Raw genomic sequence first — 57,671 nt, forward strand, 5'->3', positions numbered from 1 at the left:
CCAGACGACACGGTTCGTCCCTTCAGGAGGCTGAGCGCAGGTATTGCGGAGCCGGGTGCAGGCCATGGATGGCCTGCAAGCACCGCAGGGCCATGGATGGCCCTTCGGTGCGCCCCGGCGGGAGCAATGCCGGAGCGAAGGAACCCGCAGCGAAGCGCAGGGCCGGATGCAGGGACGCACGGTTTGCGCCACTTTGCCAAGACAAAGTGGCCCGCCGTAAGGGCGGAAAGGTGAGTTCGCGTCACCTTGGCAAATGGATATGCTCTCATCCGTCAAGGCCAACTCCAGGGGCGCCCCGAGGCCTATGCTGCGACCGCTCAATCGCAGCCTGGCGGCAGCGGCTACAGGGCGATGGCAGGTGCGCAGACGCCATCGCGGGGCAAGCCCGCTCCTACACCGCTCTAACGCAATGCCTGCAACCCCTGGAAACTCGGCATCGAACAAACCGGACAGCTCCTGGATGTCTGCGGCACAGCCGTCAGCGCGGTGTACAGCACGATCACCAGGCACAACAGCGGTACACAATAGGCACGAAGGCTCTTTATTTTCATTGTCGGCACTCCTCTACCCTGCACAGCGACGGATCAACGCTCGTCGACGGTCACGATCTCACGACGTTCAGCCATGCTCGCCGGTACCAGGTCCTCATCGGTGAAGAACTGCTGGTACCACTCGCGCAGCTGGTACACCGGGCCATCGTTCTCGGCCAGCACCGGCTTGTCAATGCGGATCTTGTGCTTCCAGATGTCCACATCCTGGTAGAACGAGGCGCGGTTACCCATGACATAGGCCTGGGCCACTTCACGGTTCTGCTCCTCGCTCCAGCCCGGTACGCGCTTGACCATGCAGCCAAAGCGCAGCTGGAAGCTGTCAGGCGTCACCGGCACATGGCTGTTGAGCAGGATGGCGTGCACCCGCACCTCGCCGAACATCGAGCTCAGGTGGGTGAAATGGGTCGCCGGGCCGTAATAGGCCGACGGCGCGATCAGGTCGCCGCCCAGGCGCTCGGAGTCGCCATGGAAGATCTGCCGGCCGATATGGCCCTCGAAGACGTTGGCGAAATACTTGGTCGGGGTGCCGTGCACCGGCCCGAAATGCTGGGCATCGACCAGGTTGTCGACCAGCTCGCGCGGGTTGGTGTCGATGAGCATGGTGTCGATGTTCCACTCATGGATCCACTCGTCGCTGTCCATCTCCTCCAGGTGCGGAATCACCACGCCCTCTTTCGGCGGCCGGCCCTCGGGGTTGTTCCAGACGAACAGCAGGTTGTTCTCTTCGCAGGTCAACCAGCTGCGGGTCTTGGCCTTGGGCGGGATGCGCTTGCAGTACGGGATTTCCACACACTTGCCGCTGGTGTCGTACTTCCAGTGGTGGAAGGGACAGACCACGGTGTCGTTCTCGATGGTGCCCTGGGACAGGTCGGCGCCCATGTGCGGGCAGAAGGCGTCGAGAATGCTGATCTTGCCCTGGCTGTCGGCGAAGGCCACCAGGCGGGTGCCGAAGATGTTCAGGGTGTGCAGCTTGCCATCACGGTAGTCGGCGGCATCGCCCAGGCAGTGCCAGCCGCGGGCATAGCGGTGCGCGCGCTGGGTGTTTTCGATGCTCAGTTCTGCGAGTTTCGTCATGTTCTTGTTCTTCCTCTGGTGGAAACCCGGGTCGAGCGATGCCGGGGCAAACCATCGGCACCTTCCCTTACCCGACATCATTGAGCAGCCGTTGCCGGCCGCTCATCCTTCAAATGGACTAGGCCGTCCTCACTGCCCTGCCCGGCGCGCCGCCTCCGGGCCGAAGTCGCGCGGGCTGAAGCCGCCCTTGTTGAGCACATAGCCGTTGCGCTGCTCGTTGATCAGGTTGAAGGCCAGGTAGCTGCCGGCGTTGAGGTCGTGGTACAGGCCGACACCGGCCTGGGGCACCTGGCTTTCGTAGGCGTAGAAGTAGTTGACCATCGAGGTGCGCCACAGCTCGCCACGGTTGTCGTAGTTGTCGGCCAGCATTGGGAACCAGGTGTCCTCGTCGATGTACAACTTGCGCTTGCCGTACAGGTGGCGGTAACCGGGCTTGAGGGTGCCTTCCAGCTCCCACACCCGGTGACGCTCGTAGCGCATGGCCTGGGGGTTGATGTGGCCCGGGGTGAGCAGCTCGGCGTACTTCAACTGCGGGGCATGCAGACGGTAGGTGTTGTAGGGGATGAACATCTCGCGCTTGCCGACGATCTTCCAGTCGTAGCGCTGGCCGGAGCCGTTGAACAGGCGCACCTCATCGACCGTGATCGAGCCGCCGGAACCCGGGAAGGCCATGTCGAAGCCATAGCCCGGCGACTGGCGCACCCGCCGCGTACCCGGGTCGTAGCGCCAGCTCTGGCGCGGTTCGGTCTTGTCGTTCCAGAACTCGGTGCCGGTGTTGATCTCGCCCTTGTCACGCTGGGGCAGCAAGGTTTCGTTGAGGTAGAACGAAGAGTTGCCCACGGTCTCGCCGATCTTGCCCGGTTGCAGCGCCGGCGCCAGGTTGCGCGAATGCACCCGGCCCCAGTTGATGTTGCCGTCCTTGAGCACGTAGGCGTTATCGGAGACGTATTCCTCGGTCCAGGCTCGCAAGGTGAAGGTCGAGGCGTTCTTCAGCAGTTCCAGGCCGCTGCGCGGCACCGGGAACGGCGTGCCCCCGGTCTTGCCCACCACGCCCTCGCCGTCGTCCACCAGGCGCGCCAGGCTGGCGTTCTCGCGGGTGGCCTGGCACACCGAATCGGCAAAGCGAAAATCCCGGTGGGTCGGGTAGATCGGCATGTTGAAGGTCTGCGGGTACAGCTTGAACAGGGCTTTCTGCCCGTCGGACAGGTAGTCGGCGTACTGCGCAAGGTTAGCCGCGGTGATCACGAACAGCGGTTTTTCATCCGGATAAGGATCGACCGGATGATGGCCGGTGCCCTTGAACTGCACCTGCGGCGGCACCCCCAGCCACTGGCCGGAATACGGTGGGATGCTGCCGTCGGCATTGCCACGCTTGTCGGCCCCGACGCAGGTCAGCTCGGTGCCCAGGCGCGCCACATCCTCCGGTGCGGCCTGCAACGGCCCGGATGCGACGCAGCCCAGTGCCAGGGCCAACAGCCAGCGGCGCGGCTCGCCCTGGGCCTTGGGCACACAAAAATTACGCTCGGTCATTGTTGTTCTCCTTGGTTTCCGATAGCGGTGGTCCAGTATCGGCAGCGCGGTAAAGGCCAGGCATCGTCTGCTCGGACTAACGCATTTTTACCCCGCCGCCTTCACCGCCGGCGGCAAGGCACCGGGCGGCCCCAGGGCCACCACGCTGTTGAGCAGGATGCGCACCAGCTCCGTCTGGCGCCGGACCCCGGTCTTGGAAAAAATCGAACGCAGGTGCGCGCGGGCGGTGTTGCGGCGGATGTTGAGCAGCTCGGAGGCTTCCTCCAGCGACAGGCCGTTGGCCAGTTCCAGGGCCAGGCCGGTTTCCGCCGGCGTCAGGTTGTACAGCTGCGAGGTCGCAAGGTTACTGACCAGCGACTTGCCCACTGCATCGCGCACATAGATCACCACGGTGGGCTGGCCCTTGCCCTCGATCCGTTCCTGGCACGGGATCAGCTCCACCACCACGCCCAGGTTGACCTGCCCGGACGGCCGCGAGATCGACAGCGCGGCGGCGCTGTACTGGCCGCTGTCGCCCTGGCGTGCCCGCTGGAAGGCCTCGCGCACCAGGCGCGACAGCTCGCGGTTGTCGCTCGGGTAGGTCGCCTCCAGGCGCCCGCCCACCAGCTTCAGGCCATCGTTGCTGTCGAGAATGTCCCGGGCCACCGGGTTCAGCTGCAGTACGCTGGCGTTCTCATCGAGCACGATGGTCGCCACCGAGAGACGGCTGATGGCCTCGAAGTACAGGCTGCCCAGGGACTGGCTGCGGTCGAGCAGCGCATGCAGGTGCAGGGCCCGGCGCAGGTGCGGCAGGAGCATCGCGCACAGCGCCCGGTCAGCGTCGCTGAAGGTCGGCTGGTCACGCCGGCGGTTGATGCGAAAACGCAAACGGCCGCCGTCCGGCATGCCGATATCGACACCGAGCATCTGGTGACAGCCATAGGGCTGGCAATACAGCAGGTAGAAGGAGGAGCCGAGCCATTCGTCCTCGCTCATCAGGTCGTCGATGGTGAACACCTGGTCCAGCGGCAACTGGTTGAACGGCGTCGACTTGCTGTAATAGGCATAGTGCTGGATCTCGCCGGCCCCCGGCACCTCGCCCACCGCCAGCATCGGCGACAGGTACGGCTCGTCCACCGCACGCAGGATCAGGGTGACGATATGGGCCTGGAACAATCCCTGCAGCTGACGCAGGCAATCGGCAATGCGACGGGTGTCCAGTGCACCGTCGTAGAGGTTGCCGATCAACTGCTCGTACCCCTCCATGTCGAGCCCCATCTGCGCCACGACCTGCGCGTTCGGCATACGGCTTTGCATAGATACACTCCATAGACATGGTTCGAATTGAGGGCCGCCTGTAGCCGCTGCCGCCAGGCTGCGATCGGTGGGAGCGGGCTTGCCCCGCGATGCGTCGCAGCGTTCAATCGCGGGGCAAGCCCGCTCCTACAGGCAGTCGATCGCAGCCTCGTGCCTCGGCAGCGGCTACAAGGCAGGCGCGCTGTCGGTCGCACCCGGTTTAACCACCAGCGGCCTGCCCTGGTTGAACCAGGCAGCCAGGGCTGGCAGCAGGAAGATCGCCCCCAGCACGTTGACCAGGAACATGAAGGCCAGCAGGATGCCCATGTCCGCCTGCAGCTTCAGTGGCGCAAAGGCCCAGGTGCCGACTCCGACCGCCATGGTCAGGGCGGTGAACACCGCCGCCGTGCCCCGTTGGCACATGGCCAGGTAGAACGCCTGGCGCAACCCGGCACCGGCCGCCATTTCATGCTGGATGCGCTCATAGAGGTAGATGCCGTAGTCGACCCCCACCCCGACCCCCAGGGCCATCACCGGCAAGGTGGCGACCTTCAGGCCAATGCCCAACAGCGCCATCAGCGCGTTGCACAGGATCGCCACCACCCCCAGCGGCACCAGGATGCACAGCACCGCCCGCAGCGAACGGAAGGTCAGCAGGCAAAACAGCGCCACCGAACAGAACAGCGCACCGAGCATGATCACTTCGGCGTGCTTGACCGCCTCGTTGGACGCAGCCATGACCCCGACATTGCCGCCGGCCAGCCTGAACTCGACCTCTGGCGCGTGAATGCCGGCGATGATGCGCTTGGCTTCCTTGACCACATGGAACACCGTCGCGCCCTCATGGTCGTTGAGAAACACCAGGATCTGCATGCGCTTGCAACCCTCGGTGACCAGCCCCGAGTCCGCCGAATAGGCCAGCGACCCCTGCTGCAGGCCCCGGGACGAACCGGGAATGGCCGACCAGCGCGGGTTGCCTTCGTTGTTGCCGGCGATCATTTCCTTGCCCATGCCGGCCACACTCTGCACCGACTGCACCCCGGCCACCGCACGCATCTGGAAGTCGAAGGCCTCGACCGCGCGCATCACCTGGGGATTGAGGCAAGCCTCGTCGCCGGCGCGGGTCTGCAGGAACACCGCCAGCACATCCAGGCCGATGGAGTAGCTGCTGATAATGCGCTGGTTGTCCTGGTTGTAGCGCGAATCGGCACGCAGCTCGGGTGCGCCGACGCCGATATCGCCGACCTCCAGCTGCCGTGCCTTGACCACGCCCAGCGCCAACAGCACCAGGCTCAGCGCGAACACCGCCAGCGCAGGCTTGGGTTCTGCCAGTGCCGACAGGCGCCACCACAGGGCATGGCGGGTGCTGCGCGGCTGCGGCGCACGGGCCCGGGCCGGCACCGACAGCCCGGCGAGAACCAGCGGCAGCAGCATCTTGTTGGTGACGATCATCAGCATCACGCCGATGCAGGCGGTCACCCCCAGCTCATGGACGATGGGAATGTCGATCAGCATGATCACGGCAAAGCCCAGGGCGTTCATCAGCAACGCCAGGGCGCCGGGGATAAAGATCGCGCAGAACGCCGCGCGTGCCGCCCCGGCCGCATCGCTGCCGGCCAGCACCTCCTGGCGCCAGGCGTTGCTCATCTGCACGGCATGGGACACACCGATGGAGAAGATCAGGAACGGCACCAGCACCGACATCGGATCGATGCCCAGGCCCAGCAACGGCAGCAGCCCGAGCAGCCAGACCACCGGCAGCATGGCCACCAGCAGCGCCACCAGGGTCAGGGCCTGCGAGCGGGTATAGAGCCACAGCAACAGCGCGGTGATGACGAAGGCCACGGCGAAGAACAGCAGCACCGTGTTCAGCCCCTCGACCACATCACCCACCAGCTTGGCAAAGCCCACCACGTTGATCTCGATGTCGTCGCTGTTGTAGCGGGCGCGGATGTCCTCCAGGCGCTGGGCAATCTCGACATAGGACACCGGCTGGCCGGTCTTGGGGTCGGTGTCCTGCAAGTCGGCGCGCACCAGGGCCGAGCGCTGGTCGTTGGCCAGCAGCCGGCCGATCTGTCCGGCGCGGGCAGCGTTGCTGCGCACCTTGGCCAGGTCCTCGGCGGTGCCGGCGTACTGCGGGGGCACCACCAGGTCGCCGACGTACCCCTCTTCGGTGATCTCCACGTAACGCACATTGGGGGTGAACAGCGAGGTCACACTGGGGCGGCTGACGCCGGAGATGAAGAACACATCGTCAGTGACCTTCTGCAGCACATCGAGGAACTGGCGGTTGTAGATATCCCCCTCGCCTTTCCAGCGCACATTGACCAGCAGGCGGTTGGCACCGGTGAACACCCGGCTGAAGTCAAGGAAATTGAGCATGTACTCATGGCGCACCGGGATCTGCTTGTTGAAGCCCGGGTCCAGGCGCACCTGGGTGGCACTGTAGCCCAGGCCCAGGCTCAGCAGCAGGAACAGCGCCAGCCAGAAGCGCCGATGAGTGAACAGCAGATCGGCGCAACCCTGTACGCCACGTTGCAGCCAAGGTGAAGTGGAAGTCATGGGAAGCTCACTGTGCATGGGCGGCCAGGCCGCTGTCCGGTCCTTGGGATACGCCGCGCTCGCCGGCCACCAGCAGGTGCCGGGCATTGAGCGCCACGGCCGAGGTCAGGGTGCCCAGGCCGCTGCGGTTCGAACTGTCCTGCAACCGGCCGCGCTCATCCAGGCGAATCAACTGGCTGCCGGCACCGACCAGCACCAGCCCGGCGTCGCCCGGCAAGCGCGCGTGGCCGTAGATCGGCTGGTTGCTGTGCAGCTCGACACGCTGCCAGCTGTCGCCGAAGTCCTCGCTGCGAAACACCTGCCCGCGCATGCCGTAAGCCACCCAGTGCGAGGCCGACAGGCTGACCACACCGAACAGCGAACCGTTGTAGAACGCCGGCAGCTGCTGCCAGTGCCGGCCGCCGTCGTCGGAGCGCAGCACCAGGCCCTGCTCACCCACCAGCATGCGCCGACCCTGGCGGTCGCCGTCCATGCCGTTGAAGTGCGCACCGTCGCCGGGCAACTCTCGGGCCTGCCAGTGGCGGCCGGCATCGCTGGATTCCAGGTACTTGCCATAGCTGCCGTAGGCCACCACCTGCTGGCCATCGTTGCTCCAGACGCCGAGCAACGGCTCGCCCAGCTCGGCGTCGTAGCGGGTCTCCTGCCAGCTGCGGCCACTGTCGTCCGAGCGCAGGATCCAGCCATCGTGGCCGACGGCAACCAGGGTCTGCGGGGTCAGGGCGATCAGCCCGGTCAGTGTCGCCTCGCGCTCGGCCGAGACCCTGGCCGCCTGCCAGGAGCGGCCACTGTCCAGGCTGCTCAGCACGGTGCCGCGCTCACCGGCCGCCAGCAGCTGCGGGCCGTTGGCCAGCAAGGCATTGACCTGTACGCGGTCGACCTGCAGGCGGGTAGCGGCCAGCGGCGCCGGATTACGCGGGGCAAAGGCGAAGGCCACGGCGGCCAGGATCACGCCGCTGACGGCGTAACCGATCAGCTGGCGCATGGCGACCTCCGGGATGAACATCGTGGAAAAGGGCACATGGGGCGGTGATCCTGTTGTTATTGTCAGCAGGATCATCAAGCCGCCCCGGCGCCCCTACATCGTCCAAACGGCCTAGTCAGGCCAGCTCGAACAGCCCTGCCGCGCCCATGCCGCCGCCAATGCACATGGCCACCACCACATAGCGGGCACCGCGCCGACGGCCTTCGAGCAAGGCGTGGCCGACCATGCGCGCCCCGGACATGCCGAACGGATGGCCAATGGCGATGGCGCCGCCATTGACGTTCAGACGCTCGGGCGGAATGCCCAGGGCGTCGCGGCAATGCAGTACCTGGCTGGCGAAGGCTTCGTTGATTTCCCAGAGGCCGATATCGGCCACCGTCAGGCCGAAGCGCTTGAGCAACCGGGGTACCGCCAGCACCGGGCCGATGCCCATTTCCTCCGGGGCGCAGCCGGCCACGGCGATGCCACGGTAGATACCCAGCGGGGTCAGGCCGCGGCGGCGCGCCTCGGCGCGGCTCATCAGCAGACAGGCCGCGGCGCCATCGGAGAACTGCGAGGCGTTGCCGGCGGTGACGAAGGCGCCCTGCTCGATCCACTGGCCGTCCTTCCACACCGGCTTGAGCGCGGCCAGGTCCTCCAGGCGAGTGTCGGGGCGATTGCATTCGTCGCGGTCCACCCACACCGACTCATGCCCGGCCGGCTTGCCCTCCTTGTCCAGGCACAGCTTGTTGACGGTCAGGCCGACAATTTCCTCGTCGAACAGCCCGGCGCGCTGGGCGGCGGCCGTGCGCTGCTGGCTGTGCAGGCTGTACTCGTCCTGGGCGGCGCGGCTGATGTTGTAGCGGCGCGAGACGATCTCGGCGGTCTCGATCATCGGGATATAGGCGCTGGGCATCACCTCCAGCACCGCCTCGGACCGGGCCCGGTAGCTGTTCTTGTGCTTGGTCTGGGTCAGCGACAGCGACTCCACGCCACCACCGATGGCGATGCTCATCTCACCGGCGAGGATGCCCTTGGCGGCCACGCCGATACTCATCAGCCCCGAGGCGCACATGCGGTCCAGGGCCATGCCCGGCACGCTGTCGGGCAACCCGGCGGTGTAGGCACACAGGCGGCCGATGTTGTAACCCTGGGTGCCCTGCTGCACGGCGGCGCCCATGATCACATCCTCGACGGCATCGGCCTCGATACCGGCGCGATCGAGCACAGCGCGCACCACATGGCCGCCCAGCACCGGTGCCTCGGTGTCGTTGAACGAGCCGCGAAAGGACTTGGCCAAGGCGGTCCGGGCGGTGGCGACAATCACTACTTCATTCTGGTCCATGCACAGGCTCACTCGGTTACGGGGTTGAAGGTGTAGCGGCTGATGGTGTCGACCACACAGCCCGGGCGCTCCTGGCCCTCGATCTCGACGCTGATGCGCACCACCAGCTGCACGGCGCTGCCGATGGCTTCGGCGCGCAGCACTTCGCCGCGCCCGCGCACCCGCGAGGCGACCCGCACCGGTGCCGGAAAGCGCACCCGGTCGCAGCCGTAGTTGACGCCCATGGCCAGGTTGTCGACGCTCATCAACTGCGGCATGAACAGGTTGGCCAGGGCCTGGGTCAGGTAACCGTGGGCGATGCAGGCGCCGAACGGGCCGCTGGCAGCGCGCTGCGGGTCGACATGAATCCACTGGTGATCACCCGTGGCCTCGGCGAACAGGTCGATGCGCTGCTGGCTGATGGTCAGCCAGTCGGTGTGGCCCAGGTCCAGGCCCTGGGCGTCGAGCAGTGCCTGGGCACTGGCAAATACTTGGGTCATGGCGCGCTCCTCAGGCCTGTTGCGAACTGACCGACAACACTTCGCCGACCATGTACGAGGCGTAGTCGCTGGCCAGGAACATCATCACGTTGGCCACTTCCCAGACCTCGGCGGCGCGGCCGAAGGCTTCGCGGTTGGCCAGGCTTGCCAGCAGTTCTTCGCTGGAGGCCTTCTTGAGAAAGTCATGCAGGGCGATCGAAGGCGCCACGGCGTTGATGCGCACACCGAACTCGGCGGCTTCCAGGGCGCTGCAGCGGGTCAGGGCCATGACCCCGGCCTTGGCGGCGGCGTAATGGGCCTGCTCCTTCTGCGCCCGCCAGCCGAGCACCGAGGCGTTGTTGACGATCACCCCGGCGCCGCGTCGCTGCATGGCCGGGAGCATGGCGCGGGTCATGCGGAAGGTGCCGGTGAGGGTGACATCGATCACCTTCAGCCATTCCTGGTCGCTCATCTGCACCAGGGCTTTCTGCCCGCCCAGGCCTGCGTTGTTGATCAGCACATCGACGCCGGCCAGGGCGCTTTCGGCGCTGGCGACCAGGGCCTGCACTTGCTCTTCGCAGGTCACATCGCAAAGTTGGCCGTAGACCGCCTGCAGACCGGTCTCGGCCTTCAAGCGCTCCACCGCTTCTTCCAGGCGACGTGGGTGTACATCGGAAATCATCAGGGCCCGGCAGCCTTCCTCGGCGCTGCGCCGGGCGGCGGCGTAACCGATACCGGCGCCGGCGGCAGCGGTGATCAGCACGGATTTGCCGGCCAGCAACTGGTGGCCGGGCACATAGGGGGGAGCTTGTTTCACAGCGGCTATCTCCAAAAGATCGATACGCTGTCAGGTATAAAGGCTCGCCCGGGTGGGGACATCGTCAAAACGGGGTATGAAGCGCTCGGCCCGCAGTCGATCGCAGGCTTCGCCAGCTCCCACAAGAGCCAGCGATGGTCGCCGTCATTTCGTGTAGCCGCTGCCGAGGAACGAGGCTGCGATCGACTGCGCAGCAGTCGCAACCCGGCCACCTCGTTGTACCTGACAGACTGAAGTCGCCAGGTTTTACGGCCGCTTCGCGACCGATCGCAGCCTGGCGGCAGCGGCTACACCATCAGGCAATCAAGACGGCATCTCCCACGGTCGTCATGTGTTTGAGGAGTATCTGTGGGAGCTGGCGAAGCCTGCGATCGGTCGCAAAGCGGCCGTCTGCCAGAGCCAACAAGGTTGCTTCAGCTGCCCCACACTTTCTGCGCCTTCGGTGCCTGGGCAAGGATCTCATCCACCACAGCCCCCACCTCCTCCACCCGCCACAACGCCCCCTTGTCCCGGGTCGTCCCGGTACGCCAGCCATCCCCCAGGGAGATCCGTCCGCCCTGGCTCTCGAACACCTGCCCGGTCACATGTCCGGACTGCTCGCTGCCCAGCCACACCACCAGCGGTGCGACGTTCTCCGGGGCCCAGGCATCGAAGCTGCCGTCCTCGGGCTTTTTCACCAGCTCCGGCATGGCGCTCTCGGTCATGGCCGTGCGCGCCGCCGGCGCCAGGGCGTTGGCGGTGATGCCGTAGCGGGCCAGCTCCGCCGCCTGCACCAACGTCAAGGCGGCAATCCCGCCCTTGGCCGCGGAATAATTGGACTGGCCAATCGAGCCCTGCAACCCGGCGCCGGAGCTGGTGTTGATGATTCGCCCGGCCACCGGCGTGCCGGCCTTGGCCAGGTCGCGCCAGCGTCGCGCAAGCAGGTTGGCCAGACAGTAATGGCCCTTGAGGTGCACGCGCATCACCGCGTCCCAGTCGTCCTCGCTCAGGCTCAGGAACAGCCGGTCACGCAGGATGCCGGCATTGTTGACCAGCACATGCACCTCGCCGAACGCCGCCAGGGCGGCATCGACAATGCGCCCGGCGCTGTCCAGGGTGGTGATGTCGTCGCTGTTGGCAATGGCCCGGCCACCGCTGGCGTGGATCTGCCCGACCACATCGCGCGCCGCTTCGTCGCGGATATCGTTGACCACGACATTGGCGCCTTCGGCGGCGAACGCCAGCGCATAGGCGCGGCCCAGACCGCCCCCGGCGCCGGTGATGATGACGGTGCGTCCGTTACAGATTGGCATGACAAACTCCTGTGAGGTCTAGAGACGTTCGATGATCGTGACGTTGGCCTGGCCGCCGCCTTCGCACATGGTCTGCAGACCGTAGCGACCGCCGCTGCATTCCAGTTCGTTGAGCAGCGTGGTCATCAGCCGCGCGCCGGTGGCGCCCAGGGGGTGGCCCAGGGCGATGGCGCCGCCATTGACGTTGGTCTGCGCCGGGTCGTAGTCCAGTTCCCGGGCCCAGGCCATGACCACCGAGGCGAAGGCTTCGTTGATTTCCACCCGGTCGATGTCGGCCATGCGCAGGCCGGCCTTTTGCAAGGCCTTGCGGGTTGCAGCGATGGGCGCGGTGAGGTGCCAGATCGGGTCGTCGCCCATGACCGTCAGCTGATGGATGCGTGCCCGTGGGGTCAGGTCGTAGCGCTTGAGCGCGGCTTCCGACACCACCAGCAGCGCGGCCGAAGCGTCGCAGGTCTGGCTGGACACCGCGGCGGTGATCAGCGGGTACTGCGGGTCCACCGGCTCGAGCCCGGCCATTTTTTCAAGGCTGGTCAGCCGTGGCGTCTCGTCCACGCGCAGCCCCTGGTACGGCACGATCTCGCGGTCGAAGCGCCCACTGGCCATGGCTTCCAGGGCGCGTTGGTGGCTTTGCAGGGCGAAGGCCTCCATCTGCTCGCGACTCAGTTGCCAGTGTTCGGCAATGCGCTGGGCGGCGTAGAACTGGTTCACCGGCTGCTCGCCAAAGCGCGCACGCCAGCCGACACTGCCGCTGAACGGGTCGGCAAAACCCAGGGGCTGCCCGGCGAGCATCGCCGAGCTGATCGGGATCCGCGTCATGGTCTGCACGCCGCCCACGGCCACCACATCCTGGGTGCCGCTCATCACCGCCTGGGCGGCAAAGTGCAGCGCCTGTTGCGACGAGCCGCACTGGCGGTCCACCGTGGTGCCCGGCACGCACAGCGGCAGGCCGGCGGCCAGCCAGCTGGTGCGGGCGATATCGCCGGCCTGGGCGCCGATGGTGTCGACGCAACCGAAGATCACGTCGTCGTAGTCTTCGGCGGGAATCGCGTTGCGTTGTACCAGCGCCTTGAGCACATGGGCGCCCAGGTCGATGGCGTGAACCTCGGACAGCGCGCCCTTGCGCTTGCCGGTGGGGCTGCGCAGGGCGTCGATGATATAGGCCTGGGGCATGGATCAGTCCTCGAAGGTATGGCCCGGGCCGAGCCGGGCGCCAGCGGCGAACAGGTAGTCGCCGACACGGGATTTATGAAAACCGCGGTCGCCCCAGGCCGCGTCCAGCGACCAGGCACGCTTCATGAACATCTGCAGGTCGACCTCCCAGGTGTAACCCATGGCGCCATGCACCTGGATCCCCTTGCGCGCCGCCAGCCAGCTGGCTTCGCAGCAGGCCAGGCGCGCCTGGGAGACCCAGCGACCGGCACTGGCATTGCCCCGGGCCAGGCCATGGGCGGCGCGGTACAGCACCGGTTTGGCCTGCTCGATCTGCCGGGCGACATCGGCCAGGTGGTGCTTGACCGCCTGGAAGCTACCGATCGGCTTGCCGAACTGCTTGCGCTGGGCCACGTAGTCCACCGACAGGTCGAGCATGCGCTGGGCCAGGCCCAGCAATTGCCCGGCCACCGACAGTGCGCCCCGGTCGAGCAGCTGCGTCTGCAGCGCCCGGCCCTGTTCGCCATCGATCAGCAGGGTCGCCGCAGTGCCTTGCCAGCTGACCCGGCCCAGGCGACGCGAGGCGTCGATGCTGGGGTTGGCCTCGACGTCCACTTCGGCGCGCGGCACCGCGTGCACGGCATCGCCGTCGAGCAGAATCAGCACTTCGGCCAGCTGGGCGTCGCTGACCAGCGGGTTGACCGGGTGACCGATGGCCAGGCGCAGGCTGCCGTCGGCGATGCGCGGCAACAGCCGGGCGCGGGCCGGGTGATCGGCGGGCAGGCCGGCCAGCAGGCCGGCGGCGACATAGGCGGTATCGGCCAGCGAGTCGGGAATGGCGTAGTAACCGAGCTCCTGGGTCATCAGCGCCCAGGCCACATCGTCCATGCCCAGGCCCCCTTCGGCCTCGGGTACGGACAAGGCGGTCAGGCCCTGGGCGGCGATCTTGCTGCGCAGGTCCGGGGAACGCCCGGCGTCGGTGTCCCAGATTTCCCGGAGCATCTCCGGTGCTGCTTCGGTCATCAGAAACCGGCTGATGGCCTCGCGGAAACTCAGCTGGTCATCGCTAAAGGTGAAGTCCATGGCCTGCTCCTACTTCGGCAAACCGAGCATCCGCTCGGCAATGATGTTGCGCTGGATTTCGTTGGTGCCGGCGTAGATCGGCCCGGACTGGGCAAACAGGAAGCCCTCCAGCCAGCCAGCGGCATCGCCGGCCGCCGGGGCCCCGGCCAGCAGTTCGCCACGGGCGCCGAGCAGGCGCATGGCGGTGTCGTGCATCTTCAGGTCCAGCTCTGACCAGATGATCTTGTTGATGCTCGATTCGGCACCGATCTGTGCGCCCTGGCTCAGGCGCCCGACCGTGTGGTAGGCCGACAGGGCATAGGCTTCGGCGCCCATCCAGCAGTCCTGCACGGCATCGCGCAGGCCCGGGTCGCGGTCGGCACTGGTCTGGTGCGCCAGGTACAGCTCCACCAGCTTGCGCGCGGTGTACTGGAAGCGCGCCGGCGAACGCAGCAGCAGGCCGCGCTCGAAACCGGCGGTGGCCATCGCCACGTGCCAGCCCTCGCCCTGGGCGCCGATGCGGTTGTCCACCGGCACCCGCACGTCGTCGAAGAACACTTCGGCGAAGGCATCCTTGCCGTTGAGCGCCTTGATCGGGCGAATGCTCACCCCGGGCGTATCCAGCGGCACCATCAGGAACGACAGGCCATGGTGACGGCTGGAGCCCGGCTCGCTGCGAAACAGGCCGAACAGCCAGTCGGCGAAGATCGCCCGGGTCGACCAGGTCTTCTGCCCGTTGAGCACGTAGTGGTCGCCTTCGAGCACGGCCTTGCTGGTGATCGCCGCCATGTCGGAGCCGGCGTTGGGCTCCGACCAGCCCTGGGCCCACATGTCGAGGCTGGCGGCCATGCGCGGCAGGAAGCGCTGTTTCTGCTGCTCGGTGCCGAACTCCATCAGGGTCGGGCCCAGCAGCAGCTGGCCATTCTGATTGACCCGCATCGGCGCGCCGGCGCCGTAGTATTCCTCTTCGAAGATCAGCCACTCGATCAGGCCGCAACCGCGCCCGCCGAGCTCGGCCGGCCACATCACCATCGACAGGCGGCTGTCGAACAGCTTCGCCTCCCAGGCCCGGTGCTGCTCGAAGCCTTCGCGGGTGTCATAGCTGGCCAGCGGCTGGCGCGGCAGGTTGTCCTTGAGCCAGGCGCGCACTTCGGCGCGAAAGGCGATCTGTTCGGGGGTGTAGGTAAGTTCCATGGCGTTCCCTCAGAACTTCGCGTCGCGTTTTTCGACGAAGGCCCGGCGCGTCTCGGCCGAGTCCGGGCTGCTGTAGGCCTGCAGGGTGAAGCCCTGCTCCCAGCGGTACTTGTCTTCCAGGTTGCCGTCCTCGATGCCGTTGAGGGCTTCCTTGGCGATACGAATCATCTGCGGGCTCTTGCTGGCGATGCGCGCGGCGATCTCAAGGGCGGTCTCGCGCAGCTGCTCGCGGGGCACCACGCGCTCGATGAAGCCGTACTGGCTGGCTTCGCGGGCGCCGATGCTGTCGCCGGTGAAGAACAGGTAACGCACCTTCTGCACGCCGAACAGGCGTTGCAGGTGGGCACCGCCGCCCATGGCGCCACGGTCCACTTCCGGCAGGGCGAAGCTGGCGCACTCGGCGGCGACGACAATGTCGGCGGCGCCGGTGATGCCGATGCCGCCGCCCAGCACGTAGCCGTGCACCGCGGCGATCACCGGCACGGGGCTTCGGTGCACGGCCTTGAAGGTGGCGTAGTTGCCGGCATTGACCGCGACAATCCGCTCGGGATGGGCATCCAGTTCTTTGATATCGACGCCGGCGCAAAAGCCCCGGCCCTCGGCTCGAATGACGATGACCCGCACCTGCGGATCGGCGCCCAGGGCCTCGATCTGCTCGGCCAGGGCCTGCCACTGCTGGCTGTCCAGGGCATTGACCGGCGGCTTGGCGATCACCAGCTCCGCGATGCCTGCGTTGATTTGGGTAGTAAAGGCCGGATTCACAGGGCTTCTCCAGTGTTCGCCAGGCGAACTGAGGGGGTTGTGTCACAGCCCGGATGACGCCGGGCCGACAAGGCATCCAGGCAGCGCTCGGCTTGCGCGGCGATGCCTTCGATCACGTCACGGCAACTGAGCAGCTCGTCGATGGCGGCCGCCACCTGGCCGCTGGGCAGGATGCCCTCGTCCGGCAGGCCATCGACCATCGAACGTTGCAGCAGCACGGGCTGGTTGGCGGCCATCACCACCTGGGACAGCGCCGCCGGGTCTTCGCGCAGGCCACGCAGGAACACCCCGAGCATGTGCCCAAGGCTCATGCCGGTGTGCTGTTTCCATTGCCAGGCGCTGCCCAGGGCGATGCGCAGGCGGCCAAACGGCCCGGCCTGTTCCAGGCGGTTGATAAAGGGGTTCTCGATCATCCGGTGGCGCATACCGTCCACCGCCGTGGTCACCCGCACCTGCTGCGGATCGGCGACCTTCAGGTAATGCGCCAGGGTCGCCGCCGGGGTCGGCGATTCGCGGGTCATCAAAAAGCGCGTGCCCATGGCGATACCACTGGCACCTGCGGCCAGCGCCGAGGCCAGGCCGCGACCGGTGGCAAAACCACCCGCGGCAATCACCGGCACGCTGACGGCATCCAGTACCTGGGGCAACAGGATCGAACTGGGTACGCCGCCGGTGTGACCACCGCCCTCGCCGCCCTGGATGGTGATCAGGTCGGCGCCCAGGGCCTGGGCCTTGAGCGCGTGCTTGACCGCACCCACGGTGGGAATGCACAGCACCTTGGCCGCCTTGAAGCGGGCGATGGTCTGCGCATCCGGGCCGCGCCCGTAGCTCACGGCACGCAAGCGGTAGCGGATGGCGAGGTCCACGCACTGCGCGGCGTTGTCCTGGAACATATGGAAGTTCAGGCCGAAGTTGCTGCCACCGGTAGCATCGATGACCTTGCGGATCTCGCCTTCCAGATCCTTGCCGGCAATGGTCGCCCCGGCCAGGAAGCCGAAGCCGCCGGCCTGGGTGGTAGCGATCACCAGGTTGGCGTCGGCGACCCAGCCCATGGCCGTCTGCACGATCGGGTAACGGCAGCCCAGGGCCTCGGTCAGCGAGGTGTTGAGCCAGGCGCTCATGTCGACGACTCCTGGCGGTTGGCCCGGGCCATGCCCTTGGCATCGAAGCCGCCAAGCTTGTCGCCCGAGAGCAGTTCGTTGTGGGCATGGGCGAAGTGGTGCCAGGCGAATGCCGCGTCCATGGCCGCGCGCTTGCCCTGCAGGTCTTCGACATGGTTGATCGCCTGCTTGGTCAGGGCCAGGCCCATGCGCGGCTGGCGGGCGATGCTGGCCGCCAGGGCGTAGGTCGCCTGTTCAAGCTCCGCGGCCGGCAGCACGCGATTGACCATGCCCAGTTCATAGGCGCGGGTCGCGCTCATGCGCTCGCCGGCGAACAGGAACTCCTTGGCGATGCGCGGGTTGAGCTCGTAGGGGTGGGCGAAATACTCCACCCCGGGAATGCCCATGCGCACCACCGGGTCCTGGAAGAAGGCATCGTCGCTGGCCACGATCAGGTCGCAGACCCAGGCCAGCATCAGCCCCCCGGCAATGCAGGCGCCGTGAACCATTGCAATGGTCGGCTTGGGCAACTCGCGCCAGCGCCGACACATGCCCAGGTACACCTCCTGCTCGCGGGCATACAACTGCTCGCCGCCGGGCTTGTTGGTGTGGTCCCACCACAGGTGCGCGCGCTCGAACGGCTTGTTGATGTCGCGCCCCGGGGTGCCGATGTCGTGCCCGGCGGAAAAATGCTTGCCCGCCCCGCGCAGGACGATGACCTTGACCTGGTCGTCGTCCACCGCCCGGCGCAACGCTGCATCCAGGGCGTAGGTCATCTGCGAATTCTGCGCGTTGTGAAAGGTTGGCCGGTTCAGCGTCAGCGTGGCGATGTGCTCGGCCACGCTGTAGAGCACCGGTGCCTCGGTCTCGTAGACCGCACGGTCCTCGCGGACCACGAACGAACTGTCGCTGCTGTGCATGTTGGCGCTCCTGGGTCAGACGCTGCGGATACCGGGCGGGTTGCCCTTGATCGCGGCGGCGCGGTAGTCGTGGGGGTCGAGGCGGCGGATCAGCGCCAGCTGCTCGGCGCTCGGGTGCGCGGTTTCCTGCAGCAGCGGCGACTTGAGCAGCGGGAAGCCGGTCTTGTCCTGGACCTCGTCGAAGCTCACCCCCGGGTGCAGCGTGCGCACCTGGACGGCGCGCTGCGGGCCATCGAAGTCCAGGGTGCAGAGGTCGGTGACCACCCGGCGGATGTCCATCAGGTCGCGGCGCACGCCTTGCGGCCAGCGCTCGGCCTTGAAGCCGACGCCCGAGACCATGTCCACTTCGCCTTGCACGAACACCCGGGTGTTGTGGTTGGGCACGAAGAACGAGTTGAGGTGGTTGATGCTGTTGCCTGGCAGGCCGCGCACACCGAGGATCGCGCTCTTGGGCTTGTGGTAGTCGCCGATGCACGACAGGTTGGTCTGGCCCCAGCGGTCGATCTGGGTCGGGCCGATCATGGCGTGGCGGCGTCCGCCCCAGACGCACTCGAATACCCGTTCGAAGGACAGGTAGCCCGAGTAGCGTGGCGAGTAACCGTCCCTCGGCCCCAGTGGCACCGGGTCCTCGACCAGGAAGGCCTCGCTGTCGGTCATCAGCAGCTGCGGGCTATGGGTCAGTTTGGCCAGGCTCGCGCCCAGGCGCGGGATCACGCCAAGGCCCGAGGCAATCACTTCACCGTCGCCACGCCAGGCTTCGGAGGCGGCGATGATCATCAGTTCGGCGAGGGTGAACTCACAGGTTGCAGACATTTTTCATCCTCCTCAGAACACGGGCAGGGGCAAGGCGCCCATGCGCTCGACACCGCCATTGGCGTCTTGGTAGGCCTGCTCGCCGCCGGCCAGGTAGGTGCCGACATACTGCTGCCAGCCCTGCTCCTGCTGGCTGCTGGCGACATAGGCCTTCAGGTGTTGCAGGTCCCAGCCGTAGTCCGACGGGCAGGACGTCGGGTGGGCGCCCAGCGGCGCATGCACAACGCCGGTGACCAGGTAGCGCTCGAAGGTGTTGAAGCGCGCTTGCCCGGCATCCAGCTCCAGGCGTTCTTCCAGGCGTTCGCAGGAGACGAAGCACTGCTGCGCGGCGCGGGCGAACAGGTGATCGAAATACGGGTCGGGGCCGGTGACCAGGCAGTTGCCCAGGCGATCGGCGACGTTGACGTGAAGGAAGGCCACGTCCAGTTCCAGCGCCGGCATGGCCAGCAGCACCTCGCCGTCGGCGTAGGGCGATGTCACGGTCTTGAGGGCCGGGTTCAGCGCCGTCACATCGGTGGCCAGGCCGCAGCGGGTGGGCAGGAACGGCAGGCGCATGCCGGCGGCGCGCAGGCCCCACTGGAACATGCCTTCGTCCAGCTCCAGCAGCTCCAGCTCACCGGCTTCCCGCGCCTTGCGGTAGTAGGGTTCGAGGGGAATGGCGTCGAGGGTGACAAAGCCGAAGATCAGCTTGCGCACCTTGCCGGCGGCGCAGAGCATGCCCACTTCCGGGCCGCCATAGGCGACCACGGTGAGGTCCTTGACCGGTGAACGGAGGATCTCGCGGACAATCGCCATGGGCTTGCGCCGCGGCCCCCAGCCACCGAAACCGATGGTCATGCCATCGCGCAGTTGTGCGACCGCATCGGCCGCCGTCAGTTGTTTGTTCATGTGCAGGTTCCTTTACTGTTGGCCGACCGAGAAGTCGTGCCCCCAGATGCTCACGCGGGTGAATTCGAAGGCCGAGTGCTCGGCCCAGTCGACCTGCAGGCCGCCGAAGCCGTACTCCAGGTCGAAGGCCGAGGGGGTTTTCATGTAGAAGCTGGTCATGCGGTCGTTCAGGTGCTGGCCCAGGGTCGCCGACAGGCTCACGTCGGCAGCCAGCAGGCGGTCATGGGCGCGGCCGACTTCAGTCATCGAGTCGACCTCGACCATCACGTGCACACAGCCCGAAGGCACCGGGTACTCGGCCAGGGCCAGGCTGTGGTGGCGGGCGTTGCGACAATGCAGGAAGTGAATGCGCACCGGTGGCGCGGCGGGATCGGGGCGGAAGTTGAAGATGTCCGACAGTTCGAAGCCCAGCACCTCCTTGGCGAAGGCCAAGGTGGCGTCGAAGTTCGGCGCCGGCAGCACGGTGTGGCCCAGGCCCATGTCGCCGGTGACGAAGCGCGGCACGCCCTGGGGCGAGACGAAGGGCTGGCAGTCGGAGCGGTGGCCCCAGCTCAGCTCGTGGCAGTTGCCCGACGGGTCCTTGAGGCTGACCAGGGCCTGTACGCCACGCTGTTCGATCTGCTCGGCGCTGCCGCGCTGCCACGCGACACCCAGCGCGTCCAGGTGCGCCAACGCCGCCTCGAAAGCCTGCTGCGAAGCCAGCTCCCAGCCCGAGGCCAGGTAGCGCGGCTCGCTGCCTTCGACGATCAGCATGCGAAACGGACGCTCGTCCATCTTCACGTACAGCCCGCCCAGGGGGGCCGGCTGCACCGGCATGCCGAGCACGTCCTCGGCGTAGCGCTGCCACTGGCTGAGGTTTTCGCACTGGGCGACGAAATAGCTCAAACCGCGAATCTCGATCATGCCGCTGCTCCTGACTGGCAAATTCGGTACTGATTGCCATTGTGCGAAGCGCGGGCCTGGCCCTCATCGTCCGTTGAGACTACCCCGGGGCCCCGCCACAGGCCGCCGCCGGACTAGTCCGTTTCAATGATTCAGGGCCACAGGCGGCGCTTCTAGACTCGGGTCTTCATCCGCCTAACCGGGTCCGACACCTATGGAGTTCGCATTCAACGAAGAACAACTGATGATCCAGGACAGCGCCGCCCGCTTCCTCGCCCAGGCCAGCGACAGCCATGCCGTACGCGCTGCCATGGCCCGCCCCGACGGCCATGACCTGGCGTTGTGGCAGCGCATCAGCGATGAACTGTGCTGGCCGGCCCTGATGATTCCCGAACGCTTCGGCGGGCTGGGGCTGGGCTTTGTCGAGCTGGCGATCCTGCTGGAACAGAGTGGTCGCCACTTGCTGTGCGCGCCCCTGTTCGCCACCACCTGCCTGGCGACCCCGGCCTTGCTGCTGGCCAGCAACCCGGCGGTGCAAGACCTCTGGCTCGGCGCGATCGCCAGCGGCGCCACGGCGACCCTGGCCTTTGCCAGCCAGGCGGGACTGGAGGCCGACAGCGTGCAGGTCCTGGCCGAGCCCTGCGACGGCGGTTACCGCCTGCGCGGCAGCTACCTGCAGGTCATCGACGGTGCCCAGGCCCGGTTGCTGGTCGTAGCCGCGCGAGCACCGGGCAGCCAGGGCGAGGCCGGCATCAGCCTGTTCGCCCTGCCCGCCGACTGTGCCGGGGTGGAGCGCACGGCCTTGCCGACCCTCGACCAGACCCGCCGCCTGGCCCGCATCGAGCTGCAGGATGTGCAGTTGACGCCTGCGCAGTTGCTCACCGAGGCCGGCCAGGGCTGGGCGCTGCTGCGCGACGTACTGCACATCGCGGCCATCGGCCTTGCCGCCGAGCAGGTCGGCGGTGCCCAGCAGGCGCTGGACCTGACCCTGGCCTACACCGCCGAACGCCGGCAGTTCGGTCGCACCATCGCCAGCTTCCAGGCCATCAAGCACCGCTGCGCCGACCTGATGCTGCAACTGGAATGCGCCCGCTCGGCGGCCTGGTACGCGGCCTGCGTGGCCCAGGAGCGTCTGCAGCCTGCAGGTGATGCGATGGTTGCCGGCCAATTGAGCGAAGCCGCCGCCACTGCACAGATCCACGCCAGCGAGGCGTTCTTCGCTACCGCCGCCGAGTCGATCCAGCTGCATGGCGGTGTCGGCTTTACCTGGGAATACGACCCGCACCTGTATTTCAAACGCGCCCGCGCCAGCGAGCAGTTGCTCGGCAGCCCTGCCCTGCACCGTGAACGCCTGGCGGCGCAGCTCTTTGGAGAGTCGCTATGAAAATTGGATTCAGCGCTGACGATGAAGCCTTCCGTGCCCAGGTCGCCCACTGGCTGGCCGAGCATCTGCAGGATGAATTTGCCCCGCTGCGCTTTCGCGGCGGGCCGGGTGACGAACACAGTTTTCCGGAAGAACGCAAAGCCTGGGAGCGGCGACTGGCCGAAGGTGGCTGGATCGGCGTGGGCTGGTCCGAGGCCGACGGCGGTCGCGGTCTGAGCCTGACCCGCCAGGTGATCTTCCATGAAGAGTACGCCCGCGCCGGCGGCCCCGGTCGCATGGGCCATATCGGCGAAGGCCTGGTCGGCCCTACCCTGGCCGCCTTCGGCAGCCCGGCGCAGAAGCAGCGCTTTCTGCCGGGTATCCTGGCGGGCACGCAGTTCTGGTGTCAGGGCTATTCCGAGCCCGGTGCAGGCTCCGACCTTGCCAACGTGCAGACCCGTGCGCGCCTGGACGACAGTGGCGAGCACTGGCTGATCAGCGGCCAGAAGGTCTGGACCTCCCTGGCCCATGAAGCCGACTGGTGTTTCGTGCTGGCCCGTACCGAACCGGGTAGCCGTGGGCATCATGGGCTGTCCTTTCTGTTGGTGCCGATGGACCAGGCGCAGATCCGCGTGCAGCCGATCCAGCAGATGACCGGCACCAGCGAGTTCAACGAAGTGTTCTTCGACCAGGCGTGCACGGCGGCGGACAACATGATCGGGGCGCCGGGCGAAGGCTGGAAGATCGCCATGGCCCTGTTGGGGTTCGAGCGCGGCGCCTCGACGCTGGGGCAGCAGATGCAGTTTCACAACGAACTGGAAGAGGTCATTGCCGTGGCCAGGCGCAATGGCGCGGCGCATGATCCGCTGCTGCGCCAGCGCATCGCCCAGGCCTGGGCGGGGCTCAAAGTGCTGCGCTACAACTCCCTGCGCATGCTCTCCGGGCCCCAGGATGGCAGCCTGCGGCGCGAGGCGATGATCTACAAACTGGCCTGGTCGACCTGGCATGCACAGCTCGGCAAGCTGGCGATGGATGTGCTGGGGGATGAAGCTGAAGTACTGGAGGGTGAGTCGTACCAACTGAGCCGGTTGCAGGCGCTGTTCCTGTTCAGCCGGGCCGATACCCTGTATGGCGGCAGTAACGAGATCCAGCGCAACATCATTGCCGAGCGGGCGTTGGGCATGCCGCGCGAGGCGCGGGCCTGAGCCTGCGAGGTGAACGGATTGCGACTGCTGCGCAGTCGATCGCAGCCTCGTACCTTGGCAGCGGCTACACCACTGTAGCCGCTGCCGCCAGGCTGCGATCGGCCGCAACGAGGCCGCCCTCCCTGTCACCCAGGTCTTCAGAAACAACGAGGTGACCCGATTGCGACTGCTGCGCAGTCGATCGCAGCCTCGTGCCTCGGCAGCGGCTACACCACTGTAGCCGCTGCCGCCAGGCTGCGATCGGCCGCCCTCCCCATCACCCAGGTCTTCAGAAACAACGAAGTGACCCGATTGCGACTGCTGCGCAGCCGATCGCAGCCTCGTTCCTCGGCAGCGGCTACACCACTGTAGCCGCTGCCGCCAGGCTGCGATCGGCCGCAACGCGGCCGCCCTCCCCGTCACCCAGGTCTTCAGAAACAACGAGGTGACCCGATTGCGACTGCTGCGCAGTCGATCGCAGCCTCGTGCCTCGGCAGCGGCTACACCGCCCCCTGTAGCCGCTGCCGTCAGGCTGCGATCGGCCGTGCAACGGCCGCAAAGCCCGCGCCTAGCGCACGCGGATCTTCGGCTCCCCCGCCCCGCGGCGCATGGTCACCAGGAACTGCTCCAGCGGCGCTGGCTCGGCGATCTGTGGCAAGGCATCCTTGTCCGGCCGCTGCGCCCAGAACGCATCCCACGACGGAAACAGCTCGTGAAAGCTCCCGGCATAGGGCTCGCGCCCCGGCCAACGCATCTTCATGCCACCAATCGGCGGCTTGTTGAGGTCGGTGGCGTACCAATAGCACGGCAGCCGCCGGCGAAAGCACCAGCGCCCGTCAACCCGCTCATAATCGTCCCAGTACAGCATCTGCATGATCACCCATTCGGCGCCGGTCTCATGCTCGTTCTTCGAATAGACCACCCCCGTGGCATGGTCGGCATCGATGAACTCGATGATGTGCTGGCCCAAATGATGCGAGGTGCCATGGAACTGGCGGCGCATGGTTTCATCCAGCCAGGCCTTGAAGTGCCCGCGCCCCTGTTTGTCACGGCCAACCTTGACGTCCGGCACGAAACAGTTGGCCATGGCATCCATGTCGCGCATGTCCAGGGCCAGGGCATATTTGCCGGCCAGCTGACGGATCGCATCCAGCGATTCCAGGCGCTCGATCCGCGCCTGCAACGAAGTCGTGTCCATGTCCATCATTCCAGCACCGTGTACAGGTCGGAACTGCGCCCGCCATCCACCGCCAGGCTCGCGCCGGTGACATAGGACGCCTCGTCGCTGGCCAGGAACAGGATCGCGTTGGCCAGCTCCTGCGGCAGGCCTACCCGTTTCATCGGTATCACCTTCTCGGTGTTGGCCCGGGTCTTGGCGTCGCCGAGCATGCCGGCGGTGGCCGGGGTGTCGACCACGCCCGGGATCACCACGTTGCAGCGGATGTTGTGCGCCGCGCCCTCGCTGGCCACCGCCCGGCTGAAGTTGATCACCGCCGCCTTGGCCGCCGAATAGCCGGCCATCCAGGCGGTGCCGAACAGGCCGCAGATCGAGGCGATGTTGACGATGGCGCCGCCGCCCTGGTCTTTCATCAGGCGCATGGCAGTACGGGTGCCCCAGAAGGTGCCGTCGACCGTGGTGCTGAAGTTGGCGTGCCAGTCGGCCGTCGACAGGCTGTCGATGCCGCCCCAGGTGTAGGCCATGGCGTTGTTGACCAGGATGTCCAGGCGCCCGTGCCGCTTTGCCGCCGCCTCCAGCGCGCCGACATAGGCCTGCTCGTCACTGACGTCGGCCACGGCGATATCGCCCTGCCCGCCCGCCGCACGAATCTGTTCCAGCACCTGCTGCAGCGGCTCTGCTCGCCGTCCGCAGAGCACCACGGTGGCGCCCTCCTGGGCAAAGCGCAGGGCCGTGGCCTGGCCGATGCCGGAGCCGGCACCGGTGATAAAGGCGATCTTGTCGTGTAGTCGCTTGCTCATCGATTTCCCCTCAGATAAAGGCCATGCCGCCGTTGACCGCAATGTTCTGGCCGGTGATGAAACTGGCATCGTCGCCGGCCAGGAACACCGCCACCCCGGCGATTTCGTCGGTCTCGCACAGGCGCCCCAACGGTACGTTCCTGAGCATCGCTTGCATGTGTTCCTCGGCGACCCCGGCCATCATCGGCGTGTTGGTCGGGCCCGGGACCAGGCTGTTGACGCGGATGCCTGACGGCGCCAGTTCACGGGCGATGGAACGGGTCAGGCCCATGACCCCGGCTTTCGAGGCGCAGTAGTGGCTGGGGCCTTCGCCGGTCAGGGCGGCGGTGCTGGACAGGTTGATGATCGCCCCCTTGCGCCCGCCCTTGACCATCAACTTGGCGCCTTCGCGACAGCACAGGAAGGTACCGCCCAGGTTGACGCCCAACACCCGCGCCCAGCTCTCGTCCGGGGTGTCGAGGAAGCTGTCGAAGGCGCCGACGCCAGCGTTGTTGACCAGGATGTCGAGGCCGCCGAAACGGGCTTCGACCTGGCCCATGGCATCAGCCACCGAGGCCGCGTCGGCGACGTTGCAGGCCAGCGCCAGCACCCGGTCGTCGAGGTCGGCAAGGTCAGCCAGGCTGTCGAGCAGCGCCGCCTGGTTGAGGTCCACCGCCACCACCTTGGCGCCTTCGGCGACAAAACGGCGAACCATGGCCTGGCCCATTCCCTGCCCCGCGCCTGTGACAAAGGCGACTTTGTTCAGCAACTTCATAGCGTTCTCCTGCAGTGCAGTGCATAGAAGCCCGCTGACATCCCAGCAGGCCGGTCAGCGTCATGATCAGACCGGGCCTGCGCAGCAGGCATCGTCCGATAGGACTAACGCCCCCGCCGTGGTCTGAATGGACGATGCCGGCCCTGCCCCGGCAACGGACGATCAACCCTGCGCAATCCAGGCCCGGCGCCCTTGCCCCTTCAGGCACGCCGTGGCCTGGCCCTTGGCGCCACACCCTATCGCCGACTCTGGAGACTTGTGATGAACCAACCTGAAGACCTGCCGCTACCCACCGGCCATTACCTGACCGCGCCCAGCGGCCTGCGCCTGCATTACCTGGACGAAGGCAGCGGCCCGGTGGTGCTGTGGCTGCATGGCAGCGGTCCGGGCGCCAGTGGCTTCAGCAATTTCAAGGGCAACTACCCGCAGTTCGTCGAAGCCGGCTACCGCAACATCGTCCTCGACCTGCCCGGTTTCGGACGCTCGGACAAGCCCGAGGACGTGCAGTACCACCTGGACTTCTTCATCGACCACGTCGTCGCCGTGCTCGACGCCCTGGACATCGAGCACTGCACGCTGCTGGGCAATTCCCTGGGCGGGGCCATCGCCCTGGGCCTGGCGCTGCGCCAGCCGGCGCGGGCCGAACGCTTGATCCTGCTGGCACCGGGTGGCGTCGAGGAGCGTGAGACCTACTTCCAGATGCAAGGCATCGTGCGCATGGTCAGCCTGTTCAATGCCGGCCCCATCGGCCTGGAAGAGATGCGCAGCATGATGCGCCTGCAGCTGTTCGACGACTCGATCCTGCCGCAAAGCCTGCTGCTGGAGCGGGTGGCGGTGGCGGTCACGCAACCGAAGAACCTGTTCAGCACCATGCAGGTGCCGAACATGGAAGCACGCCTGGGCGAGCTTACGTGCCCGATCTTCGGTTTCTGGGGCAGCAACGACCACTTCAACCCGGTCAGCGGTGCCCAGCGCATCATCGACGGCGCGGCCAATGCCCGCTTCATCGTGCTCAACCGCTGCGGCCACTGGGTGCAGGTCGAGCACCGTGACCTGTTCAACCGCAGCTGCCTGGACTTCCTGCGCCACGGTTGAACCTCAACACCGGTGCCAGCGCCTAGGGCGCTGCCGCCGGTTGCCGGTTGAGCTCGGCATCGCCGGGCTGGCCGAGCACGCAGGAGGTGCCGCCGGGGGTGTACATCATCGCCACGCAGCGGTTGCAGGCGGTGCAGATCGAGTCCTTGCTGGCACCGGTGGCAAGCTTGTCGACGTAGTCCGACTCGGCCAGCAGCACCCGCCCCATGGCGACCAGGTCAAAACCTTCGGCCATCACCTGCTCGATGCCTGCCAGGCTCTTCGCCCCGCCCAGGTAGGCCAATGGCATCTTCACCGCCGCCCGCACCTTGCGCGCATGTTCCAGCAGGTACAGTTCACGGAACTCCACCTTGGGGTCGCGCAGGCGCTGGATCTTCATGGCCAGGGCGATCACCGGGTTCTTCTGCTGCACGCGGTTTTCCTTGGGGAACGAGGAGCCGAACATGGTGGTGATCGACTCGGCGTTCATCCCGGCGCTGAGCACCAGCAGGTGGGCGCCCTCCTGCTCGAGCATGCGCGCGATCTTCGCCCCGTCCTCGGCGCTGTTGCCGGCGCGCGCGCCTTCGGTGACGCTGTACTTGCAGATCACCGCCAGGTCCTGCCCCACCGCGTCGAGCACGGCACGCAGTACCCTGCGCGGAAAGCGCAGGCGGTTCTCCAGGCTGCCGCCGTAGTGGTCGCGGCGCTTGTTGTACATCGGCGAGATGAACTGGCTGAGCAGGTAACCGTGACCCATGTGGATCTCCACCGCGTCGAAGCCGGCCTCGCGGGCCAGGCGCGCGCCGTGGGCGAAGTCCTCGACCACCTGGCGCATGTCGTCTTCGGTCATGGCCTGCTTGAAGAACATACCGCTCATCATGCCGATCTTGTTGAAGCCTCCACTGGCCGACAGCGGGTAGCGGGTGGCGCGCTCGCGCATGAAGGTGAAGCAGCCACCGTGGGTGATTTGCGCGCTGACCAGGCCACCTTCGCGGTGTACGCCGTCGGTCAGGGCCTTGAAGTGCGGCAGTGCCTCACGGGTCAGGGTCAGCTGGTTGGGCAAGGTGCGCCCGTCACGGCTGACCGCACAGTAAGCCACGGTGGTCAGGGCCACCGCGCCACGGGCAAGGTCAGCATGCAGCTTGACCAGTTGCTTCGACGGCAAGCCCTGGGTGCTCATGCCTTCGTTGGTGGCCGCCTTGATAAAGCGGTTCTTCAGGGTCAGCGGGCCGATGGTGATCGGGCTGAAGGGTGAGGTGTGCATGGCAGGCCCTTTTCGGTCAGAAGGTGTATTTGGCGTTGAACGACAGGTAATCGCGGTCGGCCAGCAGGCGGCCCTGGGCGATGTCCGGTGAGCTGAGGTAGGCGACGTAGGTCAGGCCGACCTGGAAGTTGCCCAGGTATTTGAAATCACCGCCAACGGTCAGGCGCTTCTCGTCGCGGCCCAGGCCCTGGTAGGCGCTGCCGTCGACATTCTGGGTCCAGACCACGCGGGTGGTCAGGTCCAGGCCATCGGCGATGCCCAGGTAGTCCATGTAGGTGCCGATGCCGAGCAGGGTCTGGCCGCGGGTCTGGGTTTCGTACTCGAAGTTGTCGAAGCTGCCGTCGACGCCCGGCCCACCACCGCTGACGTGCAGGGTGTCGACGCCATCGATGCGCTGGTGCACCACTTCGGCCATGAAGGTGGTCTGCTGGGCCAGCAGGCTCGGGCCGAGGATGTAGCTGCCGTTCAGGTTGCCCTGCCACAGCTGGCCACGGGCCGGGGCGCCGTTGTCCAGGTACACCGCGGCGCCGTCGCGGTAGCTCAAGTCGCCGGCGAACTGCACCGAATCACCGACCTTGGAGCTGAAGCTGACCCCGGTCAGCTCGACATCGTCGAAGTAGCCCACCCGGTACACCGGGCCGCCACCGGCAGTGGCGTAGCGGCCGACGCGGTTGAGCGAGGAGTACTGGGTCTGGCCGCTGAAGTCGAAGAACAGCGCGCCGACCCGCTCGTGATAACGGTAGTGGAACAGGCCGACCTCGGTGTTCTCGGTGAGCCGGTAGCGCACACCCAGGCCCCACTGCCCGCTGTCGCTGGGCTCGACGTCGCCGGCGTAGGTCACGGCGGTGAAGCGGGTGTCGGGCAGGCTGTCGATCACCCCCGGGGCCAGGCGAAAGAACTCGGCACCGGGGCCGAAGGTGTCGCTGCCGAAGTAGTCACCCACCGGGTTGAGCTGGGTCTTTTCCCACTCGTACTGGTAGAAGCCCACCAGCGCCAGGTCCTCGTTCAGCGCCCAGGACGCCGACACCTGGCCCACCGGCAGGTAGGCGTCCTTGGCTTCGGTGCCGGGGACGTTGAACTTGGTGGCATCCACCGGCGCCTGGCCCTGGCTGATGTTGGCCCAGAACAGGCTCTCGCCCCAGGCCACCAGGTGGCGGCCCGCTTTGACCGACAGGTACTGGCTATCGGCGACGTCGAAGTTGCCGTAGACGTAGGCGTCGAGCAGGCGCGCCTTGCTGCCGCTCAGGCGCCGGGTGTCTTCGCTGAAACCGTCGGCGCGGCCGATCTTGTTCACCGTGCCGGGCGAGTCGTTGTCGTTGCGCTCGTGGTAGACATCATCGTAGAAGTGGCTGCCACGCAGCACGGCGCCCAGGTTGTCGTGCTTGAGCAGCAGCTCGCCGAACAGGCTGACGCGGTTGGTGACCAGCGCACCCCGGTCGAAGTTGCGCGTGCCGTCGTCGTTGTTGAGGTCGCCCAGGTACTGGTGAGCGGGTTTGGCGGTACGCATCGAGGCGGTGTAATTGACCGTCAGCGACGAATCCAGGGTGGTGTCCTCGCCCAGCTCCAGCCGTGGGCCGGCGTGGGCCTGGGCGCAGGCCACGGTAAGCGTGAGCAGCAGCCCGCCGTGAGTGACGACGTTGATCCTAGACATGCAGCGATCCTTTTCTTGTTGTTGTGAAGACCTGCGCAGAGTGAAACGGCGCCGCGGTACGGGCATCATCCATTTGGCCTAGGCCACCTGGCCCCATCGCCGGCTACGCCAGCTCCCACAGGGATTTGTGCCTTGCCAGGACTTGTGGGAGCCGGCATAGCCGGCGATTGGCCACACAGCCGCACCTCAGCCCTGCGCCACCAGCGCCCGCAACTCGTTCTTGGCCACCTTGGCCGACGGGTTCAGCGGCAACGCGCTCATGAAGCGCACCTGCCGTGGCACCTTGTAGTTGGCCATGCGCTCGCGGCTCCAGCCGATCAGCTCCTGCGCCTGCAACTGCGCGCCTTCACGGAGCACCACACAGGCGCAACCCACCTCGCCCATGCGCTCGTCGGCAATGCCCACCACCGCCACCTGGGCAATGGCCGGATGGGCAATGAGCATCGCCTCGATTTCCGCCGGGTAGCAGTTGAAACCGCCGACGATGAACAGGTCCTTGAGGCGATCGGTGATGATCAGGTTGCCCGCCGCATCCAGGTGGCCGACGTCCCCGGTGTGCAGCCAGCCCTGCGGGTCGATGGCTTCGGCGGTGGCCTCGGGGTTCTCGAAATAGCCCTGCATCACATGGAAGCCTCGCAGGCAGATTTCCCCCGTCTGCCCCGTGGCCAGCGCCAGGTTGTGCGGGTCGCGGATGCTCACCTCGGTACCGGCCAGCGGTCGGCCACTGGTGCCGGCGATGACCTCGGCCGAGTCCTGCGGGTTGCACAGGGTCGCCAGGCCCCCGCATTCGGTCAGGCCATAGGCGGTGGTTACGCAACTGAAACCCAGCTCGCTGCGCATGCGCTCGATCAGGCTCGGCGGAATGCTCGCCGAGCCGGTCACGGCGATGCGCAGGCTCGACAGGTCGGTTTCGCCCAGGCGTGGGTGGGCCAGCAGCGACAGGTACAGGGTCGGCGCCCCCGGCAATACGCTGATGCGCTCGCGGGCGATGCGCTGGAACACCGCTTCGGCGTCGAACACCGCATGGGGCAGGATGGTCGCCCCGGCGATCAGGCAGGTCAGCCAGCCGGCCTTGTAGCCGAAGGCATGGAAGAACGGGTTGACGATCAGGTAGCGGTCCTCGGGCACCAGCCCAATCACTCGCACGTATTCGCTGAAGGCGCGCAGGCACTGGCCATGGCCGCTCATCACGCCCTTGGGCTTGCCGGTGGTGCCGGAGGTGAACAGCAGGTCGCACACCGCCTCGGGCTGCACCGCCAGGGCCCGACGCTCGGCGGTGACGGTTTCGATGGTGGCGGCGCCGGCGACGAACTGCTCGAAACTCAGGTCGCAGGCCTGACGCTCTGCGTCACTGGCGAACACCACCAGATGCTCAAGGCTGTCCGGCCGATGCGCCTGGAGCAAGGCCGGGTAATCGACATCGAGAAAACGCTGCTGCACGAACAGCACCCGGCAGCCGCTGCGCGCCAGCACATCGGCGGCCTCCATGCCCTTCATGCGCGTGTTGATCGGCACCAGCACGGCACCGGCGCAGTGGATGCCCAGGGCGGCGATGATCCACGCCCGGCCATTGGGCGCCCACACAGCGACCCGGTCACCCGGCTGGATACCCAGCGCCATCAGGCCGCGGGTAACGGTCAGGGCCAGCGCCGGCAGCTCGGCGTAGTCGGTGCACACACCCTCATCTTCGATCGCCGTGTGTCCGGCAAAGCGCCGGGCGCTGTCGAACAGCAGGCGGGGTATCGTCATGGCTAATTCGTTCATCGGCATCACTCGGGGAATCGGATACGCAGGTGCGCGCTGGTGGGGACCGCCTGGCAGGACAGGATCCAGCCTTCGGCCAGTTCGTCAGCATCCAGCGCATCGTTGATCAGCAGTTCGACATCGCCACTTTCCAGGGTGCACATGCACGAGGCGCAGCCGCCGACCCGACAGGCGCTGGGCGGCTTGAGGCCGGCACGTTCCATGGCGGCCAGCAGGGTTTCGCCGCTGTCGCAGGCCAGTTGGTGGTCCTGGCCATCCAGGCGCACGGCCAGCTGGGCGGCTACCGCGGACTCGCTGGCGGCGACCTGCTGCACTTCGCGCTCGCCCGGCAAGGACACAAAGCGCTCGACGTGCACGCGGCCGGACGGCATACCGAGGCCTTTCAAGGCACTGACGGCAGTGTCCATGAACGGCCCCGGCCCGCAGATAAAAGCCTGGGCATCGACAAAGGGTTGCGCCAGCGCCGCCAGTTGCGCAGCCGAAGGGATACCCTGCAACGCATCCAGCCAGTGGACGATCTGCAGGCGCTCAGGGTGGGCCTGGGCGAGAAAACGCAGCTCATCGCGAAAGATCACCGACTGCTCGTCGCGGTTGGCATAGATCAGCAGGATCCGCCCCTGCCCGGCCAGCAGCGCCGAACGCAGGATCGACAGCACCGGGGTGATCCCGCTACCACCGCCGAACAGCAGCAGGTCGCCGTCCAGGCTGCGCGGCACGAACACCCCTGCCGGCGGCAGCACCTGCAGGGTCTGGCCTTCCTGCAGCTCGCCGCACAACCAGTTGGAGGCACGTCCGTCGCGCACGCGCTTGACCGTCACGCGCAGGGGTTCGTCCAGCAAAGGTGTGCTCGACAACGAGTAGCAGCGCGGCAACCAGTCATCGGCGAAGGGAATGCGCAGGGTCAGAAACTGCCCGGGCTGGTAGCGAAAGCGCTCGGCCAGGTGCTCGGGCACATCGAAGATCAGCGAGCGGGCATCGGCCGTTTCCTCGACCACCCGCGCCACGCGCAAGGCAAGAAAGTCATTCATGGCTCGGTTCTCAAGGGTCCCCTGCCCGGCGGGCGGGCAGGTCGACGGGCGAAGGCTTCAGACGTAAGGGTCAGGGTTGGGCAGGCCCAGTTGCACCGCGCCCAGCACCCGGCCGTAGGCCTGGTAGTTGTTGGCGATGTGCCCGCGGGCCTGGTGCAGGTCGCGGAACAGCCGCGCCACCGGGTTGCTGGTGTACAGCCCCGAGGCCGCCATGCAGCGCAGCAGTTCGTTGACTTTCTCGGCGCAGAGGTTGGTGACATAGGCCGACTGGTAGCGGTACAGCAGGCGGGTTTCCACGTCCGGGTACTCACCGGCGCGGGCCAGTTGCATCAGGTGCTCGTAGTTGCGCTCCAGCACCAGCTTGAGGCTGTCGACCGTGAGCGTGGCTTCGGCCACTGCGGTTTGCGCCGCCGGATCGTCCGCCGTGCGCGCGCCGTGCTTGCCGATATGCTGGGCGGCGTTGGCGCGAAACAGATCGATGGCCCCCTGCAGCGCGCCGATGGCCGAGGTCGACACCGCGCGGGAGAACACCTGGGCAAAGGGAATGGCGTAGATCGGGTTGGTGTTGACCAGGCGCCCCGGGGTTGCCTCCAGGGTCCAGTTGTTGGTGCGCTGGACCCGGTGCGCTGGCACGAAGGCGTCTTCGACGACAATGTCGTGGCTGCCGGTGCCGCGCAGGCCCAGCACCTCCCAGTTGCGTTCGATGCGGTAGTCGCTGCGCGGCAGCAGGAAGGTGCCGTGCTCGGCAGGCACTTGCGCGTCGGCCGGCAGGATGCCGCCCAGCAGCACCCACTGGCAGTGCTCGCTGCCGCTGGAGAAGCCCCAGCGCCCGCTGATCCGGTAGCCGCCTTCGACCACGGTGACCTTGGCGGTGGGCATGTAGGTGGACGACACCAGGGTGTCGTGGTCCTCACCCCATACCTCGCGCTGGGCCTCGATCGGGTAGCGCGCCAGCTGCCAGGGGTGCACGCCCATCACGCCGTAGACCCAGGCGGTGGACATGCACCCCTGGGCGAGGATCATCTGGATCTCGAAGAACGTGCGCGGGTCCACTTCATAGCCGCCGAACGCCCGTGGCTGCAGGGCGCGCAACAGCCCTGCCGATTTCAGCTCGGCAATGCTTTGGTCGGCGACCTTGAGCTCGCGGTCACCTTGCGCCGAACGCTCACGCAGCGCCGGCAGCAAGCGCCGTGCCCGCTCCAGCAGTTCGATTTCTTCCTCGGTCTTTTCTCGCATGCTGTGCATCCTTCTTGTTCTCCCAATCTCGTAGCGCCAATGCGCGAGCCGTGATGGATGATCGGATTGCACAGGCCTTGCTTCATCGTCAAAGCGGACTAGAGCGGTGTGGGGTTCGTCGCAGGCTCCCACAGGAACCCGCTGCACACATCTACTGTGGGAGCTGGCGAAGCCTGCGATAAGGGCCACCTCCGTAGTCCGTTGAGACGATGCCACTGCCCCGGGGCCGGGAAACAATCGCCCCATCGAGCACAGCCCGCGTCCACTCACCCACAGGAAAGGACAGCCGAATGAGTATCCTTCAACGTTTCCAGCTACCCGGCAGTGTCGCCATCGTCACCGGCAGTGGTCGCGGCATCGGCCGCGCTATCGCCCTGGCCTACGCCGAAGCCGGCGCCGATGTGGTCTGCAGCGCACGCAGCGCCGAGGACATCGAGCGCGTCGCCGAGGAGGTGCGCAGCCTCGGCCGTCGCGCCCTGGCGGTGGCCTGTGACGTCAACGACAACGAGCAGCGCCAGGCCCTGGTACGGCGCAGCCTTGAGCAGTTCGGGCGGATCACCCACCTGGTCAACAACGCAGGCGGCGGCGGGCCCAACGATGCCCTGGCGATGCCTGCGCAGCAGTTCGACGAGATCCTGCGCTTCAACGTCTCCAGCACCTATGCCCTGTGCCAGTTGTGCGTGCCGCTGATGCGCGAGGTCGGTGGCGGCAATATCGTCAACATCAGTTCCGTGGCCGCCCGTTATGCCCAGCGCCACTTCAGCGCCTACGGCACCGCCAAGGCCGCCCTGAGCCACCTGACCCGCCTGCTGGCCCAGGACTTCGCCCCGCAGGTGCGAGTCAATGCCGTGGCCCCCGGGCCGACCCTGACCGAAGCCCTGAACAAGGTCATGCCGGCCGCCATGCGCCAGGCCATGGAAGCCAATACACCGCTCAAGTGCCTGGGCAGCCCCGAGGACATCGCCGCTGCCGCGCTGTACCTGGCCAGCCCGGCCTCGGGCTGGGTCACCGGCAAGATCATCGATGTCGATGGTGGTGCCGACAGCAGCGTCTGGCCAGGCTGACCGTCCCCTTTTGCCGGTGCCCTGGTCCCTTGGGACCGGCTTTTTTATTCCACCCGTACAGAGTGAGCCGCCAATGGATACCTCCCTGATCACCGCCCTGGGCGATGAACTGTTCAATGCCTTGCGCGGGCGCACCACCCTCGCGCCGCTGACCCAACGCCACCCGGCCATCAGCCTGGATCAGGCCTACCGCATTTCCCTGCGCTTTTTACAGCGCCGCGAAGCCCTGGGCGAGCGGGTGATCGGCAAGAAAATCGGCGTCACCAGCCGCGCCGTGCAGCAGATGCTCGATGTTCACCAACCGGACTTCGGCTTTCTCACCGATGCCATGCAGGTCGAAGACGCCAGTGAAGTCAGCTTCGCCCGCTACCAGTTGATCCAGCCGCGGGCCGAGGGCGAGATCGCCTTTATCCTTGGCGAGGACCTCAAGGGCCCGGGTATCCGCGCCGAAGACGTGCTCGCCGCCAGCGCCGCGGTGGCGCCGTGCTTCGAAATCGTCGACTCGCGCATCGACAACTGGCAGATCCGCATCCAGGACACCGTGGCCGACAACGCCTCGTGCGGGGTCTTCGCCCTTGGCGAGCAGCGCATCGACCCGCGTGACCTGGATCTTGCCCGGGTCGAGATGCAGATGTTCAAGAACGGCCAGCCGGCTGGCAGCGGCCTGGGCTCGGCGGTGCAGGGCCATCCGTGCGCGGCGGTGGCCTGGCTGGCCAACACCCTGGGCGAGCTGGGCATTCCCTTTCGCCAGGGCGAAATCATTCTCTCCGGCGCCCTGGCGCCGCTGGTACCGCTGGTGCCGGGCGACCGCATCAACCTGTCGATGAGCGGCCTGGGCAACGCCAGCCTGCGCTTCGTCGCCTGAGGCCGCGCCCGCCTTCCCTTTCCTGGAGTGATGAACCATGAGCAAGAAGATCAAATGTGCGCTGATCGGGCCGGGCAACATCGGCACCGACCTGCTCTACAAACTGCTGCGCAGCGAGGTGCTGGAGCCGGTGTGGATGGTCGGCATCGAAGCCGGCTCCGAGGGCCTGCAGCGCGCCCGTGAACTGGGCCTGAAAACCACCGCCGAGGGCGTCGACGGGCTGCTGCCCCATGTGCTCGAAGACCAGGTACAGATCGCCTTCGATGCCACCTCCGCCTACGTCCACGCCGAGAACTCGCGCAAGCTCAACGCCCTGGGCGTGCTGATGATCGACCTCACTCCCTGCGCCATCGGCCCCTACTGCGTGCCGCCGGTCAACCTCAAGGCCAACCTCGCCGCCGGGGTGATGAACGTCAACATGGTCACCTGCGGCGGCCAGGCGACCATCCCGCTGGTGGCCGCGGTGTCCAGCGTGCAGGCGGTGGACTACGCCGAGATCATCGCCACTGCCGCGTCGAAATCGGTCGGCCCGGGCACCCGCAAGAACATCGACGAGTTCACCCGCACCACCGCCCGCGCCGTGGAGCAGGTCGGCGGGGCGAAACAGGGCAAGGCGATCATCATCGTCAACCCGGCCGAACCGCCGCTGATCATGCGCGACACCGTGCACTGCCTGACTGCCGAGGCCCCGAATGAAGCGGCCATCCGCGCCGCCATCGACGCCATGATCGCCCAGGTACAGCGTTACGTGCCCGGCTACAAGCTGGTCAACGGCCCGGTGTTCGACGGCAACCGGGTGTCGATCTTCATGGAAGTCGAAGGCCTGGGCGACTACCTGCCCAAGTACGCCGGTAACCTCGACATCATGACCGCCGCCGCGGCGCGCACCGCCGAGATGTTCGCCGAGGACATCCTCAAGGGCGACCTGCAACTGCGCGCCACCCCCGAACCTGCCATTGCCTGAGGAAACGCCCATGGAACTTAGCGGCAAGCGAATCACCGTCCACGACATGTGCCTGCGCGACGGCATGCACCCCAAGCGCCACCGCATCAGCCTGCAGCAGATGAAAGACATCGCCTGCGGCCTGGACCAGGCCGGGGTACCGCTGATCGAAGTCACCCATGGCGATGGCCTGGGCGGCAGCTCGGTCAACTATGGCTTTCCGGCCCACAGCGACGAGGAGTACCTGTCGGCGGTGATCCCGCTGATGAAAAACGCCAAGGTCTCGGCCCTGCTGCTGCCGGGGATCGGCACCGTCGACCACCTGAAAATGGCCTTTGAGCTTGGGGTCAACACCATCCGCGTGGCTACCCACTGCACCGAGGCCGACGTCAGCGAACAGCACATCGCCCATGCCCGCCAGCTGGGTATGGACACCGTCGGCTTTCTGATGATGGCGCACATGAACAGCCCCGAAGGCCTGGTCAAGCAGGGCCTGCTGATGGAAAGCTACGGTGCCAACTGCATCTACCTGACCGACTCGGCCGGCTACCTGCTGCCCCATGATGTGAGCGCCCGGGTAGCGACGATGCGCGCGGCACTCAAACCGCAGACCGAGATCGGCTTCCATGGTCACCACAACCTGTCCATGGGCGTGGCCAACTCCATCGCCGCCATCGCTGCCGGTGCCACCCGCATCGATGCGGCCTGCGCGGGGCTCGGTGCCGGTGCCGGCAACACGCCGATGGAAGTGCTGGTAGCGGTGTGCGAGCGCATGGGCATCGAGACCGGCGTCAGCGTGTTCGGCATCCAGGACGTGGCCGAAGACCTGGTGGTGCCGATCATGGACTTCCCCATCCGCAGCGACCGCGATGCCCTGACCATGGGCTATGCCGGGATCTATGGCTCGTTCCTGCTGTTCGCCAAGCGCGCCGAGCAGAAGTACGGCGTGCCGGCGCGGGAGATCCTGGTGGAGATGGGCCGACGCGGCATGGTGGGCGGCCAGGAGGACATGATCGAAGATACGGCGATGACCCTGGCCCGCCAGCGGGCCTGACCCCCACCCTGCTCCCACAGCGCGGCCAAATCCCCTGTGGGAGCGGGCGCAGCCCGCGATAGCCCTCACCCGACTCAAAGCCAGACAGCATCCCAATGCGGATAATCCCCGACCCGCGAAACCAGCCCGGCCCTTAACGGATTGGCGACGATGTACCGCGCCACGGCCGGCACATCGTCCTCCCGACGCAATGCCCGGTCATGAAATCCCTTCTGCCATAAACACCCCTGTCGCTTGCCGGTCCTGTTGATCAGGCAGGTGCTGCGGCACTTCATCCGGCGCATCAATGTATCCAGGGTGCTGTGCTGCAGTTCGACCAACCAATGCAGGTGATCGGGCATCAGCACCCAGGCCAATGACCTGGCCAGGTTGCAATGCTGAGCACATCGCAATTGCCCGATAACGATCCTGGCCAGGTGAACATCAGTGAACACAGGTTGGCGATGTTCCACCGTGGTGGTCAGCAGATACACCTGGCCCGGGATCGATACCCGACCCCGGCGCAAGCGGTGGGAGGCTGGACGGTCCATGTCGTGCTCCTTGAGGGGGTGTTTTCAAGGTAGCTGTGAACGGCACCGTGGGTGCAGGGTTAATTGAACCTTATGTTTCAGGATTGCGGCCGCTGCGCGGCCGATCGCAGGCTTCGCCAGCTCCCACACCAAGGCCGGGACATGTCGAGAACCCTGTGGAAGCCTGCGATGGACGCACATCAGTCCCAGGCGTGCCGAGCCCTCTTGTGGGAGCTGGCGAAGCCTGCGATGGGCTGCGCAGCAGCCCTAGGCCTGGCGCTCGCGCCAATCCGCCACTATGCCCTCCTCCAGCGCGATCACCTGCGCCGCAACGGTCCGCCGCTGGTACCGCGGCGCCTCAGGCGAGGTCGCCAGCCACAGCATCACCTCGGCCGGCACCTGCGGCGGTGCGATCCCGGCCCGCAAGGCAATCACGCCCTTGTCGCCGATGGTCGCCTTCAACGCTTCGGTACTCACCACGCCAGGGTTGAGGGTGTAGGCACAGATGCCCCGCTCGCCCAACTCCACCGCCAGCACCCCGGACAACCGCGACACCGCCGCCTTGCCCGCGCCATAGGCATAACCCCAGCCGCCCTTGTCGGCCGCCACCGGCGGGTCGCTCTCGCCGGCCCCGGAGGTGACGTTGATCACCACCCCGCCGCCCTGCTCAAGCATCTGTTCGGCGACCGCCCGCGTCAGCAGGAACGGCGTCAGCAGGTAGCCCTGGAAGACCCGCTCAAGCGTCTGTGGCTGCAGGTCCAGGAAGGTGCTGTTGAGGTCACGACCCTGGTAGATCGCGTTGTTGATCAGCACGTCGATTCGCCCGTACTCGGCGATGACCCGCGCACACGCCTCCAGCGCCGAGGCGCTGTCGAGCAGGTCCATGGGCACCACCAGCACCCGCCGACCCAATGCCCGGATCGCCGCCGCCGTGCTGTTGAGGCTACCGGCCAGCGGCTCGCCCGTCGCATCACGCAGGGCATGGTCATGCTGTTCGCCCTCGTCGACGGTGCGGGCGCTGATCGCCAGGTCGAAGCCGGCGCGGGCAAAGGCCAGCGCCGCTTCACGACCGATGCCACGGCTGGCGCCGGTGATGAATGCCACCTTGTTCATGGGCTGTCCTTCTAGAAGCGTTGCGGGCGGACCATAGCGTCCATGCCGCCGTCGATGAAGACCACGCTGCCGTGGATGAATGCAGCCTGGGTCGACTGCAGGAACGCCACCAGCGCCGCAATTTCCTCAGGACGGCCACTACGGCCCAGCGGCGCAACGAAGTCGCGCACCGCCTTGCCGAATCGGGCATCGTCCAGCGAGGCCTGGTGCAGCGGGGTCTGGACCGCGCCAGGCGCCACCACGTTCAGGCGAATGCCCCGTTCGGCCCAGGGTTTGGCCAGGCGGCGGGCCTGCTGGGTGATCGCATACTTGGAGCAGGCATAGGCGACATGGGCCTGGGCCAGGCCTTCGGCCAAGGCGCAGGCGCCAGCCTCGTCCCCACCGAGCATGAGTTCGGTCATCGGTTGCTGTTCGGCACCGGCCTGGGTCGAGGCCACCGAGCCGATCACCAGCGCCGCCGGGTTGCTGCCCTTGGCCAGCGCCCCGGCCAGGCCGTCGAGCAACTGGCTGACGCCAAAGTAGTTGACCGACAGGATCAGCCCGCAGGAAGGCGCAGTCACGCCGACCCCGGCGCAACAGACCAGGCCGTCGAGCACGCCGTTGCACTGCTCGAGCACCGCGGCAACGGCCGCTTCACGTCCGGCGGCGGTGGACAGGTCGGCAAGCACCTCGGCATTGGCACGATCGATACCGATGACCCGGTGTCCGGCGGCACGCAACACGGCACTGACCGCAGCACCGATACCCGAGGCGCTGCCGGTGATAGCTGTAACTGGCATAGTGAGTCTCCATGGAAGGTCCAGGCAGTATCCTCAGCACGATGCCGCTTGGGCATCGTCCGGGCGGACTACGCCTGCCGACGGGTCGCCAGGGTCAGCGGCGGTATCTGCACCCGGGATTTCTCCGCGACCTTGAGGTTCACCTGCGGCTTGCCCAGGGCCACCACACTGTTGAGCAGGATGCGCACCAGCTCCGTCTGGCGCCGTACGCCGGTCTTGGAGAAGATCGAACGCAGGTGGGCACGGGCGGTATTGCGGCGGATGCTCAAGGTCTCGGCGGCTTCTTCCAGCGACAGGCCGTTGGCCAGTTCCATGGCCAGGGCGGTTTCGGCCTTGGTCAGGTTGAACAACTGCTTGGTCACCACTTCACTGGCCAGCGACTTGCTGGCCGCATCGCGGATGTACACCAGGGCAGCAGGCTTGCCCTTCTCGTCGGCCCAGTCCAGCGACGGAATGGGCTCGACCACCAGGCCCAGGCTGACTTGCCCGGACGGTCGGGTCACCGACATCGCCTCGGCGCTCTTGGGGGTGTTTTCGGCGAAGGCCGAGCGAATCAGGCGTTGCAGTTCGCGGTTGTCGCTCGGGTAGGTGGCTTCCAGGCGCCCGCCCACCAGCTTGAGGCCGTCGCCGCCGGCGAGTATGCCCTGGGCCACCGGATTGATCTGCAGCACGCCGCCGCTCTCGTCGAGCACCAGGGTGGCCACCGACAGGCGGCTGATGGCCTGGGCGTAGAGTTCGCTCAGCGATTCGCTGCGATCGAGCAGGTTGTGGATGTTCAGGGCGCGGCGCAGGTGTGGCAGGAACATGGCGCACAGGGCCCGGTCATTGACCGAGAAGCCCGGTGCCGACTTGGCCCGGGTCACGCGAAAGCGCAGCTTGCCGCCATCGGGGGTGGAGATGTCGGCGCCCATCACGTGGTACACGCCCTGCGGGCCGCAGTGCATCTTGAAGTAGGCGCTCTGCTCCCACTGGGTCGAGGTCATGATGTCGTCGACCGTGAAGACGTAGTCCAGCGGTTGGTTGGCAAACGGGGTGTTGGTCTGCGGGTAGGCCATGTAGATGACCTCGCCCTCGCCTTCGATATCGCCGGCGATGATCATCACCCCCATGTCGGGCTGGTCCGGCACGCGCAGGATCAGGGTGACGTAATTGGCCTGGAACACCTCGCGCATGTTTTCGAGGATGCGGGCCATGGGCTTGGGATCGAGGGCGCCATCATAGATGTCGCCCACCATACGGTCGTAGTCGGCAAGGTCCAGGCCGAGTTCGGCCAGCGCTTGGTGGGTCAGAACCGGATTTTCCACAGTCGTCTCCTTGCTCGGGCAAGGCGCGTTGGCCTGCCCTTGTTATTTTTATTCTCTTGGAGGTGGGGCCAGGGCCCCGCTCGCCAGTCTCCTGTCTGGCTTTCGTCGCGGCAATAGGCTTTAGATGTTAATTTTTGTTTCAACGTGCATCGGCGATGGACGGTGCTCCACCACAGGCGTGGCACGTACCAGCCGACGCCCGCGGTTGAACCAGGCGGCCAGCGCTGGCAACAGGAAGATCGCACCCAGCACGTTGACCAGGAACATGAACGACAGCAGCACACCCATGTCGGCCTGGAACTTGAGCGGGGCGAAGGCCCAGGTGATCACGCCGATGGACATGGTCAGGGCCGTGAACACCGCCGCCGTGCCGCGCTGGCACATGGCCTGGTAGAAGGCCTCGCGCAGGTCGGCGCCGGCGGCCATCTCGTGCTGGATCCGCTCGTACAGGTAGATGCCGTAGTCGACGCCGACGCCAACCCCCAGGGCCATCACCGGCAAGGTGGCGACCTTCAGGCCAATGCCCAGCAACGCCATCAGCGCGTTGCACAGGATCGCCACGATCGCCAGCGGCACCAGGATGCACAGCACCGCGCGGACCGAACGGAAGGTCAGCCAGCAGAACAGCGCCACCGAGCCGAACAGCGCGGCGAGCATGAACAGCTCGGCGTGCTTGACCGCCTCGTTGGAAGCCGCCATCACCCCGACGTTGCCGCCGCCCAGGTAGAAGTTCAGCTCCGGGGTGCGGATCTGCTCGATGATCCGCTGCGCTTCGCCCAGCACGTGGCTGAGGGTGGCACCCTCATGGTCAGCGAGGAACACCAGGATCTGCATCTGCTGGCAGGCGTCGGTGACCATCCCGTCGTCCGGCATATAGGCCCGCGCGCCCTGGCTCAGGCCACGGGCGGACCCCGGAATGGCTGCCCAGCGCGGATTGCCTTCGTTGTTGCCGGCGATCACCACCTTGCCCTTGCCGGCCACGCTCTGCACCGACTGCACACCCTTGACCGCACGCATACGAAAATCGAAAGCCTCCACCGCGCGCATCACCGCAGGGTCCAGGCAGCCTTCCTCGATACCGTTGACCTCGACGAACACCGACAGCACGTCCAGGCCGATGGAGTAGCTGCTGACAATCTTCTGGTTGTCGAGGTTGTAGCGCGATTCATCGCGCAGCTCCGGCGCACCGGCACCGATATCCCCCACCGCCAGGTCCCGTGCCTTGTAGGCACCGGCGGCCAGCAACAACAGGCTCAAGGCGAACACGCCCAGGGCCGGGCCGGGTTCGGCCAGGGCCGACAGCCGCCACCAGAGGCGATGGCGGCCCTGGCCTTGGGCCCGGGCATGCTGCAGCACCGCAGGCTCCAGGCGCAGGTAGGCGATGATCACCGGCAGCATCAGCTTGTTGGTGGCGATCATCAGCATCACCCCGATGCAGGCGGTCACCCCCAGCTCATGGACGATGGGGATGTCGATCAGCATGATCACGGCAAAGCCCAGGGCGTTCATCAGCAGCGCCAGGGAGCCGGGAATGAAGATCTTGCAGAACGCCCCGTGCGCCGCCTGCACCGACGTGCGCCCGGCCAGCACCTCCTGTTTCCAGGCGTTGGTCATTTGCACGGCGTGGGACACGCCGATGGAGAAAATCAGGAATGGCACCAGGATCGACATCGGGTCGATGCCCAGGCCCAGCAACGGCAGCAGGCCGAGCAGCCAGACCACCGGCAGCAGGGCCACCACCAGCGCCACCAGGGTCAGGCGCCAGGAACGTGAGTACAGCCAGAGCAACAGGCCGGTGATCAGGAAGGCGATGACGAAGAAGCCGATTACCGTGTTCAAGCCTTCGACCACATCGCCCACCAGCTTGGCGAAGCCGACGATATTGATCTCGACCTGGTCGCTGCTGTAACGGGCACGGATGTCTTCCAGGCGCCGGGCCACTTCGGCGTAATCCACCGGCTTGCCGGTTTGCGGATCGAGGTCCTGCAGGTCGGCACGGACCATGGCCGACTTCAGGTCGTTGGCCACCAGCCGCCCGATCTGCCCGGAGGCGGCGGCATTGCTGCGTACCTGGGCCAGGTCGCGGGCCGAGCCATCGAAGCGCGGCGGCACCACCACGTCGCCGAAGAAGCCTTCTTCGGTGATTTCGATGTAGCGCACGTTGGCCGTGAACAGCGAAGTGACGCTGGCGCGATTGACCCCGGAGATGAAGAACACCTCATCGCTGACCTTGCGCAGGGTGTCGAGGAACTGCGCGTTGTAGATATCACCCTCGCCCTTCCAGCGCACGCTGACCAGGAAGCGGTTGGCGCCGGTGAAGTACTGGCTGAAGCGCAGGAAATTGACCATGTACTCATGGCGCACCGGAATCTGCTTGCTGAAGCCCGGGTCCAGTTGTGTGTGCGTGGCGCTGTAGCCCAGGCCCAGGGTCAGCAGCACGAACAGTACCAGCAGGCCCTTGCGCCAGGCCATCAGGCCATCGGCGATGCGTTCGACACTGCGTGTCACCCAGCTTTTTGCGTGATTCATTGCCGTCTCTCACTTGCCGAGGGCGGCAACACTGCCACCGGATTCCTGGAACACCCCACGCTCGCCGCCCACCAGCAGGCGCGAGCCGATCATCACCGCCGAGGTCAGGGTGCCCAGGCCTGCCAGGCGACCGACATGGCGCAACTGCCCCCGGGCATCAAGCCGTACCAGCGAGCCGCCGGCACCGACGATCAACACCCCGCCCTGCCCGGGCAGCACCACATGGCCGTACAACGGCAGCTGGTTACCGATCGGCAGCTGGGTCCAGCTGTCACCAAAGTCATGGCTGACAAACACATGACCGCGCATGCCGTAACTGACCCAGTGCGCGTCGCTCAGGCGCACCACGCCAAACAGCGAGCCGGTATAGAAGGCCGGCAAGGTTTGCCAGTGCTGGCCGCCATCGCGGCTGCGCATCACCAGCCCCTGCTCGCCGACCAGCATGCGCCGGCCATCGGCGCCGCCGTCCAGGCTGTTGAGGTGGGCGCTGTCGACATCCAGGGCCAGGGCGCGCCAGTTCAGCCCGGCATCGTCGGACTGGTAGAACTTGCCGAAACTGCCGTAGGCCAGCACCCGCTCGCCGCCGGCGGCCCAGGCGCCCAGCAGCGGCTCGCCCAACTGATCGTCATGACGCACTTCCTGCCAGTGGCTGCCGCTGTCGGTCGAGCGCAGGATCCACCCGTCGTGCCCCACCGCCAGCAGGCGTTGCTGGCCGAGGTCGACCAGGGCGGTGAGCGCCACATTGCGCTGTGGCTGGACAGTTGCCGATAGCCAGCTCACGCCCTGGTCATCGCTGACCAGGAGGCTGCCGCGCTCGCCGGCGGCCAGCACGCGCTCGCCGACCTTGAGCAAGGCGTTGATCTGCACCCGATCGGTGCGCAGGGGTTCCTCGCCCGGCACAGGCACGGGACGGGGAGCGAAGGCGTAGGCGATGGTCAGGGCCACCACCAGGCACACCAGGTAACCGATCAACGAGCGCATGGGCATGGCTCCGTTGCTTGACGGGGGGATACAAGGACATTCATGCGGCCGATCCTCTTGTTCTACCTGCGCGTCCGCGCAGGCTGCGCGGGGCGTGACGGGGGCATTGCCTGCACTCGATACTCAGGGTTGGCGGGGCTGGAAACATCGTCCAAATGGCTTACGAAAAGGCGTAATTGCCCTCGGTAGCCCGACGGAAATACCTGCTCAAGGGTTGCCCCACCGAGGTGGCGTCTGACGAACTACGGTGAATGAGGTCGGAACGGTTCAGGAGGGCAAAGGATTGCGTGTTCATTCAAAGGGCTATCGGTTGCTGACCGGTCGCCATTCGGAGCCTGGGCAAATCTACTCGGTGACGGTTGCCACCCATGGACGTGTGCCGATTCTGGGTGAATTGCCGACGGGTCGATTATTGGTCAAGGAGCTGCGACTGGCGCACGAAGAACACCTTGTATGCTCATTGGCCTGGGTGGTGATGCCGGATCATTTTCACTGGCTGTTCGCGCTTCACGGCAAGTGCCTGTCACAGGTGATGTGCAGGGTTAAATCCAGAAGTAGCCTGGCCATCAACCGGGCAAGAAGCGGTTGCGGACGGCTATGGCAAAAGGGCTTTTACGACAGGGCGATTCGTAAGGAAGAGGATTTGAAAACCGTTGCCCGTTACATAGTAGCCAACCCCGTTCGGGCGGGGTTGGTGCAGAGGGTGGGTGATTATCCGTTATGGGATGCATCCTGGCTCTAGTCGCCAGCACACATTGACGACTGCTGCGCAGCCGATCGCAGCCTCGTGCCTCGGCAGCGGCTACACCGATCTCGGCCCACTGTAGCCGCTGCCGCCAGGCTGCGATCGGGCGCGCAGCGGCCGCAAAACCTGACTCCACGTATCTCCCGTTTACGACTGCTGCGCAGCCGATCGCAGCCTCGTGCCTCGGCAGCGGCTACACCAATATCGACACCGGCCCACTGTAGCCGCTGCCGCCAGGCTGCACTCAAGCCTGGTAGAGAATCACCAGGTCATTGATCACCGACGGCCGCTCCTGCCCCAGCACATGGGTGTGCAACTCCAGGGTCACCTGGGTCCCACGCGCCTGCACCTGCACCGCCTTGACCCGCGCCCGGGCATGGATGCGCGCACCCGCCGGCACCGGGGCCGGGAAGCGCAGGCGATCAGAGCCGTAGTTGATCTGGGTGCTGTAGCCGGTGATCTCGAAGCCCAGTGCCAGTTTCATCCGCGACTGCAACACCTGCACCAACGCGCCATGGGCGATGGTGCCGCCAAACGGGCTGCTCAGCCGGGCCTTCTGCGGGTCGGTATGGATCCAGTAGTCATCCCCCGACAACTGGGCGAAGGCATCGATCAACGCCTGGTCCACCAGCACGCTGTTGCTCCAGTCGCTGAACTGCTCGCTGACCAGCGCCTGCAAGCCCTCGGCATCGTCCAGGGCAACCTGCACCGGCGCCGGCCCCGATGCGGCCACTGGCTCATGGGCCTCGAAGGCTGGCGCCTCAAGGGCAGCAACGTCCTTGTCCAGACCAGTAAAACGCAGCAGCCGGTTGCCCTTGGCATCGACCTCGGCGAACACCGGTTGCAGGCGCATGCCGATGTGGATCTCGTCTTCGGCCAGGCCCACCAGGTTGGTGTTGATACGCACGCCCTGGTCGAGTTCGACCACCGCCAGTTTCTGCGGCATCTCATCGGCAAAGTCGGGCAAGGTGGCGATGCGGGTCACGGTGTAGCTGTACAGGGTCGCGCCGCCCTCGACCGCGCGCCAGCTCAGGTCATGGGCCAAGCACGCCGGGCAATGCCGGCGCGGGTAGAACAGCCACTGTTCACAGGCATTGCACTGCTGGACGAGCAGGTTGCGGGCCTTGAGGCCCTCCCAGAACGGCGCGGAAATCTCGGTGGCCAGTGGCATGGGTTTGTTGTTGGACATGGTCTCAGGCTCCCTGCAGGATCAAGGCGCCCTGCTCGCTCATCACGCCGCCGGTACCGGAGACGTAGACGTTGTCGCAGCGCGTCAGTTGGCGTTCGCCGGCCTGGCCGGCAATCTGGGTGACCGCTTCGATCACCTGGGACATACCCCCGGCGGAACCAGCCTGGCCGAAGCTGAGCTGGCCACCGTGGGTGTTCATGGGGAAATCGCCACGCCAGGTCAGGTCGTGCTCGCGGACGAAGGCCATGCCCTCGCCCTTGCCGCAGAAACCGGCGTCTTCCAGGGTCAGCAAGGCGGTGATGGTGTAGCAGTCGTAGATCTGCGCCGCATGCATGTCGCCAGGCTTGAGGCCCGCCATGGCGAAGGCGCGTTGCGAGGCCGGGCCGATCGGGGTGTGGAGCATGTCCTTGGCATAGGACGGCGACTTGAACGCCAGGTGCTCGCCGAAGCCTGTGATGTACGTCGGCCGCTTGCGCGTACGCGCCGCCACCTCGCGGGAGGTGACGATCAGCGCCGCGCCCCCGGCCACCGGCATGACGATTTCCAGCACATGCAGCGGATCGGCAACTTTCTTGCTGACCAGCACCTGCTCGATGGTCAGCGGCTGGCCGAAGAACATCGCCTGGTCGTTGGCCTGGGCGTTGAAGCGCTGGTCGACGGCGATCTTGGCCATCGCCCGCGGGTCGTAGCCGTACTGGGCGGCATAGCGCTGGGCGATCATGGCATAGCCGGTGTTCTGGCCCATATGCCCGTAGGGCAGGTCGAATTCGGCCTCCGGTGCGCCGTAGGCGGTACTGTGCCCGCCAAAGCGCATGGCCCGGGCCATCCAGGCCGGGTCTTCCTCCGGCCCGAAGGGCGCCATGCGCGCCGGCAGCACACAGAGCACCGCCTGGCACAGCCCCAGTTCAATGGCCGCCGCCGCGCGCCAGACCATGCCCACCGGAGTGCAACCGCCAAGGTCCACCACTTCGGCGAAGTTCAGCTGCAGGCCCAGGTATTCGGCGGCCATGGCCGGCACGAACACCGAGGCCTCGTGAAAGTGCGGGCCGTTGATCACCAGCCCGTCCAGGTCCTCGGCGCGCAGCCCGGCATCGGCCAGGGCTCGCGCCGCCAGGTCAGCGACCTGCTCCAGGTGGAACATGCGTGGTGCGGTGGCGTATTTCTCAGGCTTGTATTGCGCAGTGCCGACAATGGCGGCCTGTCCTTTGAGTCCCATGAGTCCCCCCTGCCGAAGTGTGGCTCCGGCGATTGCAATAGTTGGATTGAAAGCCCGCGTGCATAACACTCAGAAGGTGTATTTCATCGAGAACGTGGCGTAGTCACGGTCGGCGAACGGTCGCTTGACCGGGTCCGGCGAGCCCAGGTAGCCGACCATGGTCAGGGCGACTTCCAGGTTGCTCAGGTACTTGAAGGTGGTGCCGACGCTGTAGCGTCGATCGCCCTGCACCCCGGAGATGCTGCCGGCCATGGGTGTCGAGCCACTGAACACGTTGGAGAAGCGCACCGGCACCTCCAGATCCCAGCCCTGGAAAACCCCCGGATAACTGAACGAGGCGCCGAGGGTGTAGGCGCTGGCGTCCTGGCTGCGCCAGGCGGAGCTGGTCTTGTAGGTGTAGTCATCGGAATCTCCCACCAGCGGTGCCAGCGACGGCAACAGGTTGACGCCTTGCAGATTGGGCGCCGCCGAGGTCGACTCGACGCTGTCGGCGCGTACATGAATGATTTCCGCGGTCAGCGTGGTCTGGCTGGACCAGGGGCGGTCGCCAAGAATGCGCATGGCCGAGACCTGGAACTGCTGGCCCTTGCCCTTGGCCGGCACCGGGCCCAGGCCGGTGTTGACCATGATCGGTGCGCCGTCGCGGTACGACCATTCGGCACCGATCTGCGTCTCGCCCAGCTTGGTCGAAAGGCTCAGGCCGGTCAGTTTGATGTCTTCGAAATAATTGATGCGGTAGCCGTTGCTGGCAAAGGCGAACTGGCCATTGCCCAGGGGCACGGCGTTGTAACCCACCAGCGCGGTGGCCGGGTTCTTGTCGTGGTAGTTGACATGGAACAGCGCCAGTTCGATGGCCGGCACCGGCCGGTAGCGTACCTGCACGCCCCACTGGCCGCTGTCGCGGGGCTCATCGGTGCCACGGTACGGCACAGTGCCGGTGGCGGTGCGGATGAACTCGCGGCCCGGCCCGACCACGTCGCTGCTGGACAGGTAGCTGCCCACCGGCGGCAGTTCGGTGCCCTTCCATTCGTACTGCACATAGGCGCCGAAGGTGACCTGCGGGTTGATCCGGTAAGCGCCGGAGAACTGCCCCACCGGCAACAGCACTTCCTTGACCTCGACCCCGGGCTGCGCCGCCTTCACCGCATCGGAGGGGTTCTGCACGCCGTTGACGCCCGGGTAGTACAGGCTCTCGCCCCAGGACTCGATATGGCGCCCGGCCTTGACGTCGAGCATGGTGTCGTTGTCGAAGCGCCAGCCGCCGAACACATAGGCATCGAGCAGGCGGCTGCGGCCACCACTGTAGTAGCGGGTGCGGCTGGTGAACTCGTCGTTGTCACCACTCTTGTTCACCGTTTGCGGCGAATCGTTGTCGTTGTCCTGGTGATAGACGTCATCGTAGAAGGTACTGGCGCGCAGCACGGCGCCATAGTTGTCCTGGCGCAGGATCATCTCGCCCAGGGCGCCGATGCGGTTGGTGGTCAGGCTGCCCTGGTCGAAGTTGCGGTTGGCATCGTCGGCGTTGACGGTCATCAGCCGGTCGCTGGGCTTGCCCACGCGCACGCCCATGCCGTAGCTGGTGGTCACCGACCAGTCGAGGGTCGCGCCGTTGTCGAACTCGATGGTTTCCCCCGACCAGGCAGGCGTCGCCGCCAGTGCCACGGCCAGCGCCAGGCCACTGGCCTGGAAGGCCTGCGCATCCAGGCCAGTACAAATATTGTTGTTCTTGTAATTCACACTGACTCTCCTCTAGGGCAACCGCAAGGCCGCCTGGACTGTTCACCATGACCGGGACACCGGCGTGCTCAGAACACCCGCTGCGGGTCGGGGGCCGGAGCTCCCGCCGGGGCGCGCCGATACCGCAGCAGCCCCCCGCATTCCTCGCGCACCAGGGCGCCTTCGCTCATGAGGTAGTTGGCATGCGCCAAGGTTTCACCCAGGGCCATCAGCTCGTCGAAACGACCTGACAGCCTGGGAAACAGCACGGCCATCAGCTCGAGCGCGGTACGCGGCTCGTCGCAGCTGGCCAGCATTTGTTCCAGCTGGCCCTGGTGGTGGGCCTGCAACTGCGCCAGGCGCTGGTGCAGGTTGTAGAACGGTCGCTCATGGGCCGGCAGCACCAGCACGCTGTCGGGCACACGGCGCAGGCGTTCGAGGGAATCGAGCCAGTCGCGCAGCGGATCGGCCGCAGGCTCGGTGGCCTGGACGCCGACCGTGGAGGTGATGCGCGGCAGCACCTGGTCGCCGGAAATCAACAGGCCCTCCTCGGCGGCGTACAGGCAGGCATGCTCGGGCGAGTGGCCGCTGCCGATCAGCACCTGCCAGAGACGCCCGCCGATCTGCAGCTGGCTGCCCTCACGCAACCGCCGAAAGCCCGTGCAAGGCAGCGGCCGGAAGTGTTTGTTCTGAATCGCCGCATGGAACTCACCGGCCTGCTCGGCACTGAAGCCGGCCTTGCAGTAGAAGTCGATGAAAGCCCAGGCCGGCGGCGCGTCATCCGGCACCTGCACGTGCAGGCTGCGAAACTCGGCGGCGGTCATGTACAGCGGGCAGTGGAACCGCTCGGTCAGCCAGGCCGCGACCCCGGCGTGATCGCTGTGAAAATGCGTGCAGATCACCGCCAGCACCGGCTGGCCCTGGAAGACCTCGGCGAACACCCGTTCCCACACCGCAAAGCTCTGCGCGGTGTTCATGCCGGTGTCGACCACCACCCAGCCGTTCTCGTGGCGCAGCAGGTAGAGGTTGATATGGTCGAGGCGAAACGGCAGAGGCATGCGCAGCCACAACACGCCATCGGCCACTTCCAGCACCTCGCCGCTGGCCGGGGGCGTCGGCCAGGGGTAGCGCAGCCCGGCATCGCGGTCGGTCATGCCGCACCTCCGGCGAAGGGTTGCAGGCCGGCGCGTTGCAGCACCTGCGGCGAGTAAGGCAGGTAGCTGCGCGCTTGCTCGTCACGGATGAACAGCGGGTCCTGGCAGGCCTGCGGGCAATAGCCCTGGCGCTGCAGGTCGACCTTGCGCAGTTTGAAGGTGCTGGTCAGGTCGGCCGCGGCGCTGACCCGCACGAACACCGGCGCCGCGTAGCGTGGCAGGCACTGTTCGGTGAGGGCATAGAAGGCCTCGGGGTCGAAGTCCTGCCCGGCCTGCATCAGCACGGCCGCCATGCCGGCGCGGCCTTCGTGGCCGGGAACCTGCACGCCGTAGATGTTGATCAGTTCCAGGCCCGGCAGGTCACCGAGGGCATCGGCCACTTCCTGGGTCGAGACGTTCTCGCTCTTCCAGCGGAAGGTATCGCCGATGCGGTCGACGAAGTAGCAGTAGCCGTCGCTGTCCTGGCGCAGCAGGTCACCCGAGCTCCAGTAGGCATCGCCCTGGCAGAACACGTTGCGACGAATCTTGCCCTCGCTGGCCTCGGCCGAGGTGTAGCCCTCGAAGCGCCCGCCGCCGACGTCCGGGTGGTCGACGATAAAGCCCATGGCCTCGCCCACCTCGCCCACTTCGCAGCGCTGGTAGAAGCCCTGCGCGTCCCGCGGGTGGCAGTCGTTTTCCACGTCGTAGCGCACCAGGCACAGGTTGGTCCGGCTCCAGTCCGGCACCCGCCCGCAGGAGCCGGCATAGTTGTCGACGTTGATCAGGTTGGCGTTGGCCTCGGTGGCGCCCCAGCCTTCGAAGATCTGGATCGGTCCGAAGCGCTCGACCCAGCGCTGCCAGGATTCCGGGGTGAGGCCGGCGCCCAGCATGCAGCGCAGGCTGTGCTCGCGCTCGCCGTCGACGACCGGCTGGTTGAGCAGGTAGCGGCAGATCTCGCCGATGTACTGGAACACGCTGATACGGTGCTCGCGCACGTCCTTCCAGAACTCGCGCACGCTGAACTTGCGCCGCACCACGATACTGGCACCGGCACGCAGCGCCGTTGAGGTCACCGAGGTGGCGGCAGCACCGTGGTACAGCGGCAGGCAGCAATAGAACACGTCCTCGCAGGTGGCCTGCAGCGTTACTTCCATCACGTCGCCCGACGACAGCCAGCGCATGTGGCTGTAGCGCGCCGCCTTGGGCAGGCCGGTGGTGCCGGAGGTGAAGATCAGCAAGGTCGGCGCCTGGGCCTCGATGCCGGCGCGCAGGTCCCGGGGGAAGGCACTGGCGGGGGCACTGTCCAGGCGTGCGGCAAAATGAGCGTCCACGACCTTGGGCAGCGCTTCGGTCCAGGGGTTCTCGGCATCGGGCAACAGCCAGTAGGACAACGCCGGCAGCCCGTCGGTGGCCGACAGGTTCCCCAGGCATTCCTCGCCGACCACCACGGCCTTGGCGGCAGTGGTCTCAAGGGCATGCTGCAGGGCGCGGCCGTTGACCTGGGTGTTGATGAAGGCGACCACCACACCGAGCTTGACCAGGCCGAACCAGGTGCAGAAGAACTCCGGACGGTTCTCCATCAAAAGTCCGCAGACGTCGCCGGCACGCAGGCCCTTGGCGTAGAAGGTATGGGCCATCTGGTTGGCCCGGGCATCGACCTGGGCGTAGCTGTAAGGCTGCCCGGCATAGATCAGGAAGGGCCGCTCGCCCTGCTTGCGCGCCTGCTCCTCAAAACGGTCGGCCAGGGTGTAGAGGTCCCGTGGCTTGATCTGCGCACTGGCGGCGGCGCGCAAGTCGAGCAGCGCCTGGGTCTGCTCGCGGGGCACCACCACACCCGGCATCACGTTGGCCTTTTGCACCGAACTCATGGCGTCACCTCCAGGCTGGCGGCCTGGTAGGCCGGATAGTCCGAATACCCTCGCGCCCCCGGGGTGTACAAGGTGTGACGGTCGAAGCCGGCCAGTGGCAGGCCACGCAGCAGGCGCTCGACCAGGTCCGGGTTGGCGATGAAGTGTCGACCGAACGACACCGCATCGCCCTCGCCCGCTTCCAGCGCGGCCCTGGCCGATTCGCCGTCGAAGCCGTCATTGAGGATCAGCCCGCTGCTGCTGTGCTGGCGCGCCAGGGCAAAGGCATCGAGCCCCGGCAAGGGCGAACGCATGATGTGCAGGTAGGCCAGGCCCAGCGGCGCCACGGCATCGCACAAGGCTGCGGCGGTGGCCGCTGGATCGGCATCGTCGATGTCGTTGTACGGGTTGCCCGGGCACTGGCGATAGCCGACACGGCCAGCACCGATGGCCGCCGCCATGGCTTGGAGCACCTCTTTGGCAAAGCGCACGCGGTTGGCTGCGCTGCCGCCGTAGGCATCCTCGCGACGGTTGCTGCCCGAGGCCATGAACTGCATCGGCAGGTAGCCACTGGTGCAGTGCAGCTCGACACCGTCGAACCCGGCTTCACGGGCATTGATGGCCGCCTGGCGATAGTCGTCGATCACCTCGGCGATGCCCTCCAGGGTCAGTGCCTGGGGCTCGTCGGTATCGGCCATGCCGGCCGCATCGGTGAACAGGCGGGTGCCTGCACGCAGCGCCGACGGTGCCACGGTGGCCGCGCCCCGGGGCTTGTTGTGGTGGCTGGCGGCGCGGCCGACGTGCATCAGCTGCAGCACGATGCGCCCGCCTTGCCCATGCACCGCGTCGGTGACCTTTCGCCAGGCCGCCACCTGCTCGCGGCTGTAGATCGCAGGCGTGCGGCAGTAGCCCAGGCCACTGGCCGAAGGCGCGGTGCCTTCGGCGACAATCAGTCCGGCACTGGCGCGCTGGCGGTAGTACTCGACCATCTCGGCACCGGGTAACGCATCGCTGCCGGCGCGGCTGCGGGTCATCGGCGCCATGACAATGCGGTTGGCCAGTTGCAGGTCGCCCAGGCGCAGCGGCTCGAACAAGATGCTCATGTCAGCTCCTTCACTTCTTGGAAATGCCCGGCCATGCCAGAATCCCGCTGCCCGGTTGGCAGGGATCGCGCACTACCGGAGATGGGCCGAATGATTGACCCGGGGCTGTCACGAAACATCGTCCGTCAAGACTAGATTTCTGGCGCCGGGCCCGGGAGTTGGAAACTGGTCTGAACGGACGATGAAAAAGCCCGGTCGAGCCCCGACGATCAAACCCACCAGAACAAGACCGGGAGCACCCGCTGTGAACACCTCGACCCCTGTGACATGGCGCACGCACTACGCGTTGTTCGTGCTTGCCGCCATCTACGTCTTCAACTACATCGACCGCCAGTTGATGGCGATCCTGATCGAGCCGGTGAAGCTTGAATTCGGCATTTCCGACACCGGCATCGGCCTGCTCTCGGGGGTGACCTTCGCGGTGTTCTACACCCTGTTCGGCTTCCCCCTGGGGCGCCTGTCCGACCGCATCGGGCGCAAACCGGTGATTGCCCTGAGCTGCATCGCCTGGAGCCTGATGACCATGCTCTGCGGCCTGGCCGGCAGCTTCCTGATGCTGGTGCTGGCACGCATTGGCGTGGCGGTGGGTGAAGCCGGTGGCACTGCACCGTCGGTGGCCATGGTCTCCGACCTCTACCCGCCACGGCGGCGCTCCACGGCCCTGGCGGTGCTGATGCTCGGTTCGAGCCTGGGTGCGGTGGTGGGCCTGGGCCTGGGCGGCTGGATCGCCCAGCACCACGGCTGGCGCCTGGCCTTCTTGCTGATCGGCGCACCGGGGATCTTCCTCGGGCTGCTGTTGCTGCTGACTGTGCGCAGCGCCAAACCTGCCGCCATCTCCGTGCAGGTTGCGGGGCAACAGCAAGGCTGGCTGAAAACGTTGGTGGAATTGATGCAGATGCCGTCGTTCCTCTGGCTGGTATTGACCGGCGGCGCCGCGGCCATCGCCGGCTACGCCATCGGCACCTGGAGCCCGAGTTTTTTGATCCGCTCCCATGGCCTGAACGTGCAACAGGCCGGCTTTCTGGTCGGCGTGGTCGGCGGCAGCGGCGCGGCCCTGGGCACCCTGGCCTGCGGCATGGTCACCGACCGCATGGCGCGCCGCGATGCCGGCTGGCAGATCGGCGTACCCTTGCTCGGCACCCTGATCAGCATCCCCTTCTCACTGGCCTATTTCCTCTGGCCGCAGGGTACGCTGCTGCAGCTGGGCGGCATCGATGTGCCGACCGCCTTCCTGTTCTACAGCGTGTTCGCCTTCTTCGGCGTGTGGTGGGCCACGCCGTGCCTGGGCGCCATCACCCACCTGTTCCCCGCCACCCGCCTGGCCCAGGCGACCTCGATCTTCGTAATGGCCATGACCTTGCTCGGCGTGGGCGTGGGGCCATTGCTGATCGGCGTGCTCAGCGATTTCTTCCTGCCGACCCTGGGCGCTGAATCCTTGCGCTATGCGCTGGCGGCGTCGGTGTCGATGCTGGTACTGGCGGCGGTGTTCCTGGCGTTGGCGCTGCCGGGGTATCGCCGGCAGTTGCGTGGGCCGGCAGGTGTGAAAGCCACCGGCGCCACAGTCACCGCCTGAGCACTGTAGCCGCTGCCGCCAGGCTGCGCAGGCGCCTCGGTGTGCCAGGTTTTACGACCGCTTTGCGGTCGATCGCAGGCTTCGCCAGCTCCCACAAATGCCAGGTGATCGCGGGGTATTTGTGGGAGCTGCCGCCAGGCTGCGATCGGGCGCGTAGCGGCACAGTGAAGCGCATCCAGGCGTGTGCGTTACAGCAACCGGGTCAGTAGCTTGATGACGACCAGGTGCAGCGGATAGAACCAATACCCCCATTTCCCCACCGGCCAGATCCGCACGCCGTACGGCCTGCGCAGCAGCCACAGCCCCAGCGCCGCCGACAATAACGCCACCGCCAGGATCATCAGCGCTATCGGCTGGGCCACGTTGCTGCGCACCCAATGGTTGGTCAGGTTTCCCGCCACCGCGACAAACCCGGGCACCAGCCAGGTCCCCCTCCCCCCGCGCAGCGCCAGCGCAAACGCCGCCGGCAGCAACACCCCCGGCCAGCCATACATCAGCACATCCGCCGCCAGCAGCGCGACCAGCAGCACACCCAGGGCCATGGCCCGGCGATGATGGTGCACGCCCAGGGCCAGCAGCAGCCCCAGGGTCAGGGTCGGCATTATGCTGAAGGTTCCGGAGCCGACATCCAGCGACCGGTACGGCCACTCCGATATCAACGAGAATGCCGCCAGCCAGCCCAGGTAACGGCCATTGGCGGCCGTGAACAGCTGCCCTGGCGTGGAACGCACGACATTGGCCGCGATGCCCAGGCAGAACAGCGGGAACGCCAGGCGGCCAATCACGTACAGCCAGTCGGCCGTGGGCCAGAGAAATCGCAGGTGGTCGGCGACCATGGTCAGCATCGCCAGCCACTTGACCAGATCCAGGCCAGCCGAACGCTGGGTTGTGGGGGGCATGGGCGTCCTTGAATGCGTGCGGGGATCAGCTCACAGCATAGGAGGCCCGGCGGGCAAACGAAAAGGCCCGCGAACCTCCAGACCGGATGGGCCTGGGTGTTTGCGAGCCTTGATTACGACAATACCGGCCTCTCGCCGGCTCTGCCGGCTCCCACAGTAATCCTGCAGTCAGCCTCCCCTGTGGGAGCTGGCGAAGCCTGCGATGGGCTGCAACGCAGCCCCAACCTCCTCAGCGCCCGATCGCGCGCGCCGCGTCCGAGGTGTACATGTCGGCGGTGAACTTCGACTCGTTGAGGATCGGCCCCTTCTTCGCTTCGTTGGTCATACCATAGCCGGTGTACTGTCCCGAGTTCAGGTCCATGAAGAACTGTGAACCGGCCTGCCAGCCACTCATGTCCGGGTGGTAGTAGTAGTTGATCATCGCGTGCTTCCACAGCTGCCCACGGGCATCGTAGTTGTCGGCCATCACCGCGTTCCAGGTGTCCTCGTCGATGAACAGCACCCGCTTGCCATAGACATGGCGGTAGCCTTCCTTGAGGTCGGCCTCCAGCACCCAGACCCGGCGCAGTTCATAGCGCATGTACTCGGGGTTCGGATGGTTGGGGGTGAGCAGCTGCGCATACTTGACGGTGGCCGCGTTGGCCTTGAAGGCGTTGGCCGGGCTGTAGATCTCGCGCTTGCCGACCAGCTTCCAGGTGTAGCGCTCGGGGGCGCCGTTGAACAGGCGGTCTTCGTCGACGGTCATGGTGCCGTTGGTGCCGATCATCGGCTGGTCGTAGCCATAGCCCGGCATCTGCCGCACGCGCCGGGTGGACGGGCTGTAGCTCCAGGCCTGACGCGGGTTGGTGGCGAAGTTGTAGGGCTCGTGGGCGATGCTGATCACTCCGTTGTCACGGGCTGGCTTGAGCGTGGTGTTGTAGCTCATCGCCTGGACCTTGTCCTCGGTCTTGGGCTCGACCGTCGGCGAGTTGGCCTGGGACAGGTTGCGCGCATGGGCGCGGCCCCAACCAATGCTGCCGTTGGGCAACACCGAGGCCAGGTCGCTGATCTTCTCCTCGGTGTAGGCGCGCGCCGGCAGCTGGTGGTTCCACAGCAGTTCCATGCCGGTCTTGGGAATCGGGAACGGCACCTGGCCCAGGCCCTCGATGCCCAACCCGTCGTTGACCAGCCGGGCATTGA

General features: G+C 66.5%; 49 protein-coding genes (1 of these 49 running past the window's edge). 9 read left to right on the forward strand and 40 right to left on the reverse strand.

The genetic code is table 11. The features are described 5' to 3' along the window. Positions 1-584: 584 nt before the first annotated feature. From ACIQUS_RS17755 to ACIQUS_RS17840, 18 genes are all read right to left on the reverse strand, one after another. Positions 585-1,625, reverse strand: coding sequence for a Rieske 2Fe-2S domain-containing protein (locus ACIQUS_RS17755; protein ID WP_403049024.1), 1,041 nt, complete (start codon positions 1,623-1,625; stop codon positions 585-587). 129 nt (positions 1,626-1,754) lie between these two features. Next, entirely contained in the window at positions 1,755-3,155 is a 1,401-nt protein-coding gene (locus tag ACIQUS_RS17760; protein ID WP_403049027.1) for a DUF1329 domain-containing protein, read from the reverse strand. An 87-nt stretch (positions 3,156-3,242) separates the two neighbouring features. Beyond that, complete coding sequence (locus tag ACIQUS_RS17765) at positions 3,243-4,451, reverse strand: helix-turn-helix transcriptional regulator (RefSeq protein WP_403049030.1); 1,209 nt, start codon at positions 4,449-4,451, stop codon at positions 3,243-3,245. Positions 4,452-4,616: 165 nt separating this feature from the next. Continuing rightward, on the reverse strand, positions 4,617-6,992 hold the full coding sequence (locus ACIQUS_RS17770; RefSeq protein ID WP_403049033.1) for an RND family transporter: 2,376 nt from the start codon (positions 6,990-6,992) through the stop codon (positions 4,617-4,619). A gap of 7 nt (positions 6,993-6,999) precedes the next feature. Next, the gene (locus ACIQUS_RS17775; RefSeq protein WP_403049036.1) at positions 7,000-7,974 is read right to left on the reverse strand and encodes a WD40/YVTN/BNR-like repeat-containing protein; all 975 of its coding nucleotides are present in this window, start codon (positions 7,972-7,974) and stop codon (positions 7,000-7,002) included. A gap of 115 nt (positions 7,975-8,089) precedes the next feature. Further along, the gene (locus ACIQUS_RS17780; RefSeq protein ID WP_403049039.1) at positions 8,090-9,298 is read right to left on the reverse strand and encodes an acetyl-CoA C-acyltransferase; all 1,209 of its coding nucleotides are present in this window, start codon (positions 9,296-9,298) and stop codon (positions 8,090-8,092) included. 8 nt (positions 9,299-9,306) lie between these two features. After that, on the reverse strand, positions 9,307-9,777 hold the full coding sequence (locus ACIQUS_RS17785; RefSeq protein WP_403049042.1) for a MaoC family dehydratase: 471 nt from the start codon (positions 9,775-9,777) through the stop codon (positions 9,307-9,309). A gap of 10 nt (positions 9,778-9,787) precedes the next feature. Beyond that, positions 9,788-10,573, reverse strand: a complete 786-nt coding sequence (locus ACIQUS_RS17790; RefSeq protein ID WP_403049045.1) for an SDR family oxidoreductase — start codon at positions 10,571-10,573, stop codon at positions 9,788-9,790. A 413-nt stretch (positions 10,574-10,986) separates the two neighbouring features. Further along, on the reverse strand, positions 10,987-11,865 hold the full coding sequence (locus tag ACIQUS_RS17795) for an SDR family oxidoreductase (protein ID WP_403049048.1): 879 nt from the start codon (positions 11,863-11,865) through the stop codon (positions 10,987-10,989). 18 nt (positions 11,866-11,883) lie between these two features. Continuing rightward, entirely contained in the window at positions 11,884-13,035 is a 1,152-nt protein-coding gene (locus tag ACIQUS_RS17800) for an acetyl-CoA C-acetyltransferase (RefSeq protein ID WP_403049051.1), read from the reverse strand. A 3-nt stretch (positions 13,036-13,038) separates the two neighbouring features. Next, positions 13,039-14,097 (reverse strand): acyl-CoA dehydrogenase family protein, encoded by a 1,059-nt coding sequence (locus ACIQUS_RS17805; RefSeq protein WP_403049054.1) that lies wholly within the window; start codon positions 14,095-14,097, stop codon positions 13,039-13,041. Between the two features lie 9 nt (positions 14,098-14,106). Continuing rightward, on the reverse strand, positions 14,107-15,270 hold the full coding sequence (locus ACIQUS_RS17810; protein WP_403049057.1) for an acyl-CoA dehydrogenase family protein: 1,164 nt from the start codon (positions 15,268-15,270) through the stop codon (positions 14,107-14,109). Positions 15,271-15,279: 9 nt separating this feature from the next. After that, positions 15,280-16,032 (reverse strand): enoyl-CoA hydratase family protein, encoded by a 753-nt coding sequence (locus ACIQUS_RS17815; RefSeq protein WP_403049060.1) that lies wholly within the window; start codon positions 16,030-16,032, stop codon positions 15,280-15,282. After that, positions 16,029-17,153: an NAD(P)H-dependent flavin oxidoreductase gene (locus ACIQUS_RS17820; RefSeq protein WP_403049063.1), complete on the reverse strand. Its 1,125-nt coding sequence runs from the start codon at positions 17,151-17,153 to the stop codon at positions 16,029-16,031. The genes ACIQUS_RS17815 and ACIQUS_RS17820 overlap by 4 nt, the downstream gene beginning before the upstream one ends. Further along, positions 17,150-18,052, reverse strand: coding sequence for an enoyl-CoA hydratase (locus ACIQUS_RS17825; RefSeq protein ID WP_403049066.1), 903 nt, complete (start codon positions 18,050-18,052; stop codon positions 17,150-17,152). Before ACIQUS_RS17825 ends, ACIQUS_RS17820 begins: the two co-directional genes overlap by 4 nt. A gap of 15 nt (positions 18,053-18,067) precedes the next feature. Next, positions 18,068-18,865, reverse strand: coding sequence for a CoA-transferase subunit beta (locus ACIQUS_RS17830; protein WP_403049069.1), 798 nt, complete (start codon positions 18,863-18,865; stop codon positions 18,068-18,070). 12 nt (positions 18,866-18,877) lie between these two features. After that, the gene (locus ACIQUS_RS17835) at positions 18,878-19,753 is read right to left on the reverse strand and encodes a CoA transferase subunit A (RefSeq protein WP_403049071.1); all 876 of its coding nucleotides are present in this window, start codon (positions 19,751-19,753) and stop codon (positions 18,878-18,880) included. 12 nt (positions 19,754-19,765) lie between these two features. Beyond that, positions 19,766-20,656 carry a VOC family protein gene (locus ACIQUS_RS17840; protein WP_403049074.1) on the reverse strand — a complete coding sequence of 297 codons (891 nt, stop codon included), beginning with the start codon at positions 20,654-20,656 and terminating at the stop codon, positions 19,766-19,768. Positions 20,657-20,849: 193 nt separating this feature from the next. Here ACIQUS_RS17840 and ACIQUS_RS17845 point away from each other — a divergent pair, with 193 nt between their 5' ends. Both ACIQUS_RS17845 and ACIQUS_RS17850 read left to right on the forward strand, forming a co-directional pair. Next, positions 20,850-22,019 (forward strand): acyl-CoA dehydrogenase family protein, encoded by a 1,170-nt coding sequence (locus ACIQUS_RS17845; protein ID WP_403049076.1) that lies wholly within the window; start codon positions 20,850-20,852, stop codon positions 22,017-22,019. Beyond that, positions 22,016-23,203, forward strand: a complete 1,188-nt coding sequence (locus ACIQUS_RS17850) for an acyl-CoA dehydrogenase family protein (RefSeq protein WP_403049079.1) — start codon at positions 22,016-22,018, stop codon at positions 23,201-23,203. The genes ACIQUS_RS17845 and ACIQUS_RS17850 overlap by 4 nt, the downstream gene beginning before the upstream one ends. A 547-nt stretch (positions 23,204-23,750) precedes the next feature. On the opposite strand, the gene ACIQUS_RS17855 is transcribed toward ACIQUS_RS17850, so the two are convergent. The 3 genes from ACIQUS_RS17855 to ACIQUS_RS17865 are packed head-to-tail and all read right to left on the reverse strand — an operon-like array spanning position 23,751 to position 25,913. Beyond that, on the reverse strand, positions 23,751-24,386 hold the full coding sequence (locus ACIQUS_RS17855) for a nuclear transport factor 2 family protein (protein ID WP_403049082.1): 636 nt from the start codon (positions 24,384-24,386) through the stop codon (positions 23,751-23,753). Then, positions 24,386-25,159: an SDR family NAD(P)-dependent oxidoreductase gene (locus tag ACIQUS_RS17860; RefSeq protein WP_403049086.1), complete on the reverse strand. Its 774-nt coding sequence runs from the start codon at positions 25,157-25,159 to the stop codon at positions 24,386-24,388. Before ACIQUS_RS17860 ends, ACIQUS_RS17855 begins: the two co-directional genes overlap by 1 nt. Before the next feature lie 10 nt (positions 25,160-25,169). Next, entirely contained in the window at positions 25,170-25,913 is a 744-nt protein-coding gene (locus ACIQUS_RS17865; RefSeq protein ID WP_403049089.1) for an SDR family NAD(P)-dependent oxidoreductase, read from the reverse strand. Between the two features lie 261 nt (positions 25,914-26,174). Here ACIQUS_RS17865 and ACIQUS_RS17870 point away from each other — a divergent pair, with 261 nt between their 5' ends. Next, a complete protein-coding gene (locus ACIQUS_RS17870; protein WP_403049092.1) occupies positions 26,175-27,008 on the forward strand; it encodes an alpha/beta fold hydrolase in 834 nt (277 codons plus the stop codon). A gap of 22 nt (positions 27,009-27,030) precedes the next feature. On the opposite strand, the gene ACIQUS_RS17875 is transcribed toward ACIQUS_RS17870, so the two are convergent. The 5 genes from ACIQUS_RS17875 to ACIQUS_RS17895 form a co-directional block, all read right to left on the reverse strand. Beyond that, positions 27,031-28,251 carry an NADH:flavin oxidoreductase gene (locus ACIQUS_RS17875; protein ID WP_403049095.1) on the reverse strand — a complete coding sequence of 407 codons (1,221 nt, stop codon included), beginning with the start codon at positions 28,249-28,251 and terminating at the stop codon, positions 27,031-27,033. Positions 28,252-28,267: 16 nt separating this feature from the next. Beyond that, the gene (locus ACIQUS_RS17880; RefSeq protein ID WP_403049098.1) at positions 28,268-29,902 is read right to left on the reverse strand and encodes a DUF1302 domain-containing protein; all 1,635 of its coding nucleotides are present in this window, start codon (positions 29,900-29,902) and stop codon (positions 28,268-28,270) included. 186 nt (positions 29,903-30,088) lie between these two features. Continuing rightward, entirely contained in the window at positions 30,089-31,651 is a 1,563-nt protein-coding gene (locus ACIQUS_RS17885) for a FadD3 family acyl-CoA ligase (protein ID WP_403049101.1), read from the reverse strand. Positions 31,652-31,671: 20 nt separating this feature from the next. Then, entirely contained in the window at positions 31,672-32,694 is a 1,023-nt protein-coding gene (locus tag ACIQUS_RS17890) for a 2Fe-2S iron-sulfur cluster-binding protein (protein WP_403049104.1), read from the reverse strand. Between the two features lie 57 nt (positions 32,695-32,751). After that, entirely contained in the window at positions 32,752-33,939 is a 1,188-nt protein-coding gene (locus ACIQUS_RS17895) for an acyl-CoA dehydrogenase family protein (protein ID WP_403049107.1), read from the reverse strand. 281 nt (positions 33,940-34,220) lie between these two features. On the opposite strand from ACIQUS_RS17895, the gene ACIQUS_RS17900 reads away from it, so the two are divergent. From ACIQUS_RS17900 to dmpG, 4 genes are all read left to right on the forward strand, one after another. Beyond that, positions 34,221-34,994 carry a glucose 1-dehydrogenase gene (locus ACIQUS_RS17900; protein WP_403049110.1) on the forward strand — a complete coding sequence of 258 codons (774 nt, stop codon included), beginning with the start codon at positions 34,221-34,223 and terminating at the stop codon, positions 34,992-34,994. A gap of 73 nt (positions 34,995-35,067) precedes the next feature. Next, a complete protein-coding gene (locus ACIQUS_RS17905; protein ID WP_403049113.1) occupies positions 35,068-35,859 on the forward strand; it encodes a fumarylacetoacetate hydrolase family protein in 792 nt (263 codons plus the stop codon). A gap of 37 nt (positions 35,860-35,896) precedes the next feature. Continuing rightward, the gene (locus ACIQUS_RS17910) at positions 35,897-36,823 is read left to right on the forward strand and encodes an acetaldehyde dehydrogenase (acetylating) (RefSeq protein WP_403049116.1); all 927 of its coding nucleotides are present in this window, start codon (positions 35,897-35,899) and stop codon (positions 36,821-36,823) included. A 10-nt stretch (positions 36,824-36,833) separates the two neighbouring features. Next, entirely contained in the window at positions 36,834-37,856 is a 1,023-nt protein-coding gene (gene dmpG, locus ACIQUS_RS17915; RefSeq protein WP_403049119.1) for a 4-hydroxy-2-oxovalerate aldolase, read from the forward strand. 74 nt (positions 37,857-37,930) lie between these two features. On the opposite strand, the gene ACIQUS_RS17920 is transcribed toward dmpG, so the two are convergent. The 6 genes from ACIQUS_RS17920 to ACIQUS_RS17945 all read right to left on the reverse strand — a co-directional run bounded on the left by ACIQUS_RS17920 (position 37,931) and on the right by ACIQUS_RS17945 (position 45,071). Beyond that, on the reverse strand, positions 37,931-38,386 hold the full coding sequence (locus ACIQUS_RS17920; protein WP_403049123.1) for an REP-associated tyrosine transposase: 456 nt from the start codon (positions 38,384-38,386) through the stop codon (positions 37,931-37,933). A gap of 246 nt (positions 38,387-38,632) precedes the next feature. Then, a complete protein-coding gene (locus tag ACIQUS_RS17925; RefSeq protein ID WP_403049126.1) occupies positions 38,633-39,478 on the reverse strand; it encodes an SDR family NAD(P)-dependent oxidoreductase in 846 nt (281 codons plus the stop codon). A gap of 11 nt (positions 39,479-39,489) precedes the next feature. After that, positions 39,490-40,257: an SDR family oxidoreductase gene (locus tag ACIQUS_RS17930; protein ID WP_403049129.1), complete on the reverse strand. Its 768-nt coding sequence runs from the start codon at positions 40,255-40,257 to the stop codon at positions 39,490-39,492. A 68-nt stretch (positions 40,258-40,325) separates the two neighbouring features. Next, a complete protein-coding gene (locus ACIQUS_RS17935) occupies positions 40,326-41,561 on the reverse strand; it encodes a LuxR C-terminal-related transcriptional regulator (RefSeq protein ID WP_403049132.1) in 1,236 nt (411 codons plus the stop codon). Between the two features lie 120 nt (positions 41,562-41,681). Beyond that, positions 41,682-44,090 (reverse strand): RND family transporter, encoded by a 2,409-nt coding sequence (locus ACIQUS_RS17940; RefSeq protein WP_403049135.1) that lies wholly within the window; start codon positions 44,088-44,090, stop codon positions 41,682-41,684. 9 nt (positions 44,091-44,099) lie between these two features. Further along, a complete protein-coding gene (locus ACIQUS_RS17945; RefSeq protein WP_403049138.1) occupies positions 44,100-45,071 on the reverse strand; it encodes a WD40/YVTN/BNR-like repeat-containing protein in 972 nt (323 codons plus the stop codon). A 283-nt stretch (positions 45,072-45,354) separates the two neighbouring features. Between ACIQUS_RS17945 and ACIQUS_RS17950 the strand changes: the two genes are divergently transcribed. Further along, positions 45,355-45,813, forward strand: a complete 459-nt coding sequence (locus tag ACIQUS_RS17950; protein ID WP_403049460.1) for an REP-associated tyrosine transposase — start codon at positions 45,355-45,357, stop codon at positions 45,811-45,813. 247 nt (positions 45,814-46,060) lie between these two features. Here the strand turns inward: ACIQUS_RS17950 and ACIQUS_RS17955 are convergent, their stop codons facing one another. The 6 genes from ACIQUS_RS17955 to ACIQUS_RS17980 all read right to left on the reverse strand — a co-directional run bounded on the left by ACIQUS_RS17955 (position 46,061) and on the right by ACIQUS_RS17980 (position 54,020). Continuing rightward, on the reverse strand, positions 46,061-47,005 hold the full coding sequence (locus tag ACIQUS_RS17955) for an OB-fold domain-containing protein (protein WP_403049141.1): 945 nt from the start codon (positions 47,003-47,005) through the stop codon (positions 46,061-46,063). Between the two features lie 4 nt (positions 47,006-47,009). After that, a complete protein-coding gene (locus ACIQUS_RS17960) occupies positions 47,010-48,221 on the reverse strand; it encodes a thiolase family protein (RefSeq protein ID WP_403049144.1) in 1,212 nt (403 codons plus the stop codon). A 69-nt stretch (positions 48,222-48,290) separates the two neighbouring features. Continuing rightward, positions 48,291-49,958: a DUF1302 domain-containing protein gene (locus ACIQUS_RS17965; RefSeq protein ID WP_403049147.1), complete on the reverse strand. Its 1,668-nt coding sequence runs from the start codon at positions 49,956-49,958 to the stop codon at positions 48,291-48,293. 68 nt (positions 49,959-50,026) lie between these two features. Next, positions 50,027-51,091 carry an MBL fold metallo-hydrolase gene (locus tag ACIQUS_RS17970; RefSeq protein ID WP_403049150.1) on the reverse strand — a complete coding sequence of 355 codons (1,065 nt, stop codon included), beginning with the start codon at positions 51,089-51,091 and terminating at the stop codon, positions 50,027-50,029. After that, entirely contained in the window at positions 51,088-52,938 is a 1,851-nt protein-coding gene (locus ACIQUS_RS17975) for a long-chain-acyl-CoA synthetase (protein WP_403049153.1), read from the reverse strand. The genes ACIQUS_RS17970 and ACIQUS_RS17975 overlap by 4 nt, the downstream gene beginning before the upstream one ends. Continuing rightward, the gene (locus tag ACIQUS_RS17980) at positions 52,935-54,020 is read right to left on the reverse strand and encodes an alkene reductase (RefSeq protein ID WP_403049156.1); all 1,086 of its coding nucleotides are present in this window, start codon (positions 54,018-54,020) and stop codon (positions 52,935-52,937) included. The genes ACIQUS_RS17975 and ACIQUS_RS17980 overlap by 4 nt, the downstream gene beginning before the upstream one ends. 244 nt (positions 54,021-54,264) lie before the next feature. Here ACIQUS_RS17980 and ACIQUS_RS17985 point away from each other — a divergent pair, with 244 nt between their 5' ends. Continuing rightward, positions 54,265-55,593 (forward strand): spinster family MFS transporter, encoded by a 1,329-nt coding sequence (locus ACIQUS_RS17985; RefSeq protein WP_403049159.1) that lies wholly within the window; start codon positions 54,265-54,267, stop codon positions 55,591-55,593. Positions 55,594-55,781: 188 nt separating this feature from the next. Here ACIQUS_RS17985 and ACIQUS_RS17990 read toward each other — a convergent pair whose 3' ends face one another. After that, positions 55,782-56,492: a TraX family protein gene (locus tag ACIQUS_RS17990; RefSeq protein WP_403049162.1), complete on the reverse strand. Its 711-nt coding sequence runs from the start codon at positions 56,490-56,492 to the stop codon at positions 55,782-55,784. Positions 56,493-56,721: 229 nt separating this feature from the next. Further along, positions 56,722-57,671, reverse strand: the 3' portion of a protein-coding gene (locus ACIQUS_RS17995) for a DUF1329 domain-containing protein (RefSeq protein WP_403049165.1). Its footprint extends 433 nt past the window's final position; the window shows 950 of its 1,383 coding nt (coding positions 434-1,383); its start codon lies off the right edge, out of view; the stop codon is at positions 56,722-56,724.

The organism is Pseudomonas sp. NPDC090755 (assembly GCF_044769005.1).
GTDB lineage: Bacteria > Pseudomonadota > Gammaproteobacteria > Pseudomonadales > Pseudomonadaceae > Aquipseudomonas.

Coding starts and splice junctions, on each gene's coding strand:
- ACIQUS_RS17800 (WP_403049051.1), bottom strand. CDS start 13,035: ATGCCCCAGGCCTATATCATCGACGCCCTGCGCAGCCCCACCGGCAAG.
- ACIQUS_RS17860 (WP_403049086.1), bottom strand. CDS start 25,159: ATGAGCAAGCGACTACACGACAAGATCGCCTTTATCACCGGTGCCGGC.
- ACIQUS_RS17890 (WP_403049104.1), bottom strand. CDS start 32,694: ATGAATGACTTTCTTGCCTTGCGCGTGGCGCGGGTGGTCGAGGAAACG.
- ACIQUS_RS17980 (WP_403049156.1), bottom strand. CDS start 54,020: ATGAGCATCTTGTTCGAGCCGCTGCGCCTGGGCGACCTGCAACTGGCC.
- ACIQUS_RS17765 (WP_403049030.1), bottom strand. CDS start 4,451: ATGCAAAGCCGTATGCCGAACGCGCAGGTCGTGGCGCAGATGGGGCTC.
- ACIQUS_RS17835 (WP_403049071.1), bottom strand. CDS start 19,753: ATGAACAAACAACTGACGGCGGCCGATGCGGTCGCACAACTGCGCGAT.
- ACIQUS_RS17885 (WP_403049101.1), bottom strand. CDS start 31,651: ATGACGATACCCCGCCTGCTGTTCGACAGCGCCCGGCGCTTTGCCGGA.
- ACIQUS_RS17780 (WP_403049039.1), bottom strand. CDS start 9,298: ATGGACCAGAATGAAGTAGTGATTGTCGCCACCGCCCGGACCGCCTTG.
- dmpG (WP_403049119.1), top strand. CDS start 36,834: ATGGAACTTAGCGGCAAGCGAATCACCGTCCACGACATGTGCCTGCGC.
- ACIQUS_RS17830 (WP_403049069.1), bottom strand. CDS start 18,865: ATGTCTGCAACCTGTGAGTTCACCCTCGCCGAACTGATGATCATCGCC.
- ACIQUS_RS17975 (WP_403049153.1), bottom strand. CDS start 52,938: ATGAGTTCGGTGCAAAAGGCCAACGTGATGCCGGGTGTGGTGGTGCCC.
- ACIQUS_RS17855 (WP_403049082.1), bottom strand. CDS start 24,386: ATGGACATGGACACGACTTCGTTGCAGGCGCGGATCGAGCGCCTGGAA.
- ACIQUS_RS17895 (WP_403049107.1), bottom strand. CDS start 33,939: ATGCACAGCATGCGAGAAAAGACCGAGGAAGAAATCGAACTGCTGGAG.
- ACIQUS_RS17940 (WP_403049135.1), bottom strand. CDS start 44,090: ATGAATCACGCAAAAAGCTGGGTGACACGCAGTGTCGAACGCATCGCC.
- ACIQUS_RS17795 (WP_403049048.1), bottom strand. CDS start 11,865: ATGCCAATCTGTAACGGACGCACCGTCATCATCACCGGCGCCGGGGGC.
- ACIQUS_RS17955 (WP_403049141.1), bottom strand. CDS start 47,005: ATGTCCAACAACAAACCCATGCCACTGGCCACCGAGATTTCCGCGCCG.
- ACIQUS_RS17840 (WP_403049074.1), bottom strand. CDS start 20,656: ATGATCGAGATTCGCGGTTTGAGCTATTTCGTCGCCCAGTGCGAAAAC.
- ACIQUS_RS17775 (WP_403049036.1), bottom strand. CDS start 7,974: ATGCGCCAGCTGATCGGTTACGCCGTCAGCGGCGTGATCCTGGCCGCC.
- ACIQUS_RS17805 (WP_403049054.1), bottom strand. CDS start 14,097: ATGGACTTCACCTTTAGCGATGACCAGCTGAGTTTCCGCGAGGCCATC.
- ACIQUS_RS17930 (WP_403049129.1), bottom strand. CDS start 40,257: ATGCCAGTTACAGCTATCACCGGCAGCGCCTCGGGTATCGGTGCTGCG.
- ACIQUS_RS17810 (WP_403049057.1), bottom strand. CDS start 15,270: ATGGAACTTACCTACACCCCCGAACAGATCGCCTTTCGCGCCGAAGTG.
- ACIQUS_RS17925 (WP_403049126.1), bottom strand. CDS start 39,478: ATGAACAAGGTGGCATTCATCACCGGCGCCAGCCGTGGCATCGGTCGT.
- ACIQUS_RS17770 (WP_403049033.1), bottom strand. CDS start 6,992: ATGACTTCCACTTCACCTTGGCTGCAACGTGGCGTACAGGGTTGCGCC.
- ACIQUS_RS17820 (WP_403049063.1), bottom strand. CDS start 17,153: ATGAGCGCCTGGCTCAACACCTCGCTGACCGAGGCCCTGGGCTGCCGT.
- ACIQUS_RS17875 (WP_403049095.1), bottom strand. CDS start 28,251: ATGCACACCTCACCCTTCAGCCCGATCACCATCGGCCCGCTGACCCTG.
- ACIQUS_RS17825 (WP_403049066.1), bottom strand. CDS start 18,052: ATGCACAGCAGCGACAGTTCGTTCGTGGTCCGCGAGGACCGTGCGGTC.
- ACIQUS_RS17910 (WP_403049116.1), top strand. CDS start 35,897: ATGAGCAAGAAGATCAAATGTGCGCTGATCGGGCCGGGCAACATCGGC.
- ACIQUS_RS17900 (WP_403049110.1), top strand. CDS start 34,221: ATGAGTATCCTTCAACGTTTCCAGCTACCCGGCAGTGTCGCCATCGTC.
- ACIQUS_RS17760 (WP_403049027.1), bottom strand. CDS start 3,155: ATGACCGAGCGTAATTTTTGTGTGCCCAAGGCCCAGGGCGAGCCGCGC.
- ACIQUS_RS17850 (WP_403049079.1), top strand. CDS start 22,016: ATGAAAATTGGATTCAGCGCTGACGATGAAGCCTTCCGTGCCCAGGTC.
- ACIQUS_RS17845 (WP_403049076.1), top strand. CDS start 20,850: ATGGAGTTCGCATTCAACGAAGAACAACTGATGATCCAGGACAGCGCC.
- ACIQUS_RS17920 (WP_403049123.1), bottom strand. CDS start 38,386: ATGGACCGTCCAGCCTCCCACCGCTTGCGCCGGGGTCGGGTATCGATC.
- ACIQUS_RS17865 (WP_403049089.1), bottom strand. CDS start 25,913: ATGAAGTTGCTGAACAAAGTCGCCTTTGTCACAGGCGCGGGGCAGGGA.
- ACIQUS_RS17960 (WP_403049144.1), bottom strand. CDS start 48,221: ATGGGACTCAAAGGACAGGCCGCCATTGTCGGCACTGCGCAATACAAG.
- ACIQUS_RS17905 (WP_403049113.1), top strand. CDS start 35,068: ATGGATACCTCCCTGATCACCGCCCTGGGCGATGAACTGTTCAATGCC.
- ACIQUS_RS17990 (WP_403049162.1), bottom strand. CDS start 56,492: ATGCCCCCCACAACCCAGCGTTCGGCTGGCCTGGATCTGGTCAAGTGG.
- ACIQUS_RS17785 (WP_403049042.1), bottom strand. CDS start 9,777: ATGACCCAAGTATTTGCCAGTGCCCAGGCACTGCTCGACGCCCAGGGC.
- ACIQUS_RS17880 (WP_403049098.1), bottom strand. CDS start 29,902: ATGTCTAGGATCAACGTCGTCACTCACGGCGGGCTGCTGCTCACGCTT.
- ACIQUS_RS17970 (WP_403049150.1), bottom strand. CDS start 51,091: ATGACCGACCGCGATGCCGGGCTGCGCTACCCCTGGCCGACGCCCCCG.
- ACIQUS_RS17945 (WP_403049138.1), bottom strand. CDS start 45,071: ATGCGCTCGTTGATCGGTTACCTGGTGTGCCTGGTGGTGGCCCTGACC.
- ACIQUS_RS17755 (WP_403049024.1), bottom strand. CDS start 1,625: ATGACGAAACTCGCAGAACTGAGCATCGAAAACACCCAGCGCGCGCAC.
- ACIQUS_RS17870 (WP_403049092.1), top strand. CDS start 26,175: ATGAACCAACCTGAAGACCTGCCGCTACCCACCGGCCATTACCTGACC.